The organism is Janthinobacterium fluminis (assembly GCF_028595325.1).
Classification (GTDB): domain Bacteria; phylum Pseudomonadota; class Gammaproteobacteria; order Burkholderiales; family Burkholderiaceae_D; genus Janthinobacterium; species Janthinobacterium fluminis.
Genome location: NZ_JAQQXR010000007.1, coordinates 1 through 57,671, shown reverse-complemented (window position 1 = coordinate 57,671; position 57,671 = coordinate 1). Strand labels below are relative to the sequence as shown.

Below are 57,671 nucleotides of genomic sequence, written 5' to 3'. Positions count from 1 at the left end.
CGACACCGTCGGCAGGTTCATCTGCGTCGCCGGCGCCGCCACCACGCGCAGCGCGCCGCTGGCGGCGTCGACGTGGAGCAGCTTCGCCACCCACCAGTTGTTGTCGCCGTTGCCTTTGGCGCCGGTGGCGACGAAGCCGCGGCCGTCCGGCGTCCAGTTGTATTCATAGATGTAGGTGTCGTCCGGCGACACCAGCCGCAGCGCGCCGCCGTCGGCGGCCGCGACGGCGATGCGCTGCACGTCTTCCTCGGCACCGATCTCGCCGACCAGGCGGGCGCCCGCCTCGACGGCGCCGCTCAGCTTGCGCGCGCCCAGCGTGGCCAGCAGCGCCACTTGCGTGCCGTCGGGCGACCAGCGCGCGGCGCTGGCCACGCCCTTCAGACTCAACAGGGCCACGGCCCGGCCCTGCGCGGCGCTGTACAGGGTCGCCGTGCCGGCCTTGGCGTCGACGCCGACGAAGGCGACGCGGCGCCCGTCCGGCGCCCAGTTCGGCGCCGTGTACATGCAGCTTGCGCAGGGATCGTACTCATGGACGATGGCGCCGCTGGCGGCGTCGCGCACGATGACGCTGGCGTGCGGCCGCTGCGCCAGCCCGCCCGGGTCGGCCGACTCCAGCGCGGCAATGTGCTCGCCCGGCCCCGACAGGGCCAGCGCGCGGTACTCGCGCAGCGGCGCCGACGCCTGCGCGGCGCCGGCCAGCGCGGTGAATAGGGCAATCGCTTTCAACTGATGTATTTTCATTCCTGCCCTCAATGGTGACGCGCGTGAACATTTTTTATCGTGGATGGTGCGGATTGCAAAAGGCTCGCATGCGATGGCGGCGTTTTGCAAGCGTGGAAGTCTACGCGAAAAAGCGCCCGGCCACGCAGAAAGAAGGTGGCCGGGATGGCGTGTTTTTGGTCTGTGGAAGCCTGCCGCCGCGGCCGGCCGCAAAGCGCTGCGGCGGCCTGGCCAGGCAGGGAAAGGCGCGGCGGCGCCGCGCCGGGAGGGTCAGACGGCTTTCTTGTTCAGCCGCGAGTTGTGGATGCCGTAGAAGAAATACGTCAGGATGGCCACGACCATCCAGATGAAGAAGACGCGGAAAGTCGTCGTTGACAGATCGCGCATGATGTACAGGCAGGCGAAGATGCTCAGGCCCGGCACCACATAAGGACCGAAGGGCACGCGGAAGCCCTTGATGCCATTGCCGTTTTCCTTGCGGCGCAACACGGGCACGGCCAGCGAGACGACGATGAAGGCCGTCAGCGTGCCCATGCTGACCATGTCCCACAGGAAGGTCGCGTCGACGCAACCGGCCACCAGCGCGACGACGAGGCAGACGATGACGGTGTTGCTGACCGGCGCCAGCGTGCGCGGGTGGATGCGCTGGAAGGACTGCGGGATCAGGCCGTCGCGGCTGATGGCGAACAGGATGCGGGTCTGGCCGTAGATCGTCACCAGCGTCACGCTGAACACGGAAATGACGGCGCCGGCCGACAGGATCAAGGCCGGCCAGGCCTGGCCCGTCACGTTTTGCAGAATCACCGCCAGGCCCGCTTCCTGGCCCTCGAACTTGGCCGCCGGTTGCGCGCCCAGCGCCGCCACGGCCACCAGCAGATAGAAAACGGTGACGATGGCCAGCGCCGCCAGAATGCCCATCGGCACGTTGCGTTTCGGATTCTTCACTTCGTCGCCGGCCGTGGCCACCGTGTCCAGGCCGATGAAGGAGAAGAACACGGTGCCGGCCGCCGCCGTCACGCCGGACATGCCGGCGAAGCCCTTGCTGTTGTCGGTGTTGAAGAAGGGGTAGAAATTGGCCGAGTCAAAGCCGGAAAAGGCGATGACGAGGAAGAAAATCAGGATCGCCAGCTTGATCATCACCATGATGGCGTTGGTCGTGGCCGACTCGCGCGTGCCGCGCAGCAGCAGGAAGCCGCACATGATCACCAGCAGGATGGGCGGCAGGTTGATGTGGCCGGGGCGGAACTCGACGCCGTGCGCGCCCGAGACGATCATCGGCGAGCGCAGTATCTCCGGTATCTGCCAGCCGATGGCGTTGCCGAGGAAATTGTTCAGATAGGACGACCAGCCGATCGCCGTGGCGCTGGCCGCCAGGCCGTACTCAAGCAAGAGACAGGCGGCCATGATGAAGGCGAGGAATTCGCCGACCGTGGCGTAGGCGAAGGAATACGAGGAGCCGGACGCCGGGATGCGGAAGGACAGCTCGGCGTAGCACAGCGCCGTCAGGCCGGCCGTGATGGCCGCCATCAGGAAGGACAGGATCACCGACGGGCCGGCCTTCGGCACCGCCTCGACCATCGTGAAGAAAATCCCGGTGCCGATGGTGGCGCCGACGCCGATCATGGTCAGCGAGAACAGGCCAATCGAGCGGCCCAGGCCGCTGCTGCTCAGCGCATGCCCGTGATCCGCCGCAGTCTCGATCGGCTTGGTGCGGGTCAATTTTTGGCCCAGAGTTTGAATCACGGGAAGTCCTTTAATCATGTTGAACAGCTGCGGCGGCGCTTCGGAAAACGGCGCCCGCCGCGTGCCTGGCCGGGCCGGGCGGAAGTGGCGCCATTTTCAAAACAGCGATTATAGGGCCTTAGGCCGCTTACCCACACAGATCTTTTGTGCAAGAAAAACAACGTTATTGGCTGCGGCGGCCGCGGTGCGGCGCGCGCTGGCAAGCGGGGGGAAGCGGCGATGCGTGCGGCGCCCGGCAAAACGGGCGGCGCGGTGGGGCGATGGCAGCCGGGCCGGCGCGCTGGCGCCGGCCCGGTCCATGCTTACTTCTTACGTTGCAGCAACTGTTCGGCGGCCGGCGAGCCCGCCTCGTAACCCAGCGGCGTCTCGTCGCGGCCGATGTCGCGCGGCGCCAGGCGCAGCGCGTAGTACAGCACCGTCAGCAGCACCAGCCAGGCCGGGCCGACGACCAGGGCGACGCGGGTGTCGGGGAAATAGGCCATCAGGCCGATCACCAGCGCCAGGAAAGCCAGCGCGATCCACGAGCCATACGGCCAGAACGGCATGCGGAAGGCCAGCGCCGCGCGCTCGGCGGCCGGGAGCGACTGGCGGAACTTGATTTGCGTGACGAGGATCACGCCCCAGGTCCAGACGGCGCCGAAGGTCGAGATCGACGTCACCCACATGAACACTTTTTCCGGCACCAGGTAGTTCAGCAGCACGCCGAACAGCAAGGCCACCATCGACACGAGGATGGCGCGGCGCGGCACGCCGCTGGCCGTGGTCTTGGCGAACATCGGCAGCGCCTGGCCCTGCTGCGCCAGGTTGTACAGCATGCGCCCGGTGCTGAAGATGCCGCCGTTGCAGGACGACAGGGCGGCCGTCAGCACGACGAAGTTGATGATGCCGGCCGCCGTCTTGATGCCGAGGCGCTCGAAGGTCATCACGAAGGGGCTGCCCTGGGTGCCGATTTCATTCCACGGGTAGATGGACAGGATCACGAACAGGGCGCCGACGTAGAAAATCAGGATGCGCCAGAACACCGAGTTGATGGCGTCCGGAATCGATTTTTTCGGATTGGCCGCCTCGCCGGCCGTCAGGCCGATCATCTCGACGCCGAGATAGGCGAACATCACCATCTGCAGCGACATCAGCACGCCCTGGGCGCCGTTCGGGAAGAAGCCGCCGTGGCTCCACAGATTGGCGATGCCGACGGCGACGCCGTCGTTGCCCAGGCCGAAGACGATCATGCCGGTGCCGCCGATAATCATCAGCACGATGGTGACGACCTTGATGAGCGCGAACCAGAACTCGAATTCGCCGTAAGCCTTGACGGCCAGCAGGTTGACCGAGCCCATCGTGGCCAGCGCGGCCAGCGCCCAGAGCCAGCGCGGCATGTCGGGGAACCAGACGCCCATGTAGATGGCGACGGCGGTGATTTCGGCGACGCAGGTGACCAGCCACAGGAACCAGTAATTCCAGCCCGTCAGGTAGCCGGCCAGCGGGCCGATGTAGTCTTGCGCGTAGCGGCTGAAGGAGCCCGCCACCGGATTGTGCACCGCCATTTCGCCGAGCGCGCGCATGATCATGAAGATCACGGCGCCGCCGATGATATAGGACAGCATGATGCCGGGGCCGGCCATTTTGATCGCGTTGCCCGAACCCAAAAACAGGCCGACGCCGATGGCCGCGCCCAGCGCCATCAGGCGGATTTGCCGTTCGCCGAGGCCGCGGTGCAAGCCTTGTTCACTCGCTTTCATTGCTATGTCTCCATCTTTTTATTGTGTGTATCGGTGCCCGGGGCGCCGCTGCGCGGCGCCACCGTGCCGGCGCGGCAACATTATGCCAGTTCGGCGATCAATTCGATTTCAACGCAGGCGCCCAAGGGGATTTGCGCCACGCCGAAGGCCGAGCGGGCATGCTTGCCCTGTTCGCCGAAGACTTCGGCGAGCAGTTCCGAGGCGCCGTTCGTCACCAGGTGCTGCTCGGTGAAGTCGGGGGTCGAGTTAACCAGGCTCATCACCTTGACGATGCGTTTGACGCGGTTCAAATCGCCGCCGCAGGCCGTCTGCAGCGTGGCCATCAGGTCGATGGCGATGGCCCGGGCGGCCAACTTGCCCTCTTCCGTGCCGATGTCCTTGCCCAACTGGCCGACCCAGATCTTGCCATCCTTCTTGGCCAGATGGCCGGACAGGAACACCGTGTTACCGGTTTGCGCATACATCACGTAGGCGGCGGCCGGCGCGGCCACGACGGGCAGTTCGATGTTCAGGGCCTTCAGCTTTTCATAAAACGACATGTTATTTCTCCAAGTAAACAGTGATCTGTGGCATAGGCAAGCGGCAACGGCCGCCCATAAGAAGACCCATCATATTGCCTATATAGCAGCATTAGTTCACGTATAAACTTGCATATTCAGTGGAAAATCTGGAATGGGTGGGGCAATTCAGCAGATGCGTGCGTAAACATGTACTATACATGCCTGTTTATGGCGACCTGCCCTGAACACCATGTCCAACCCAACCGAGGAACCCCACCATGATCTCCGCCACTTCCCGTCCCTACATCGAAGCCAGCGTGCCGGTCCTGCGCGAACACGGCGTCGCCATCACGACGACCTTTTACCGCAACATGTTTGCCGCCCATCCCGAACTGTACAACCTGTTCAACATGGGCAACCAGGCCAACGGCGCGCAGCAGCAGTCGCTGGCGGCGGCCGTGTTCGCCTACGCGGCCAACATCGACAATCCGGGCGCCTTGCTGCCGGTGATAGAACGCATCGTCCACAAGCACGTCTCGCTCGGCATCAAGCCGGAACACTACCCCATCGTCGGCCACTACCTGCTCGGCGCCATTGCCGAGACGCTGGGCGACGCCGCCAGCCCGCCCCTGCTGGCGGCCTGGGAGGAAGCCTACGGCTCGCTGGCGCGGCTGTTCATCAGCGCGGAAGAGAAAATGTATGCCGGCTCCGGCACCAGCCCCGGCGAGCTGCGCCCCATGCGCGTGACGGCGATCCGGCAGGAAAGCGTGGACGTGCGCTCCTTCACGCTGGAACCAAGCGACGGCCGGCCCGCGCCTCCGTTCAAGGCTGGACAATACGTCAGCGTCGCCGTCACCTTCGCCGACGGCCGCCGCCAGTTGCGCCAGTACAGCCTGTCGGACGCGCCCGGTGCGCCGCTGCGCATTTCCGTCAAGCGCGAGCGCGCCGGCGAAAACGGCCCGGACGGCGCAGTGTCGAACTGGCTGCACGAACATGTCGAGGTCGGCGGCGTGCTGCAACTGAGCCATCCCTTCGGCGACTTCACGCCCGACACCGAGTCGTCGGCGCCGCTGGTGCTGCTGTCGGCCGGCGTCGGCATCACCCCGATGATCGCCGCGCTGAAGCGCATCGCCGCCGTGAATCCCGGCCGTTACGTCATCTTCGCCCACGCCGCGCGCGATCCGGCCCACCACGCCCACCAGGCCGACGTCGCCGCCGTCCGCGCCGCGATGCCGAACCTGCAAGTGCTCACCTTCTATGAATCCGATCCGGCCTCGGGGCGCATGGAGGCGGCGCGCCTGCCTTCGTGGCCGCGCGGCGAAACCGAGGTCTACCTGTGCGGGCCGGTCGGCTTCATGCGCGCGCAATGGCAGGGTCTGCTGGCGGCCGGCGTGCCGCCGCAGCGCCTGCACCGCGAAGTATTCGGACCCGACGCCCTCGACGTCTAAATTTGTCGGGCCGGGCTGGCGGCCATGCAAGCCGCCAGTGGCTTACGCCGGGGACTTACGCCGGGGACTTACGCCAGGGACTTATGCCGGGAGCTTACACCTGCTTACTTTTGATACAGCGCAATGGCTATCTCGACAAGGCCGAGAGCGTTAATCTAAACACATGCAATCGCCCACCCATTCAAGGAGATCACCATGACCACCACCACCATCCGGACCGCCAGCCGCATCCACCCTTTGATGGCCGGCGCCGCGATTTCCGTCACCATAGTCAGCCTGGTGGGCGCGGCGGCGATCGCCGGCTTGCTGCCCAGCTCGCACGGCGAAGTCAAGCCGGCCGACACCAGCCTGACGGCGAATCCGGCAACGGCGCCCGCCGCAGCCGCCGCCATGCTGGCCCAGAGCGCACCGCAGGATGCCGCTCCGGCACCGGCGCCGGCCGCGCGCAAGCCACGGGTGCAGCATAGCAAGCAGGTAGCGCAAGCGCCCCATTCGCACGACGAGCGCTCTTACCAGCCTTCCGGCGAGCGCAACTACCAGCAGGCGCCACAGCCGGCCCCCGCGCAACCGAACTACGTCGGCATCGGCACCGGCGCCGTCATCGGCGGCCTGATCGGCAATCAGGTCGGCGGCGGACGCGGCAAGACGCTGGCGACGATTGCCGGCGTGATCGGCGGCGGCATGCTCGGCAACGAAGCGCAAAAACAACTGCAGCAGCAACCGCAGCGCTGACGATACGCCGCGCCGCCGTGCTGTACTGCGGCCGGCGCCTCAGTCGTAGGGGCCGAGGTAATCGAGCTTGCCGACCCGCACCTCGTTGTTGCGCAAGATGCCGTGCGCAGTGACGATGTGGAAGAAGAAATTCGGCAAGGCAAACGTCAACAAGTATTCATCCCCCTTGAACGAGGGTTGAAAAGAGCCGAAGTTCAAGGCGATGGCGCGGTCCTCGCTGGCCTCCATTTGCGCCGCGCTGACGCTGTTCAGATAGGCCAGCGTCTTGGCTATACGCTCCTGCAACTGCTCAAACGACACCTCGCTGTCCTCGAACTTGGGCGCGGCCACGCCGCTGAGGCGCTCCACCGACAAGGTGGACGTATCGCTGGCGCGCTGCACCTGGGCCGTCAACGGCAGCATGTCCGGCGCCAGCCGCGCGCCCAGCAACACCTCGGGCAAGATCCCACCCTCCTCGGCGTGCGCCAAAGCCTTCTCCAGCAGTGTCGACAACACCTCCAGGCCGCGCACGAATACGGGAACGGACGCCTGATACATCGATAAAGACATGGGGAAACTCCTGTTGTGTGGGCTGAGGCGCGCACCGGGAATCGGCGCGCCAGTCGAGTGTAGCGCAAGCGCGGCCGGCACGCTGCCCACCCCGGCAATCGGCGCTGCCCCATCACGCCAAAGCGCAACTGCGTTCAAGACGCGGGCGGCGCCCGTCCGCACAATATGGCTTCCCTCCCCATTCAGGAAACACCATGAATCCGTCTCCCGCCGAACTGCAAGCGCTGCACGCCATATGGCTGCCGGTTGCGTTGTATGCCCTGGTTTGCTCCGCCTCGCCAGGGCCGGTCAACTTTGTCGCGGTGTCGTCCGGCATGCGTTTCGGCCTGCGCCGCACGCTGCCGCAAATCACCGGCGCGACGCTGGGTTTTTCCCTGTTGCTGCTGGCCATAGGCATGGGCCTGGGCGAACTGCTGCGCGCCGCGCCATGGCTGCTCGTCGCGCTCAAAGCCGGCGGCAGCCTGTTCCTCTGCCACCTCGCCTACAAGCTGTTCCGGGCGGCCGGCGATGGCGGCGACATCACACTGAAAAAACCGCCAACCTTCTGGGACGGTGCGCTGGCGCAATGGCTGAACCCCAAAGCCTGGCTCGCCTCCAGCGCCGGTGTTGCCACCTACACCGTACCCGGCGCAGCGTATCGGAACAGCGTCTTCGGCATGACCTTGCTGTTTCTGCTGATGTGCTTTATCTCGTTTTCAGCGTGGGCCATGCTGGGTGCCAGCGCAAAAAATCTGCTTGGTAGCGCGACACTGATCCGCCGTCTCAATATGGGGATGGCGCTGCTGCTGCTGTTGTCCGTGTTCAGCCTATTCCTCTGACAACCTCATCGGCAATACCGGGTATTAGCGCACATGAGGGACAAGCTGGCGCCGGCGGCGCTCAGTGTCAATCTTAGACCTCTATCAACTATTCGCACGGTATTGTTTTTGTCAAATTCTTTAGCACCTATAAATAATACGACGCGATTGATGCGCAAACAATCTGAAGGAAGACATTTGATGGACATTCAACCTATCAAGACGGCAGCGGACCACCGTGCGGCGCTGCAAGAAATTGAAACCCTGATGGCGGCTGACATCGACACCCCTGAAGGCGACCGGCTGGATATTCTGGCGACCTTGGTGGAGGCTTACGAATCCCGCCATTTCCCAATGGAACTGGCAGATCCGGTCGACGCGATCAAATTCATCATGGAACAAAAAGGCTTAACGCCGAAGGATTTGACGCCAATGATCGGGCGCTTGAATCGGGTATATGAAGTGCTCAACGGAAAACGCGCCCTCACTTTGTCCATGATCTGGCGGCTCCACGCAGGCTTGGGGATTCCGGCGGAAATGCTGATCAAACCGGCCGGCAAAACGGTCCTCGCCGCTTAACGACGCATCACGCGCTGCAGCTTGCCCGGCGATACGCCGAAGACGCTCTTGAACACGCGGGAAAAGTGCGCCTGGTCGGCAAAATGCAGGGCATGCGCCACCTCGGCCAGCGACTTGCCCTGCTGAAGCAGATAGCGCGCCTTGAGCGCCCTCAGCTGGCGCAGATACAGGCGCGGCGACAGCCCTATCTGCCGCTGGAAGGTGCGGATGCCGTGCCAGCGGCTGTACACGGTGGCGCATTCCGCCGCGCCGAGGTCGATGGCAAGGTCCCAGCCCCGGTGCAACACCTCTTGCAGCGGATGCGCGCTCCGGGCCTGGCCCGCCGTCTCCGCGCCGCGGAAAAACGCGTCGAGCCGATGCAAGCTTGCGCGCACGGCCGACACGTCCCCGTCCGCTGCTGTGACCGCGCGCAACAGCGCAATCACCGGCTCCGGCAAGGACTTGGTGCGCAGATGGCTGCCCTCGACGCAGCATTTCAGGTGCGGCGCCAGCGCCGCCAACGCCGCGTCGGCCACATACATCACTTGATACATGACGTCGTCGCTGGCGGCGCCGCAGCGGTGCACCTCATAGGGCGGGATGATGAAGATGTCCGCCGGCGTGACCCGGTATTGCCGCTCGCCGCTGTTGAAGCGGCACACGCCGCGCACAATCAAGCCGATCGACCAGCGGTCGTGGAAATGGCCATCCAGGCCGCACACGCCCATGCTCGCCCGTACCAGCTCGATATCGGCGCCGTGCACCGCGTTCCACTGCTCAATCTGCTTATCGCTTTGCATGCAAGCCCAACGGGATTATTTGTCCAGATTCACTTTACTCTTGCGGCCGAAAAACTTGGCGATCATCGCGACGAGGCCGATCACGCCCATCAGCAGGAATTTTTTGAAGACGAGCAGGAAGGCGAACAACTTGCCGAACAGGCCCAGCTTGGTCGCCACGCCGCCCGCGATCAGCGCCGCGATGCCGTACTCGGCCGCCTTGTCCGTCTTGCTGTCGAAATCGGCATAGCGCTGGCCGGGCGTGAAGTCGGTGAATGCCGTCACATGCTGCATTTCCTTCTTGATTTCGGCGATCTGGCCCATGCCCGCGATGGCGTTCAGCACCAGCACGCCCTTGCGGCCCAGCACACGGATATTGTAGTTCAGCGAATGGCTGGCGGCGCCGTCGATTGCCAGTTCCTTGGCCCAGTACAGCTTGTGGGCGTTCTTGTCGTAGCTGGGACGCTCCGCCCAGCCGACCAGTTGCACGGCCGGATAGCCCTGCGTCTTGCGCTCGGCGTTGTTGTCGAGCACCGACTGCTGCATCTCCTTGAGCAATTCGTCGTACTTGATGCTGTCGGCGTCACCGTCCTTGACGTGGCCATCCTCGTCATAGGTGATGATCACGCCCCAGCCGGCGCGCTCCAGCAGGCTGACCTTGGCCGGCACGATCATGCCCAGCGACTTGGCGCCGGGCGGATTGCCCCAGGCGTCGACCAGCACGCGCTCCGTGTCGGCCGGCGACAGGTAGCGGAACGTGGCGGGCAGGTCCAGGGTGGCGATATTGTCTTGCAGTGTGATTTTGCCCTGCTGGAAATTCAACGAGGCGAGGAACTGCTCGGCGCTCTGCTTCGGTGCGGCGGGCGCGTCGCCCGCGTGGGCGGCGGCCATCAGGCCGGACAGGGAAAGACACAGCACGGCTGCAAGAAGTTTTTTCAGCATGGGAAAGCCATCGTAAACGGGTTGAAAAATAGCCACAAGGCATCATTTTAGGTCAAATGTTTACGAATTAGCTAATTTTATGCCGCCATTGCGGCTGGCATTGCCCCGAAAAATACACTGCGTGCTGAGGCAAGCGGAAATTCGATATGCCGTAACTCGATATCGTCCGTCAGCCAGACACCGTTTTCCGACAGATAAAACACCTGCCCTTGCGCACAGTCAACACGACCGGCGCGCCATGTCTGGCGCCGCCCCGGACTGCCGTATCCAGGTCGCTGGACAGGCGAACATGCTTACGCGCACCCGGACGCGATCCGCTCTCCTTGATCGAGGCGATAAATCGCTCGGCCGTCCCGTGATACAAGGTGGCGGGCGGCTCCGCCGGCGACAGCCCGAGATCGACTGCCCCTTCTGGATGACTCGACAAAAATACTCAGGATACCCGCACCACCATCAGCCCGGCGCGCAAACCGACCCGCACGTCGGGGTTCGGAAACACCACCAGTTCCTCGGCGTGCCGCACCGTGTAGACGGTGTCGCCGTCGCTGGCGATGACGGCGTAGGCCGGCAAGGACGTGAAGTTCTGCGTGCTGCGGTCGAAGGCCATGCGGAAGTCATCGCTCAGCTTGATGATTTCCTGCGCCACCTTGAACACGTGCGACGCCGTCTTGGCGGGCGCCGGCGCCGCGCCGCGCAACAAGCCGTCCAGCGCCAGCGCGACGTCGGCAAACAGGCTCAGGTCGTTTTGCCCCAAGGTGCCGACCCGGCCCAGTTCGACCGTGCTGGCGGCGGCGCCGCAGTGCTCGGCCGAATAATAGCTATAGGTGCCGGCCGACTGCGGGTTCATGATGATGGCGCCGATGGCGGCCTGGCCCAGCCAGCCGATCAGCCCGGCCTTGGCGGCGTCGGCGATCAGCTCGGGCACGATGGCGAACGTCGGGTAGACGGACGGCCGTATCGCCGTGTGCAGGTCCAGATGCCAGCGCACCGGCCCGGCGTCCGCGAAGAATGCTTCGGTGGCGGCGATCATCGCGTCGGCCCGCTGCGCCTCGACGGCGTCGGCCAGCGCGCCGCGCTCGGCGCGGAACATGCGGTTCAGGTCGGCGTCGATGAAGCGCTTGCCGGCGCGGATGGCGCCGACATTGCCGACGCAAACCATCAGGTCGACGGCCAGCGCCTGCGCCTGGCGCGACAGCGCGTCGAGCAGCTGGGCCAGCATTTCGATCGGCGCCGTTTCGTCGCCGTGCACGCCGACCGACACCAGCACGCTGGCGCGCCGCCGCGCGCCGGCCGCCTTGATTTGCAAGATACCCGGCGCCGGCAGCGCCACAGCGAAGCCGGCCTCGGAAAACAGTTTGGCGACCGCGCTGAAGTCGGCGTCGGCCAGGGCCCGCACCGCCTCCGCAACCGCGGGCGCGGTGGCGGAGTTGGCAGCCAGTGTTTCGGCTTTGCTCATCCTGTTATGCCGCCACTGCCGTGGTCGCTTCCGACAAGGCCCACACGTCCAGCATCGCCTGCTCCAGATCGGTGGCCAGCGCATAGCCCGACAGGCCCAGCGTGTTGGTCACCACCTCGACCGCCTCGCCGGCGTTGCCGCCGCCGGCCGCCCGCTCCAGCACCTGGGTCAGCAGGCGTTGCTGCGTGCGGCGCAGCGCGTGCTGCGCGTAGTTGCGCAACTGCTCTTGCGATTTGCTGTGCGGGACCAGCTTCAGGCCGCGCTCCAGCGTGTCGATGCCGGCCTGGCCGCGCAGCGCCATGCCCACTTGCAGGAAGGCCGCCAGGTCCATGCCGGCCGGACGCGTCACCGACAACGCCGAGAACACGAAGGTCGCCACCGCCTCGATGGCGTCGACCGCTTTCCAGGCGTGCGCGAAGGCCGGACGCAGCCCCGGCGTCTGGTCGGCGTCCGCCTGGCCGTCGGCCGGCATCAGCCCAGCGACGGTTGCCGGCAGGCTGAACAGACGGGTCAGTTCGGCGACGCCGCCGGCGCTGCGCAACTGCTCGGCAGGCACCGACAGCACGCCTTCGATCATCGCTTTTTGCAGCACGCGGGTGCGCGCGTCGACCTTGATCGAGACGGCGCGCGGCACGTTCAGCGCGTCCGCATCGAGCGCCTCAAACACCGGCGCCAGGTGCAGCGCCGACCATGCCTGGCCCCACGCCAGGATGACGCCGGACTCGTCCACCGAATGCTCGGTGGCCAGGTCGCGCAGCATCAGGGGACCGCAGCGGTTGACCGCCTCATTGGCCAGCACGGTGGCCAGGATGGCGTTCGCCAGCGGGTGATCGAGCGCGCCGCGGGTGGCCACCAGCAGGGCCGGGAAGTACGGTTTCAGGATAGGCTCGGCCCAGCTGGCGTCCGTCAGCGGCAGCGCCGACAGGATGCGCTTGAAGCGGTTCTTGACGTTGGCGATGACGACCGCCAGTTCCGGCGTCGTCAGGCCGCGGCCGTCGGCTTTGCGGCGCGCCAGTTCGGCCACCGTCGGCAACTGCTCCAGCTCGCGCGACAGCGCGCCCTCTTCTTCCAGGCTGGCGATCAGGGCGGCGTAGCCGTCCTGCACCGCGCCGTCCGTCTGCGCCTGCAGCTCGCGCACCAGCAGGTGGGTTTGCAGCGTGTTGTCGCGCAGGACCAGGCGCTCGATGTCGCCGGTCATGTCGAAGAGCACGCGATTGCGCTCCGCCTCGCTCAACTTGCCGGCGTTGACTTCGACGTCGAGCCAGATCTTCGCGTTCACTTCATGGTCGGAGCAATCCACGCCGGCCGAGTTGTCGATCGCATCGGTGAAGATGCGCCCGCCCGCCAGCGCGAACTCGATGCGGCCCGACTGGGTCGCGCCCAGGTTGCCGCCCTCGGCCACGACCTTGGCGCGCAGCTGGTTGCCGTCGACGCGGATGTTGTCGTTGGCGCGGTCCTTCACTTGCGCGTGGCTTTCGGTCGACGCCTTGATGTAGGTGCCGATGCCGCCGTTGTAGAACAGGTCGACCGGCGCCAGCAGGATGCGGTGCATTAATTCTTCAGGCGCCAGCGCGGTTTCCTCGATGTCGAGGGCGGCGCGGATCTGCGGCGACAGCTCGATCGAGCGGGCGCTGCGCGGGAACACGCCGCCGCCGGCCGAGATCAAGTCCTTGTTGTAGTCGTCCCACGAGGAGCGCGGCAGCGCGAACATGCGCTCGCGCTCGGCGAAGGAGACGGCGACGTCCGGAGCCGGGTCGAGGAAGATGTGGCGGTGGTCGAAGGCGGCCAGCACCTTCAACTGGCGCGACAGCAGCACGCCGTTGCCGAACACGTCGCCCGACATGTCGCCCACGCCGACCATCGTGATCGGGGTGGTGTTCAGGTCGTGGTCCATTTCGTAGAAGTGGCGCTTGACCGCCTCGAACGCGCCCTTCGCGGTGATGCCCATTTTCTTGTGGTCGTAGCCGTTCGAGCCGCCCGAGGCGAAGGCGTCGCCCAGCCAGAAGCCGCGCTTGACGGCGATGCCGTTGGCAATGTCGGAGAAGGTCGCGGTGCCCTTGTCGGCGGCCACCACCAGATACGGGTCGGCGGCGTCGTAGCAGACCGTGTCGGTCGGCGCGACGATATTGCCCAGCACGCGGTTGTCGGTCACTTCCAGCAGGCTGGCAATGAACAGCCGGTAGACCGCCTCGCCTTCAGCCGCGATGGTTTCGCGCACCGCGTCCTTCGGCATCATCTTGCAGACAAAACCGCCCTTGGCGCCGGCCGGCACGATGACGGCGTTCTTCACCATCTGCGCCTTGACCAGGCCCAGCACTTCGGTGCGGTAGTCTTCCATGCGGTCGGACCAGCGCAGGCCGCCGCGGGCGACCGGGCCGCCGCGCAGGTGCACGCCCTCGAAGCGGCGCGAGAAGACGAAAATCTCGCGGTACGGACGCGGTTCCGGCACCAGCGCCAGCTTGCTGGTGTCGAATTTGAAGATGATCTTGTCGCCCTGCTGGGCGTTCTGGTAGTAGTTGGTGCGCAGCGTGGCCAGCATCAGGTCGGCCAGCGCGCCGAGGATTTCCTCGGTGTCGGCGTGGTTCACCGATGCCAGGCGGCTCTTCAGCAGCGCCACCGCTTCCTGCGCGTCGGCGTGCTGCGCCTCGCTCAGGCTTGGGTCGAAGCGCTGCAGGAAGGCGTCCACCAGCTGCTTGACCTGGGCCGGCTGCTTGCGCAGGCAATCGGCGATGTAGCGCACCGAGAAGCGGCTGCCGGTCTGGCGCCAGTAGCTCATGTAGGCGCGCACCAGCTGCACTTCGCGGGTGCTCAAGCCGCCCTCGATGACCAGGCCGTTCAGGCGGCCGTCCTCGGCGTCGTTGTTGAACAGCTGCGTGAACAATTCCTGCGCCACGGCGACGACGGAAGGCAGCGCCAGTTTCGCGGCGCTGGCGGCGTCCACCGTCAGGCTGGTGACGAAGTGGCGCTTGCCGTCGGCGGCGTTGATCGAGTAAGCCTGTTCGCGGTCGATCGCCACGCCGGCGTTGTGCAGGGCCGGCAGGATGGTCGACAGCGACGGCACCCGGTCCACCGAGTACAGGCGGATGGTGGTGACATCGCCGACTTCGACGCGCACGGCGACGCGGGCCGGGTCGGTGTTGCGCAGGATCGCGCCGAGGTCGCGGAAGGCGACGGCGGGCGCGGTGGCGGCGACATATTCAAGCGGCAGGTTGGCGCCGAGCTTGCGCAGGCTGGCGCGCATCGGCAGGTCGAACACGGCGTCGGCCAGCGTGGCGAAGCCGGTGTGCCAGCCGTCCAGCACCGACAGCAGCGGTTGCTGGATGTCGCTTTCCAGGTCGAGCGGGTAGCGCGCCGCGTGGGCGATCAGGTACAGGCGCGCCAGCGGGCCGTCGGCCACCAGCGTCTGCGAGCTGACGTGGCTGGCGCCGGAGCTGGCCTGCAGGGCTTTCGCCAGCGCGGCGGCGACGCTGGCGCTGTAGCGCTCGCGCGGCAGGTAGACCAGCACGTTCAGGTGGCGCGCATACACGTCGCGGCGGGCGAACACCTTGGTGCGCGGCTGCTTGTACAGCGACACCACGGAGCCGCACACTTGCGCCAGCCATTCCAGGTCCGCCTCCAGCGCTTCGGTGCGCGGCAGCGAGTCGAGGATTTCGCGGAACTTCTCGGCGCGGAAGCCCTGCTGGCGCACGCCGGCCAGGCTCAACACCTCGGCGACGCGGCCGCGCGCGAACGGCAGGCTGGCCAGCGGGCTGGCCGTGGCGGCGCGGGTGAACAGGCCGACGAAGCAATGCTCGCCGAGGATCGCGCCTTGCGCGTCGGTGTGGCGCACGCCGATGAAGTCGAGCTGCTGGTCGCGGTGCAGCGTGCCGGCGACGTCGGCCTTGACGATGGACAGCGTCGAGGCGCGCTTCGACAGCGTGTCGAAGTCGCCCGGGATATTGGCCAGGCAGGTGCCGTAGATCGGATGCGCGGTGTCCTGCAGCACGCCGATGCGGCTGGGGATGTCGCGTTCGAGTTCGCGCACGCCCGGCTTGACACTGTAGTAGGCGTAGCCGAACAGCTCAAAGCCGTCGTGCTTGATCCATTCCAGGAAGGCGGCCACCTCCTGGCCTTCGGCGCCGTGCGTGGCGGCGTCCTGGGCGATGGCCGTGACGCGCTCGGCCATCGCGGCGGCGTCGCGGCGCACCACGGCGGCGTCGCGCGCGACCATCTCCAGCGCGCCGACCAGGGCGGCGAGTTCGCCGGCCTCCAGGTCTTCGGCCAGCAGGCACAATACATAGGATTCGTGGGCGTCGCCGGCCTGGCCGACGGCGCTGGCGCTGCCGTCGGCGGCGCGGCGCACGGCCAGCACGGAATTCATCACACCGCGCACGGCCACGTGCTGCTTGCGCATCGCCATGACAATCGAGTCGACCAGATACGGCATGTCGTCGTTCAGGATCAGCAGGGCGGTCGCCATGCCACCGCGGCCGTCGGCGTAGCGCAGCGTCGCGATCTGACAGGCGTTGCCGGCACGTTTGGCCGCTTGCGAGAAACCATTCCACAGCACCGGCGCCAGGCTGTCGGGCGCGATGTCGGACAGGTCTTCCTCGTCGAGGGAGCCGAGCCAGGCGCTGATCAGGGCCGCGACCTGGCTGCTGTCGGCGGCGGGCTTGCTGGCGTTGACCAGGTCAAGGGTTTGGGTACGCAAATCTTGTGGCATTTGTTTCATCTAGCTCTCCATTGCGGTATGTGAATTCCATCGCTGCCGTTTTTGCTTGTGGCGATCAGGCAGCAAGGTGTCAAGAGACAGCGGGTAGCCGCCCAAATTTTATCTTCCGTTGCCGGAAGCAGTCTTCATCCAACGATCTGAATCCGCGGCGCCGGGCCGCGAATCGCCAAAATTCTGTGTGCAAAGCGGCGCCGTCGCCGGCGCTTATAAATCGTATAAACCCGGTAAGTTGAGGATCTTCGTCAGTTCTTCAAGGGCAACATGGACTTCCAGCGCCAGCGCCGGGTCGGCCAGGTCGCTCGGCGCCAGGCGGTCGCGGTAGTGTTTCTCGACCCAGGCCACCAGCGTGTGGTACAGCGCCTCGTTCATCACGACGCCCTGGTGCATCGCGTTCGCCTCGTCGTCGCTGAGGGCCACGCGCAAGCGCAGGCAGGCCGGCCCGCCGCCGTTGCGCATGCTCTGGCGCAGGTCGAAATGAATCAGTTCGTCGACCGGGCCGCCGCTGGCGACCAGGCCGTCAAGGTAGCGCGCCACGGCCTGGTTTTCCTGGCACTCCTGCGGAATCACCAGGGCCATCTTACCGTCGGCCTTGGACAGCAACTGGCTGTTGAACAGGTAGCTGGCGACGGCGTCGGCCACCGCCACCTGGCCGGTGTCGACGCGCAGCGCCGTCAACTCGGCGCCGACGCCGGCCATCGCGCGGCGCAGCTGGTCCAGGCTGGCCAGCTCGTCGGCAAACGCCTGCTCATGATAGAACAGCACGTTGCCGTTGCCGACCGCGATCACGTCGTTGTGGAACACGCCCTGGTCGATGACGTCCGGGTTCTGCTGGATGTAGACGGTGCGCGCCGGATTCAGGCCGTGCAAACGGGCCACCGCCTGCGACGCCTCCAGCGTCTGGCGCGCCGGATAGCGCGTCGGCGCCGGCGCCGACGGGTCGAATTCGGCGCGGCCGTAGACGAACATCTCCACCGCCGCCGCGCCGTGGCCGGCGCCCAGGCGGGTGTGGTTGGCGGCGCCCTCGTCGCCGAAGGCCGGCGTCGCCGGCAGCGCGTCGTGCACGACGAAGTGGCGCTCGTTGCCGAACAGCGCGCGCAGCGTGCGCGCCGACTGCGCGTGCTCGAAGGAGCGGTGCAGCTTGTTGTTCAGGTTCGCCGGAGTGAAATGGACGCGCCCGTCGACGCTGTCGGCCGACGGGCTGACGGTGGCGGCGTTGGCCGTCCACATCGCCGAGGCCGAGTAGGCGCAGGCCAGGACCACCGGCGCTTCCTTGTAGGCGCGCGCCAGCACGTCGGCGTCGCTGCCGCCGAAGCCGAGGCTGCGCAGCAGGCGGAAGTTGGGCCGGTCCTGCGGCGGCAGCAGCGCCTGGGCGAAGCCGCGCGCGGCCAGCGCGCGCATCTTCGCCAGCCCCTGCAGGGCGGCCTGCTTCGGGTTCGAGGCGCTCTTGACGTTGCTGAACGAGGCGACGTTGCCGAACGACAGGCCGGCGTAATTGTGCGACGGGCCGACCAGGCCGTCGAAGTTGAATTCGCGTGCGCTTTGCATGTGCTTTCCTTAGAAGGTCAGGCCCGGCGACAGCTTGGCCGGCATTTCCAGCACGCCGTTCTCGATCGAGGCGACCGGGTAGGCGCAGTAGTCCGCCGCATAGTATGCGCTAGGACGGTGGTTGCCGGATTTTCCGATGCCGCCGAACGGCGCCGTGCTGGCCGCGCCAGTGGTCGGGCGATTCCAGTTGACGATGCCGGCGCGGGCGCGCAGCAGGAAGGTTTTCCACAGCGCCTCGTCGTCCGACAACAGGCCGGCGGCCAGGCCGAACTCGGTGGCGTTGGCGACTTTCAGCGCGGTGTCGAAATCGGCCACGCGGACCACCTGCAGCAAGGGGCCGAACCACTCCTCGTCCGGGATGCCCTTGGCGTCGGTGACGTCGACGATACCGGCCGAGACGAAGCCGGTTGCGGCGGCCAGATGGCGCATCTGCAGCAGCGTCTTGCCGCCCTTGGCGACCATGTCGGCCTGCGCCTGCACCAGGCGGGCGGCGACGGCGGCCGACACCACCGGACCCATGAAGGGCTGCGGCTGGGCGTCGGAGGCGCCGATGGCGATGTTGGACGCCACTTCCACCAGCCGCGCGACAAAAGCGGCGCCGGCCGGCGTGTCCTGCACCACCAGGCGGCGCGCGCAGGTGCAGCGCTGGCCGGCCGAGACGAACGCCGAGAAGATCGCGTGGTGCACGGCGGCGTCGACGTCTTTCACGTCCCACACGACGAGGGCGTTGTTGCCGCCCATTTCCAGCGCCAGCATCTTGCCCGGCTGGCCGCCGAACTGGCGGTGCAGGCTGATGCCGGTCTGGCAGCTGCCGGTGAACAGCACGCCGTCCAGCAGCTCGCTCTGGCCCAGCGCCACGCCGCTGTCGCGGCCGCCGTTGACGAGGTTGATGACGCCGGCCGGCACGCCGGCGCGCTGCCACAGTTGCACCGTCTTGATGGCGCTGCGCGGCGCGTATTCGCTCGGTTTGAAGACCACCGTGTTACCGGCGATCAGGGCCGGCACGATGTGGCCGTTCGGCAGGTGGCCGGGGAAGTTGTACGGGCCGAAAACGCCGAAGACGCCGTGCGGACGGTGCCGCAGCACGGCGTCGCCGTCGGCGATTTTGCTCTGCGTTAGGCCGGTGCGCGCGCCGTAGGACTGCACCGAAATATCCACCTTGTTGGCCATCGTCGCCACTTCCGTGTGCGACTCCCACAGGGGCTTGCCGACCTCCTCCGAGATCAGCAGCGCCAGCTCTTCCGCGTCTTCCTTCAGCAGGTCGCGGAAGCGCGTGCAAACGGCGATGCGCTCCTCCAGCGGACGCGCGGCCCAAGCCTCGAAACTGGCGCGCGCGGCGGCGCAGGCCTGCGCCACGTCGGCCGCGCTGGCCTGCTGGCTGGACCAGGTCTGGCGGCCGTTGGACGGGTCGATCGTGACCAGCTCGGGGCCGCTGCCGGCGAGCCATTCGCCGTTGATGAAGTTGGATGGATTAGACATGGGGGTTCTTCCTCAAGTTGAGTGACAGCGTGCGCACAGGCTCGCCGGCGCGGCAGCGCAGCAGTTGTTGTTCCGCCTCCGGCAGGGCGATCCTGCCGTTGACCGGATTGGCCGCCGAGACGATCATGCGGAAATTTTTCAAATCGGTGTTCGACACCAGATAGGGCTCGGCTTCGACGGCCGCGCCGCAGGCGGCGTCGGCGCCGGCCTCGGCGTCGATCACGCTCAGCGCGCTCTCGCGCATCGCGCGCAGCTCGGAGACGCGCGCCTGCAGCACGGGACCGGCGTCGAAGATGTCGACATACCCCTCGAAATACAGGCCCTCCTGCTCCAGCAGGCGGCGCGCCGGCGCGGTGCTCAGGTGGACCTTGCCGATCACTTCCTGCGCCTCCTCCGGCAGGTAGGCCACGTACAGCGGCTGGCGCGGCATCAGCTCGGCGATGAAGGACTTCTTGCCCAGGCTGGTCAAGTCGTCGACGTGGTCGAAATTCATCTTGAAGAAATGCCGCCCCAGGCCCTCGTAGAACGGCGAGCTGCCGTCCGGCGCCTGGTAGCCGCGCATCTCGGCGATCAGCTTTTCGGTGAACAGGTGCGGGAACTGGGCGATGAACAGGAAACGGCTCTTCGACAGCAGCTTGCCGTTGGTGCCGCTGCGGTAATCGGGGTGCAGGAACAGCGAGCACAGCTCGGTGCTACCGGTCAGGTCGTTCGACAGGTACAGCGTCTCCATGCGCGTGAAGACGTCGAGCTCGCGGCTCGAATGCACCAGCGTGCCGATGCGGTAGTTATAGAACGGCTCCTCCAGCCCGACCGCGCCCTTGATCGCGCACACGCCGGCCAGGCGGCCCGTGTCGGTGTCCTCCATGACGAACATATAGTCGCGCTTCTCGGGCGGAATGCTCTCGGCGAACGAGGCGCAGGCGATCGCCAGGCGGTCGCCCATCATCTTCATGTCGGGTTTCAGCGTGGTCATGCCGGTGCCGACCTGGCTGGCCAGGCCGTACAGGGCGTCCAGGTCGGACTCGTTGATTGCGCGTACAACTAGCATAGGGTTCTCACTTTAGATTCTGACGCAGACCACGTTGTCGCCCGGCGCCACCTGCAGCGCGTCGAGCAGCTCCTTCGGCAGGCCGATGGCGTCGGCCGCCTCAAGCGGGTCGCAGGCGAAGGTGACGGCGCGGAAGTTCTGCTCGACGCCGGAGGCCACCGCGTAGTTCACCTTCAGGCCGGAACGGCTGGGCGCGATGCCGTCGGCCACGCGCCGCGTCACCGAGCCGGTGAAGGAGCGCAGCGAATTCTTGTGCGCCTGCAGGATCGGGCCGCCGTCGAAGATGTCGATGTAATCGTCGGCCTCGAAGCCCTCTTCCGTCAGCAGGTTGAAGGCCAGCTCGCCGCTCGGGTGGATTTGCCCCATCGCCGCCTGGGCGTCGCCCGGCAGCAGCGGCACATACACCGGATAGTGCGGCATCAGCTCGACGATCAGCGTGCGGTTGCGGGCGCCGCCGATGACGCGCTCGGCGTCGAGGAAGTCCATCTGGAAGAATTTGCGGCCCAGCGCGTCCCAGAACGGCGACTGGCCGTCGGCGTCGGTGATGCCGGCCAGCGGCACGAAAAAGCGGTCGCCGAAACGGTGCGGCGCCAGCACGGCGAACAGCAGGCGGGCGCGCGACAACAGCGCCGCCTCCAGGCCGGCCTGCTCCATATTGCGCACGTAAAAACCGGACAGCTGCGAATACGCCGTCAGCTCCGAACACAGCGTCAGCGCATGCACGCTGTGGCTGATGTTCAGGTCGCGCGAGACTTGCTGGATGACGTCGTTGCGGAAGGAAAAATAGGTGCCGTTCGAGCCGGCCGAGGCGAAGATCGCGGCGGTGCCGGCAATGCTGCGGTCGGCCACGGCTTCGAGCACGAACAGGTACGACTCCTCGCTGGGAATGTCGACATGGGCGGCGAAGGAGGCAATGGAACGCTCCACCGAGGCGGCGATCTTTTCACGCGTTTTCGGCAGGGTATGGACACCCGGCATGGTCACTGCAGCCAGCGATTCCAGAGCCGCAATATCCGCAAGTTCTACCGGACGGACAACATACATGTGAGCTCCCTAAAGTGCTTGGGCCCGCCGCGGTTGCGGCGGGCCCGGATGACAACGGTGCGATTAAGCGGCTTTGATGCCGTCCAGCGCAAGGCGCAGCAGGCGGCCGGCTTCGGCGATCTGCGCGTCGGAGACGATCAGCGCCGGCGCCAGGCGCACCACGTCCATGCCGGCGATCAGCACCATCAGGCCCTGGGCTTCGGCGGCCTTCTGGATATCCTTGGCGCGGCCCTTGAAGGCGTCGCTGACGACCAGTCCCAGCAGCAGGCCGGAGCCGCGCACGATGGAGAACATGTGCGGATAGTCGGTGATCAGGCCCTGCAGCATGGCGACCAGCTTGGCGCTGGCGTCCTTGACGCGCGCCAGGAAGGCCGGCGTGTTGATCGTCTCCAGCACGGTCAAGGCCACCGTCGCCGCCAGCGGGTTGCCGCCGTAGGTGGTGCCGTGGGTGCCGACGCCCAGCGTGGCGGCCAGTTCATGGGTGGTCAGCATGGCGCCGATCGGGTAGCCGTTGCCGAGCGCCTTGGCGGCCGTCAGGATGTCCGGCGTGACGCCGTAGCCCATGTAGGCGAACAGTTCGCCGGTGCGGCCCATGCCGCTCTGCACCTCGTCGAAAATCAGCAGCGCGCCGGTCTTGTCGCACAGCGCGCGCAGCTCTTTCAGGTAGGCCGCATCGCCCGGCACCACGCCGCCCTCGCCCTGCACCGGCTCGACGATGACCGCGCAGACGTCGTCGCCGATGGCGGCGCGCGCCGCTTCGATGTCGTTATAGGCTATATGGTTGATTTCCTGCGGCAGCGGCTCGAAGCCTTCGGTGTACTTGGCCTGGCCGCCGACCGACACGGTGAACAGCGTGCGGCCGTGGAAGGAGCTGAAGCAGGAGATGATGCGCGACTTGTTCGGGCCGAACTTGGTGTGCGCGTATTTGCGCGCCAGCTTCAATGCCGCCTCGTTGGCTTCGGCGCCGGAATTGCAGAAGAAGGCGCGGTCGGCGAAGGTCGCCTCGGTCAGCGCCAGCGCCAGGCGCAGCACCGGCTCGTTCGAGTAGCCGTTCCCCAGATGCCACAGGGTGTTGATTTGCTTGGTCAGCGCCTCGACCACCGCCGGCGCGCAGTGCCCCAGGCTGGTGACGGCGATGCCGGAAGTGAAATCGAGGTAATGCTTGCCAGCCTGGTCCCACAGGTCCAGGCCGGAGGCGCGCACCGGCACCATCGCCGCCGGCGCGTAGGTCGGAACCAGGACTTCGTCGAAGGTTTGTCTGGTGACAGGACGTTCGGTGACGGACGAATCAAGCTTGGCGTTCATAGCATTCCTCAAGTTAGGTACGTTGGCAGCTACGACAGCTGCGCGTGTACTGCATTATAAAAACCGGGATGCTAAAACTCTTTTGAATCTGCGACAAGGATTTTCATTTTTGCCCGCCGCCAAGCCGGCCGGCCCGCCTTATCCGCCCGGCATCAGCTTGCGCTGGCGCTCCTCGCGCGGGGTGTGGCCGAACAGGGCGCCGAACGCGGTCGAAAAATGCGAGCCGGACGAAAAGCCGCACATCAGCCCCACCTGGACGATGGAATTGTGGGTGCCCTGCAACAATTGGCGGGCGCGCTGCAGGCGCAGCTCCAGGTAATAGCGCGACGGCAGGCTGCCCAGGTACTGCTTGAACAGGCGCTCCAGCTGGCGCCGCGACAAGCCGACCAGATTGGCGATGTCGTCGGTCGACAGCGGCTCCTCGATATTCGCCTCCATCAGCGTGACGGCCTCGGACAGCTTCGGCTGCAGCACGCCGAAACGGGCTTGCAGGGCGACGCGCTGGCGCTCCTCCTTGCCGCGCACGTGGTCGATGCACAGCGCCTCCTTGACGTGGGCCTGGGCGTCGGCGCCGAACAGCGTCTCGATCAGCGTCAGCGCGAAGTCGATGCTGGCGGCGCCGCCGCAGCAGGTCAGGTGCGGGCCGTCGATCTCGAACAGGTGCGGCGTCAGGATGGCCCGCTCGGCCTTGGCCTCGGCGTCGGCGTACAGCGCCCACGGCAGGGCGATGCGCACGCCGTCCATGACGCCGGCGTCGGCCAGCCACAGCACGCCGGCGCCGACGCCGCCCCAGAACGGCGCCGAGCGGCAGCGCTCGATCACCGCGCGGCACAGCTCGGCGGGCAGGGCGGCCTGGGTTTCATCGGCCACCAGCAGCGCCACGTGCCAGTGGCCGGGCGCCTCGGCGGCCAGTTGCGCCGGCGTGCGCACGAGCAGTTGCAGCGTTTGCGGCCCCAGCGCGGCGGCGCACAGACGCAGCGGCTGCACCAGCCCGGCCCAGGTGATGGCGTCGGCCTCGCCTGCGTTGACCAGCAACACGCGCAGGGGCTTGTCCAGGCCGATGCGGGACAGGTTAGCGAAGGACATCGGCGGGGCGAACGGGCATCGGCATGGTTGTCAGGTGGCGTAGCGGGAAGGGTAAGGGAAAGACGGCGCTACTCGGGCACCAGGGCGGCGGCCGGCCGCTCGGAATTCCATTGGCTTACTATCATACCGGAGATCAGCAGAGCGGCGCCCACCCAGGCCTGGCCGGTCATCACCTCGCCCAGCCAGAAGTAGGCGAAAAACGCCGCCGCGCCGGGCTCGAAGGCGTAGATCACGGCCGCCTCGTTGGCCGTGCTGTGGCGCTGCCCCCAGGTTTGCAGGGCGATGATGCCGGCCGTGCAAAGCACGCCCAGGTAGAGGAAATTGGCGGCGTAGGCGCGCACGCCGCCACCGATGTAGCGCCAGTAGTCGAGCGCGTCGGCGCCCAGCTCGATCTGCGTGCGCGGCACTTCGCGCACCAGCAGCCACAGGGCCGCGCACAACGCCACGGTGACGATCTGCATCGCCGTCAGCGCCATCAAGGCATCCACCGTGCGGGTGGCGCCCTCCATCATCTTCACATACAGGCCGAAGGTAAAGGCGGCCAGCAGCGCCAGCGTGTCGCCGCGGCTCCAGCTGGCGTCGCCGTCCGAGCACAGCACGAACAAGCCGGCCAGCGCCAGCGCCAGGGCGATGACGATGCGGCGCTCCGGCTTTTTGCCGGCGGCATAGCCGAGCAGGGGCACCACCAGCACGTTCAGCCCGGTGATAAAAGCGTTGCGGTTGGAGGTCGTCAGCGCCAAGCCCTCCACCTGGAAAACATAGCAGATAAACAGCACCGCGCCGACCAGGGCGCCGGCCTTGCAATCCCTGAGGCTGGCGCGCCACAAAAACGGCAGCATCAGCACGCTGGCCAGCATGAAACGGATGCAGACGATCCAGATCGGCGAGAAGTACGCGGTCAGGCTTTTCATGGCCGGAAAAGTCGTGCCCCACACCAGCGTGACGAGCAGCAGGGCCAGGATACCGCGGAACTGATGGGTCATAGGGGAAGTCTCAAGTAGATGTGTATCTATCAACGGTAAACGCTATGTTACCCGCGCCGGCAACAAATTGCGAACCGCCGCGCAGGCTATAATCACGCCCATGGGTGAACGATATTTAAAAAGTATCCGGCTGCTGGCCGAATGCATGCAAGGCTTCGAGCGACTGTCGGGCGAGCACGTGCGCCAGTTCGGCTTGACGCACGCCCAGTTCGACATCATTGCCACGCTGGGCAACACGCCCGGCATGGCTTACAAGGAACTGGGCGAAAAGACCCTGATCACGAAGGGCACGCTGACCGGCGTCATCGACCGGCTCGAACAAAAGGGCCTGGTCGCGCGCGCGCGCAACAGCGACGACAAGCGCTCCTACTTCGTGAGCCTGACCGGCAACGGCGAACGCGTCTTCGCCGACGTGTTTCCCAAGGTCACGGCGGAAGGCGGCAAAGTCTTCGCGCATTTCAGCGACGCCGATTATGCCAGCCTGGAACAGACCCTGTCCGGGCTCAAGCAACTCATCGCCGCAGGCCGCAGCATCCCCGGCGCAAGCCGGGCACCCCGCACCTCCACAGACAAGAAAGAAAAGGAAAGATATTGAAAACGACACTGCTCGAAGGCAAAAAGCCGGCACATTTTGACAAGCACATCATCGGCAACCTGCTGCTCAACGCCAGCACGCCCGAGCTGGTGCGCCAGGAAAAGCTGATCATCGGCATCCGCAACGAAGCCGGCGAAATCTACCGCCTGATCGGCGCCACCAAGCACAACAGTTTCATGAACGCGATCGAGGAATTGTTCGACCTGGGCCTGGTCGACGAACTGCAGGACACCGACTCGACCCAGGACGGCTGCGACGCCATCTTCAGCGAAGTCTGAGCGGCGCCGCGCTCGCCACAGTGAGCGCAGAGGGGGAGCGACGGCCGCGGCAAGCGGCCGGCGCTCCCCCTTATGCCATGCGGCGCCGGCAGCGAAAAAAATGTCCGCAATGAATTATCAAAAAAGTTCCAAGAGGAAATATTGCGAGTATAATTTTTTCGATGAACCGACTCGACGCCTTTAAAAGCATCGCCGCTCAAGCGAGCCGCGGTGAGCTGACGTTCCCCACCAGCGTGGACGCCTCCCTCAAGCTGCAGCAAGCGCTGAGCGACCCCGACTGCCACATCGACGACGCGGCCAAGCTGGTGCAAGCCAACCCGCTGCTGGCGGCGCGCACCGTGGCGATCGCCAACTCGGTCGCCTACAACCGCTCCGGCAACGAAATCGCCAGCGTGCGCGCGGCCGTGCAGCGCATGGGCGTGCGCACGCTGCAATCGCTGGTGGCGGCGCTGATCGTGCGCCAGCTGGGCAGCAGCATCAGCGATCCGCTGATCAAGGCCAAGGTGGCGCAGTTGTGGGAGCACACGGCCCATGTGGCCGCGCTGGCCCAGGTGATCGCCCGCCGCGTCACCAAGGTCGATCCGGACACGGCGCTATTTTCCGGCATCGTCCACGAAGTGGGCGGCTTCTACATGCTGTCGCGCGCGGCCGAGTTCCCCGGCATCCTCGACGGCGAGCCGGAAGACTGGGTCGAACACGGCGAACAAGCCATCGGCCGCGGCGTGCTGACGAAACTGGTGATACCGGAAGCGGTGCTGGCCTCGGTCGAAGCCCTGTGGGAAGGCTTCCGCGCGCTGCCGCCGGAAAACCTCGGCGACACCCTGCTGCTGGCCAACGACCTGGCGCCGGTGGCCTCGCCGCTGCACGAAAGCCCGGGCGCGACCAGCGTACAGGCGGCCCGTACCATCGACTGCGAAATCGGCGAAGGCACGCTCAACAGTATCATGGCCGAATCGGCCGCCGAAGTGAAATCGCTGCTGGCCGTGCTGATGCTGTAAAGCTTAGCCCCAAAAAAAGCCCGCTGGAGAGCGGGCCAAGTCCAAAACCAGGGATGTCCTGAAAGAGACAGCCCCACTATACCCCCAGCCCCCCGCGCCCTCTGTACGCTTGCCCACATAGCGGGCGGGTTTTCTCGAGGCGAAAAAAAGGGCGGCCCGCGCCGCCCCTCTCTTGTTGCCGTCGCGCCTTACACCACGGCGCCGTCGGTTTCGTCTTTTTCCTTGATCGGCTTGATCAAGTCTTCGCGCTTGACGCCCAGCCACATCGCCACGGCCGCGGCCACGAACACCGACGAGTAAATGCCGAAGCAGATGCCGATGGTCAGCGCGATGGCGAAATAGTGCAGCGTCGGGCCGCCCAGCAGCAGCATCGACAGCACCATCATCTGGGTGCAGCCGTGGGTGATGATGGTGCGCGAGATCGTGCTGGTGATGGCGTTGTCGATCACCTCATGCACCGAAGCCTTGCGCTGTTTGCGGAAGTTTTCGCGGATACGGTCGAAGATGACGACCGACTCGTTGACCGAGTAGCCCAACACCGCCAGCACGGCCGCCAGCACCGTCAGCGAGAATTCCCACTGGAAGAAGGCGAAGAAGCCGAGAATGATGACGACGTCGTGCAAGTTGGCGATGATCGCCGCCACCGCGAATTTCCACTCGAAGCGGATGGCCAGGTAGATCATCACGCCGATGATCACCACCACCAGCGCGTTCAAGCCGTTCTGTGTCAGCTCGTCGCCCACCTGGGGGCCGACGAACTCCACCTTTTGCAGCACGACGGATTCGACGCCGGCGGAGTCGAGGCAGCCGGTCTTGACGATGTGCTCACCCTTGGCGGTGACGCTTTCCATCGGCTTGCTGACACCCTGCTCGGCCTTGCACAAGGCGTCGAACACCAGTTGCGAGCTGTTCGCGCCGCTCACAGTCTTGATCACCGGCAGGCGTATCATCACGTCGCGCGCCGTGTCGAAGCTGGTCACGCCCGGCTCGATGTAACCCATGCCTTCGAGCGTGTGGCGGATGCCTTCCAGGTTGGCCGCTTTCGGGTACTTCACCTCCATCACGGTGCCGCCCTTGAACTCGACCGACAGGTGCAAGCCCTTCTGCACCAGGAAGAACACGGCGGCAACGAAGGTCAGCGCCGAGATGACGTTGAAAATCAACGCATGGCGCATGAAGGGAATGTCTTTTTTGATCCGGAAAAATTCCATGAAATCCTCTGAGTTCTTGTTGCGTGCCCGGCGCCGCGCGCCGGACACTGGCTGATTACTTCGACAGGCCCGGAATCCAGACCGTGCCGATGGCCACCGATGCGAGTTTCTTCTTGCGGCCATACCAGAGGTTGACCACACCGCGCGAGACAAACACGGCCGAGAACATCGACGTCAAGATGCCCAGGCAATGCACGACGGCAAAGCCGCGCACGGCGCCCGAACCGAACAGCAACAGCGCCAGGCCGACGATCAGCGTCGTCACGTTGGAATCGAGGATGGTGGCCCAGGCGCGGTCGAAACCGGCCGAGATGGCCGCCTGCGGCGTGGCGCCGGCGCGCAGTTCCTCGCGGATGCGCTCGTTAATCAGCACGTTGGCGTCAATTGCCATACCCAGCGCCAGCGCGATAGCGGCGATACCGGGCAGTGTCAGCGTCGCCTGCAGCATCGACAGCAAAGCGATCAGCAGCAGCAGGTTGCAGGCCAGCGCCAGCACGCTGAAGAAGCCGAACATCATGTAATACAGGATCATGAAGATGGCGATCGCGGCGAAACCGTACAGCGTCGAATGGAAGCCCTTCTTGATGTTTTCCGCGCCCAGTTGCGGTCCGATCGTGCGTTCCTCGATGAAGCTCATCGGCGCGTACAGCGCGCCCGAGCGCAGCAGCAGCGCCAGCTCATTGGAGTTTTCCGCACCGCCCATGCCGGTGATCTGGAAGCGCGAACCCAGTTCGCTCTGGATGGTCGCCACGGACAACACTTCCGGCTTGCCCTTCTCGAACAGGACAATCGCCATTTTCTTGCCGATGCGGTCGCGCGTCGCTTCGCGCATCTTGCGGCCGCCGTCGCCGTTCAAGTCGATCGACACGGCCGCCTGCTGGTTCTGGTCGAAGCTGGCGGTGGCGCTGGAAATATAGTCGCCGGTCAACACCACATCCTTCGACAGCACGACGGGCACGCCCTTGCCGACGGTGAACAATTCGGAGTTGAAGGGGATGGCGGAGCTCAGCTCGGAACCGGGCGTGATGCTTTCATCGACCATGCGCACTTCCAGCGTGGCGGTGCGGCCGATGATGGCTTTGGCGCGGGCGACGTCTTGCACGCCTGGCAATTGCACGACGATGCGGTCGGGGCCCTGCTGCTGGATGATGGGCTCGGCCACGCCCAGCTCGTTGACGCGCTTCGACAGCGTGGCGATGTTTTGCTTGACGCCGTCGTCTATGGTTTGTTTCAGTGCCGTCGGCTTCAGGCCGACGATCAACTTCAGGTCGGCGCCGTCGGCGGTGTCGCTGAAGGCCAGGTCGGCCAACTGGCCCGACAGCACGTCCTTCGCCTTGCTGCGGGTTTCCGCGTCGCGGAACTTGATCTCGATATTGTCGCCGACGCGTTCGATACCGGCGTGGCGCACGTTCTTGTCGCGCAGCGCGCTACGCGCGGCCGCCTGGATGCCCTGCACGCGCTTGCTCAGCGCCGCCTTGGTGTCGACCTGCATCAGGAAATGCACGCCGCCGCGCAAATCCAAACCGCGGTACATCGGCAAGGCGTGCAATTTCTGCATCCACTGCGGCGTGTTCGCCTGCAAATTCACGGTGACCAGATAGGTCGGGTCGGCCGGGTCCGGGTTCAAGTCCTTTTCCAGCAGCAATTTGGCCTTGAACTGGGTATCGGGGTCGGCGAAGCGGATGCGCACGGAGGCGTGGCTGCCGGCGCCGTCGAAGGCGACGCCCTCGGCCGCGATTTTTTCATGCTTCAACACCGCCTCGACCTGGGCCGTCAGATCGCTCGTCACCTTGACGGTCGATTTGCCGCTCGTCACTTGCAGAGCGGGCGACTCGCTGAAGTAATTGGGCGCCGTGTACAGGGCGCCCAACAGCAAGGCGACGGCGATAAGGAGGTATTTCCAGAGAGGATAACGATTCATATGTGGTTCAGCGTTCAGTGTTGAGCGTCGGAGGCGTCAAGGCGAGCGGCGGAGCCGCTCGAACCGGGATTACAGCGCCTTCAGGGTGCCTTTAGGCAACAGCATCGTGACAGAGCTCTTTTGCACCATGATTTCAGTGCCGCTCGCCACTTCGAGGGTGACATAACCGTCGGACACCTTGGCAACCTTGCCCAGCAAACCGCCGGCGGTGACCACTTCGTCGCCCTTGGCCAGCGCGTCCATCATCGCCTTTTGTTCTTTCGCCCGTTTTTGTTGCGGACGGATCATCAGGAAGTACATGACCACGAACATCAGCACGAACGGCAGGATGCTGCTCATGTTGCTGCTCAGGCCGAGACCGTCGAGTGGGGATTGCGCATATGCGTTGGAAATGAACACAGGAACTCCGATTCTAGTCAGTTTGAAAAAATAGCGCTGTATTCTAGCACTGGCCGCAGCGTCAAACGCCCCGGACTATGTGGCGGGGATAAATCTTTTTACAAGACCCCGCGCGAATTTAAGCGCCGCGCGCCCGCTCCGCGTGGAATTGCAGCGTGAACGCGTGGAAACGGTCCTCATCCAGGGCCTCGCGCATCTGGCGCATCAAGTCCAGATAGTAATGCAGGTTGTGGATGGTGTTCAGGCGCGCGCCGAGAATTTCCTTGGAACGGTGCAAATGGTGCAGATAGGCGCGCGAGAAATTGCGGCAGGCGTAACACCCGCAAGTCTCGTCCAGCGGCGCCTGGTCTTCCTTGTAGCGGGCGTTCTTGATCTTGATGTCGCCGAAGCGGGTGAACAGCCAGCCGTTGCGGGCGTTGCGGGTGGGCATGACGCAGTCGAACATGTCGACGCCGTTCGACACGCCCGCCACCAGGTCTTCCGGCGTGCCCACGCCCATCAGGTAATGCGGCTTGTTGGCCGGCAGGCGCGGGCCGACGTGGGCCAGCATGCGCATCATGTCTTCCTTCGGCTCGCCGACGGACAGGCCGCCGATGGCGATGCCGGGGAAGTCGACCTCCTCCAGGCCGGCCAGCGACTCGTCGCGCAGGTGCTCGAACATGCCGCCCTGGACGATGCCGAACAGCGCGTTCGGGTTCTCGCCGCGCTGGAACTCGTTCTTCGAGCGCTGCGCCCAGCGCAGCGACATGCGCATCGACGTCGCCGCCTCGGCTATGGTGGCCGGACGGCCCTCGATCTCATACGGCGTGCACTCGTCGAACTGCATGACGATGTCGGAATTGAGGCTGCGCTGGATCTGCATCGACACTTCCGGCGACAGGAACAGCTTGTCGCCGTTGATCGGCGACGAGAAATGCACGCCCTCTTCCGTGATCTTGCGCATCGCGCCCAGCGAAAACACCTGGAAGCCGCCGGAATCGGTCAGGATGGGCTTGTTCCAGCCCATGAAGTCGTGCAAGCCGCCGAATTTCTCCATGACGGTGTTGCCCGGGCGCAGCCACAGGTGGAAGGTGTTGCCCAGGATGATCTGGGCGTCGATTTCCTTCAGCTCCAGCGGCGACATCGCCTTGACGGAGCCGTAGGTGCCGACCGGCATGAAGATCGGCGTCTGCACGACGCCGTGGTTCAGCGTCAGCGTGCCGCGGCGGGCGTGGGTCAGGCCGCTCGTGTCGGTCTTGAGTAATTTGAAATCCAGCATTCTTGATCTTTCGTCGACTAAATAGTGAGTTTGGTTGCGCGCATCAAGCGCGCGGCGCGCGCGCCTGCGTCGTCAGCAGCATCGCGTCGCCATAGCTGAAGAAGCGGTAGTTCTGCGCAATGGCATGGGCGTAGGCGGCGCGGATCGGCGCGTAGCCGGCGAAGGCCGACACCAGCATCAGCAGGGTCGACTTGGGCAAATGGAAATTCGTGATCAGCCGGGTCACCGTCTTGAACTGGTAGCCGGGCGTGATGAACAGGGCCGTGTCGGCGCTGCCGGCGAGCAGCGCGCCCGATTGCGAGGCCGACTCCAGCGCGCGCAGGCTGGTGGTGCCGACGGCGACGACGTCGCGCCCGGCGGCCTGGGCGGCGCGCACGGCGTCCACGGTTTCCTGCGGCAGCGTATACCACTCGGTATGCATCTTGTGTTCGGCCAGCACCTCGGTGCGCACCGGCTGGAAGGTGCCGGCGCCGACGTGCAGCGTCACATAGGCGAAGTTCACGCCTTTGGCCTTCAGCTGGTCCAGCAGGTCCTGGTCGAAATGCAGGCCGGCGGTGGGCGCGGCGACAGCGCCCGGCACCTTGTTGAACACGGTTTGGTAGCGCGTCTCGTCAAAGGCGTCGGCCGCGTGCTCGATGTAGGGCGGCAGCGGCAGGCGGCCATGCGCCTCGATCAGCTCGAACACGTCGGCGTCGAAATGCAGCGTGAAGAATTCGCCGGCGCGCACGCCGACGGTGACGTCGAAGGCGTCGGCCAGGCGTATCTTGCAGCCCGGCGGCGGCGACTTCGACGCGCGCACCTGGGCCAGCACGGTGCGGTGGTCGAGCACGCGCTCGACCAGGGCCTCGATCTTGCCGCCGCTCTCCTTGACGCCGAAAAAGCGCGCCTTCAGCACCCGCGTGTCGTTCATCACCAGCAAGTCGCCGGCCTGCAACTGGCCGACGATGTCGGCGAAGCTGCGGTCGATCAGCGCCTCGCCGTCCAGGTGCAGCAGGCGCGAGGCGCTGCGCTGCGGCAGCGGCAATTGGGCGATATTTTCTGGCGGTAAATCAAAATCGAAATCGGAGAGCGAATACATGCGTTTGCTTCAAGAATTATAAGGAATGCGCGAACGGCGGGCAGGCACTATACTGTGCGCCTATACAGGTCCGACAAGATCGGCACCGTCCCGGCGCGTTGCCGCGCGTCGGCCAACCCTCTATTTTACGCTAGCGGCCCCACAACCTTCCGATATGCCAGCTCCGAAGCCAAAAACTGCCAAAAAAACCGTCAGCAACGAGAGCAAACTGGCCAAGCTCGGCCTGCGCACCGACATGGACCTGGTGCTGCACCTGCCCATGCGCTACGAGGACGAAACCAAGGTCGTGTCGATCCGCGAAGCCTGCCTGCACGGCGGCATGGCCTCTCAGGTCGAGGGCGTCGTCACCAAATGCGAGGTCGGCTTCAAGCCGCGCCGGCAATTGCTCGTCACCCTGGCCGACGAAACCGGCAACCTGCTGCTGCGCTTCATGAATTTCTACGGCAGCCAGGTCAAGCAGTTGGCGGAAGGCACGCGCGTGCGCGCCCGCGGCGAGCTGAAACACGCCTTCTTCGGCGCCGAGATGGTGCACCCGGGCTACAAGGTGGTCAACGAGGGGGCGCCGCTGCCGACCGTGCTGACCCCCGTCTACCCCTCCGGCGAGGGCCTGTCGCAGCCGATTTTGCGGCGCGCCATCAGCGATGCGATGAAGCGCATCGACTGGCAGGATACGCTGCCGCCGGCGCTGATCGAGGACATGCGCCTGTCCGACTTCGAGCCGGCGGTGCGCCTGCTGCACTACCCGCCCCAGGAAGTCGACGAAAGCGCGCTGAGCGACCGCTCGCACCCGGCCTGGGTGCGCATGAAATTCGACGAGCTGCTGGCGCAGCAACTGTCGCTAAAACGCGCCCAGCGGGCGCGCCGCTCGAAGGGCGCCGCCGCGCTGCCCGTGACCGGCGCGCTGTCCGACGCCTTCCTGGCCACGCTGCCCTTCAAGCTGACCGGCGCGCAGGCACGCGTGCTCGGCGAAATCCGCGCCGACCTGCGCCACCCGTATCCGATGCAGCGCCTGCTGCAGGGCGACGTCGGCAGCGGCAAGACCGTCGTCGCGGCGCTGGCGGCGACGCAGGCGATCGACAGCGGCTTCCAGGCCGCCCTGATGGCGCCGACGGAAATCCTCGCCGACCAGCACTTCCGCAAGATCGCCGCCTGGATGGAGCCGCTCGGCGTGACCGTCGCCTGGCTCACCGGCAGCCTGAAGAAGAAGGACAAGCTGGCGGCGCAGGCGCTGATCGAATCGGGCCAAGCGCAACTGGTGATCGGCACCCACGCGCTGATCCAGGACGCCGTGCAATTTTGCAAGCTGGGCCTGGTGATCGTCGACGAGCAGCACCGCTTCGGCGTCGGCCAGCGCCTGACCCTGCGCAACAAGGGCGACGCCGAAGCCGTGCCGCACCAGTTGATGATGTCGGCCACGCCGATCCCGCGCACGCTGGCGATGACCTATTACGCCGACCTGGAAGTGTCGGTGATCGACGAGCTGCCGCCGGGACGCAGCCCGATCGTCACGCGCTCGATCGACCAGAACCGCCGCGACGAAGTCATCGAGCGCGTCTACGCGGCCGCGCTGGAAGGCCGGCAGATCTACTGGGTCTGCCCGCTGATCGAGGAGTCGGAGGCGCTGCAGTTGCAGACGGCGACGGAAACGCACGCGATGCTGGCCGAGGCGCTGCCGGACCTGCAGGTGGGGCTGGTGCACGGGCGCATGAAGGCGGCGGAAAAACAGGAAGTGATGGATGGCTTTTCCAGCGGCCGGATCCATGTGCTGGTGGCCACCACCGTCATCGAGGTCGGCGTCGACGTGCCGAACGCCTCGCTGATGGTGATCGAGCACGCGGAGCGCTTCGGCCTGTCGCAGCTGCACCAGTTGCGCGGCCGCGTAGGCCGCGGCTCGGCGGCCAGCGCCTGCCTGCTGCTGTATCAGGGGCCGCTGGGCGGCGTGGCGCGGCAACGCCTGATGACGATGCGCGAAACCACCGACGGCTTCGAGATCGCCCGCAAGGATCTGGAGATACGCGGGCCCGGCGAATTCCTCGGCGCGCGCCAGTCGGGCCAGGCGATGCTGCGCTTCGCCGACCTGGAAACCGACCAGTGGCTGGTCGACCAGGCCCGCGACGTCGCGCACGATCTGCTGCACGCCACCTCGGCCGACAGCGCGGCCACGGTCGAAGCGCATCTGGCGCGCTGGCTCGGCGGCCGCGAGGAATTCCTCAAGGTGTAGCCGCGGGGCTCGATGCGCGGCCGCTTCCGCCGTTTGCGCAGCAACGTGGCAACTGCGCAGCCTGCGGCAGCTCAGCCCCGCCTAGAACTCTTCCCACTCATCGCTTGCACCGGCTGGCGCCGCCACTTTTTTCACGGCCGGCGCGGCGATGCGAAGCGGCCCCGGACGCTTGAGCACGGGCCGCGCCGGCGCCGCGGCTGGCGCGGGCGCTGAGGCCGGCGCCCTGGCTTGCGGCGCGGCCGCCTGCATGCCCGCCAGCTTGAACACGCTGACGGCCTGCGCCAGACTGGCGGCCTGGTCGTTCAGCGAGCCGGCGGCGGCCGCCGCCTCTTCCACCAGCGCCGCATTCTGCTGCGTCACGCCATCCATCTCGGTGATGGCCTGGTGGATCTGCTCGATGCCGACCTCCTGCTCCCGGCTGGCCGAGCTGATTTCGCCCATGATGTCGGTGACGCGCTGGACGCTGGCAACGATGTCGTCCATCGTGCTGCCGGCCTGGTTCACCAACTTGCTGCCGGCCTCGACTTTTTCGACCGAGTCGCCGATCAATTCCTTGATTTCCTTGGCGGCGCCGGCGCTGCGCTGCGCCAGGTTGCGCACCTCGGAGGCGACCACGGCGAAGCCGCGGCCCTGCTCGCCCGCGCGCGCCGCTTCCACGGCCGCGTTCAGCGCCAGGATATTGGTCTGGAAGGCGATGCCGTCGATGACGCCGATGATGTCGACGATCTTCTTGGCCGAATCATTGATCGCGCCCATCGTCTGCACCACTTGCGACACCACCTGGCCGCCCTTGACGGCCACTTCCGACGCCGAGCCCGCCAACTGGTTGGCCTGGCGCGCATTGTCGCCGTTCTGCTTGACGGTCGAGGTCAGCTCTTCCACCGCCGACGCGGTTTCCTCCAGCGCGCTGGCTTGCTGCTCGGTGCGCGCCGACAGGTCCAGGTTGCCGCTGGCGATCTCGCTGGAGCCGGTGGCGATCGAATCGGTGCCGGCGCGCACCTGGCCGACGATGCGCAGCAGGCTGTCGTTCATTTCTTTCAACGCCTGCAGCAACTGTCCCGTCTCATCGCTGCTGCGCACGTCGATGCGGCTGGTCAAATCGCCGGCCGCCACCGTTTGCGCGATGCGCACGGCTTCACCCAGCGGACGCGTAATCGAGCGCGACACCAGCCATGCGCACACGCAACCGAGCGCGGCGGCCATCACCCCCAGCGCAATCAGGAAGGCGCGCGCCGCCTCGTATCGGCTGCGGCTTTGCGCGCCCGAGTCTTCCACCAATTTTTGCTGCAACAAATTGAAGTCGCGCAGCGTGTCGGCAAACACGTGCAGGGCGGCAAACGTTTCGCCGTGCGCCTGTTTGCTGGCCGCCGCATGGTCGCCGGCGGCATACAGCGCCAGCGCTTTCTTGTAGGCGGCAACATAGCGCTCGCCTTCGCCCCTGGCCTTGCCCAGCAGGGCCTTGCCGGCGGGCACGTACAGCAGCGGCTCCAGCTTGGCCAGCGCCGCGGTAAAGGCCAGCTCGTTCGCGTCCAGGCGTTCGCGCGCGCCCTTCTCGTCGGCGTCGCCCGTCGTGTCGACTATTTGAAAGACCCGGGCGATGCTGCCGCGCACATTGTCGAGCGCCTCGGCGCCCAGCTTTGCCTTGACCCAGTCGAGCTCGACGATTTTCGCCGTGCCGGCGTTCAATTGCGCCAGGCTGACGGTGCCCAATATCACGATGCCGATCAAAAAAGACAGCACCAGGCCGAAGGCGAGGTTGAGTCGCGTGCCGATGTTCATATTAGTAAAACGCATGTTGTTCCTTGATGAAGTGTTTTCACAGCGCTTGGACCGCCACGCAGCCAAGCTTGCGGACGAGCGCCGTCCACGCCGCATGCCGGGGAGGCAAGGGCAAAGCGTATGAAAAGGGGAAATGGCGGCGGATTCGGGGCCGGCATGGTGGCAGTCGCAAGCGGCAGCCCGCCGATCGCGGAATCCGGCTACTGTGCGAAGCTGGGGGAACCCAGGCGCAACAGCTATGTATCGCGAAGCTTTCCAAAAAATACCGTGACATCATACTTCAAATATTTACCCATGGAAATATTTGAAGGCAAAAAACTTGCCGTGCGTCAATTTTACCCTGCCGCGGACGGGCCGCTAAAAGCACATGAAAAAACGGTTCGCCAAGTCCAGCATGAAGCTGGGCCGCAGGTAGGCGGCGAAGATCAGCGCCAGCACGGCCGCCCCCGCCACGCGGATCAGGGCCGTCTTCATGCCGGCGCCAAGCCCTTGCGCACGAGGCCGCGCTCGTCGACGGGCAGGTTGATCAGCGCCGCGGCGACGCCGAGCGCGATCGTGACCGCCCACACGGTGTCGTAATTGCCCTGGCGCGCATACAGGTAGCCGCCCAGCCAGACGCCGAGGAAGCTGCCCACCTGGTGGGCGAAAAACACCATCCCGGCCAGCATCGACAGGTGCTTGACGCCGAAGATGCCGGCGATGATGCCGTTCGTCAGCGGCACCGTCGACAGCCAGATCAGGCCCATCGCCGCCGCGAACACATACACCGACCACGAGGACAGCGGCGCCAGCAGGAACAGGCCGATGATGACGGCGCGGCCGATGTAGATCGACGACAGCAGGTAGCGCTTGGGCAGGCGCCCGCCCAGCTTGCCGGCGTAGTAGGAACCGAAGATGTTGAACAGGCCGATCAGGGCCAGCGCCGTCACGCCGACGTTCGGGTTCATCAAGCCCTGGTCCTTCAGGTAGGCCGGCAGGTGCACGGCGATGAACACGACCTGGAAGCCGCAGACGAAATAGCCGGCCATCAGGAACAGGAAGGAGCGGTTGCCGAACGCTTCGACGGCCGCCTCGCGGATGCTTTGCTGCGGGCCGGCGCCGTGCGCCACGGCCGGCTCGCGCAGGTACAGCGCCATCGGGATCATCGCCAGCACCAGCACGGCCGCCAGCAGGTAGAAAGCGTTCTGCCAACCCACGGCCTCGATCAGGCGCTGCTCGACCGGCATCATCATGAACTGCCCGAAGGAGCCGGCCGCCGACGACATGCCGAAGGCCCAGGAGCGCTGCTCCGGCGGCGCGGTGCGGCCGATGATGCCGCTGATGGCGCCGAACGCCGTGCAGGCCAGCCCCAGGCCGACGAACACGCCGGTGCCGACGATGAACACGGTCGGCTGCGTGACCACGGCCATCCACACCAGCCCGAGCATATAGCTGAGGGCGCCGACGATGACCACGCGCATCGTGCCGAAACGGTCGGCCGCCATGCCGGCGAAGGGGCCGAACACGCCCCACATCAGGTTTTGCATCGCCAGCGCCAGCGAAAAGGTTTCGCGGGTCCAGCCGTTGGCCTGCGAGATCGGCTGCATCCAGAAGCCCAGGCCGTGGCGCACGCCCATCGCCAGGGTCAGGATCACGCCGCTGGCGAGCAGGACGGTTTTCAGGGACGGGGTGCGGGCGGTGATCGACATGTCTTCCTCAAGTGGCTGATTTTTATCTGTTTTTTTTGCATGCCGCGCCATGCTTGTGAGCGGCGGCTTAGACCTTGTCGGCGCCGTAGCTCACGCCGATCTGCGCGCGGATGGTGTCGAGGATGCCCATCAGCGCCAGCGTCTCGGCGTGCGGCATCAGCGGACTTTCGATCAGTCCCGCGTTCAGGCAGCGCATCACCTCGACCGCCTCGTAGGCGTAGCCGCTGCCGATGTGCGGGAACTCCACCGTGCGCGCGTTGCCGTCGGCCGTCGCAATGGTCAGCGTCTGCGCCTGGAAAAAGCGGTTGTGGATGCGGATATAGCCAAGCGGCCCGGAGATCGTCATTTCGATCGGCGTGTGGGCGCGGATGCTGCACACGCAGGACGACACGCCGCCGCCCTGGTGGCGCAGCGAGAACGCGGTTTGCTCGTCGACCCCGGTCGGGCCCAGCTCGGCGATCGCCTGCACCGACTCGACCGGCCCCAGGAAGAAGGCCGACAGCGACAGCGGATAGATGCCGATGTCAAGCAGCGCGCCGCCGCCCAGCTCGGGATTGAGCAGGCGGTGCTCGGGCGGCACCTGCGGCACGAAACCGAAGTCCGACTGGATCTGCGTGACCTTGCCGATTTCGCCGCTGTCGATGATGCGCCGCGCCTCGCCGATGGCGGGCAGGAAGCGCGACCACATCGCCTCCATCAGGAACAGCCGCTTCTGGCGCGCCAGCGCGACCACCTCGGCCGCCTCGCGCCGGTTCATCGTGAAGGCTTTTTCGCACAGCACATGCTTGCCGCCGTTCAGGCACATCAGGGCGTTCGCGGCGTGCAGCGCATGCGGCGTGGCGATGTAGATGACGTCGACGTCGGCGTCGTCGGCCAGCGCCTGGTAGGAGCCGTGGCAGCGCTTGATGCCGAATTCGCGGCCGAACTTCTCGGCGCCGGCGCCGCTGCGCGAGGCCACGGCAACCAGTTTCGCCCCCGCCGCCTCCTGCAGGGCGAATGCCATCGCCCGCGCGATCTGGCCCGTGCCTAAAATCCCCCAGCGTATGACTTTATCCATTTCGTCCGCTTTCCGCCGCAGCCGCGGCCTGTTTAGGCGCCGCGCCCCGCTTCGGGCGGAACACGGTCGCGTCCTCGTAAAATGCCTGGTCCTGCCCCGGCCACCAGCCCGGCACGCCGAGCACCGGCAGCGGCGTGAAATCGGCCGTGCTCAGGCCGCGCGCGGCCAGCTCGGCCGCCACCGCGGCGTCGATCCAGGCGCGCCGCGCCGCGTGCCCCAGCGCGAAGAAATCGTCGCCGGCCAGCAGCACCCGCGTGTGCGCGGTGATCGCCTTGTACGGCGCCACCAGCTTTTCCATCAGCGCGTGGCCGAACAGCCACAGCTCGGCGTCGGCGGCGAAGCTGGCGCGCATGTCCAGCAGCGCGGCGCGCCAGTCGTGCCCGCGCAGCGCCGCCACCAGGGCCGCCCCCGCGCTGGAGTCGCGCACCACCAGCAGGGCCGCGTTCTCGTCGAAAATCGTGGCGCCGTCGCGCGCCGGGCCGCGCGACTTGCCGACCCCGGACAAGGCGATCTGCGCCGCCTGCAGCGCGTTCAGCTGGCGCTTGATGCGCGGGAAGCTGAGCCACACCAGGCCATTGAAGAAATCGTGCAGATTGTCGCGCGTGGGCACGCCGCCGGTGGCGCCGATGAACTCCTCGTACGCCGTGCCCTCCGGCAGCGCGCTCTGCGGCACGAACGACAGCGGCATGCCGCTGTCGTTGCGCAGCCCCAGCGCCGCCGCCCGGCCGTTGAACGCGGCGATGACGCCGTCGCGCTCCAGGTCGAGCCGGCCGACGGCGTCCAGCACCGTCGCATACCAGGGACGCGTCCAGTCTATCGCGGCCAGCATCGCCAGCTTAAACCAGTTTCCAGTTGATGCGCTCGCCGGCGTTCAACGGGATCACCTTGTCGCCGGCCAGCGCCAGCGACTCCGGCAGCGTCCACGCCTCGCGCCGCAGCGTGATCGTGTCGCTGTTGCGCGGCAGGCCGTAGAAGGCCGGGCCGTGGAAGCTGGCGAACCCCTCCAGCTTGTCGAGCGCGCCGGCGCGCTCGAACGCCTCGGCGTACAGCTCCATCGCGTGCAGCGCCGTGTAGCAGCCGGCGCAGCCGCAGGCCGCCTCCTTCGCCCCCTGCGCGTGCGGCGCCGAGTCGGTGCCGAGGAAGAAGCGCTCGTCGCCGCTGGTGGCGGCCGTCATCAGCGCCAGGCGGTGCTCCTCGCGCTTCAGGATCGGCAGGCAGTACAGGTGCGGGCGGATGCCGCCCTTGAAGATCTCGTTGCGGTTGTACAGCAGGTGGTGGGCCGTGATCGTCGCGGCGATCGGGCCGTCGGCCTCGGCCACGTACTGCGCCGCGTGCTTGGTGGTGATGTGCTCGAAGACGATGTTCAGCGCCGGGAAATCGCTGCGCAGCGGACGCATCACGCGCTCGATGAAGACGGCCTCGCGGTCGAAGATGTCGACTTCCGGGTCCGTCACCTCGCCGTGCACGAGGAAGGGCATGCCCACTTCCTGCATCGCTTCCAGCGTCTTGTAGCAATTCTTCAGGTCGCTCACGCCGGCGTCCGAATTGGTGGTGGCGCCGGCCGGGTAAAGCTTGACCGCGTGCACGAAGCCGCTGTCCTGGGCGCGGCGGATTTCGTCGGGTGTGGTGTTGTTGGTCAGGTACAGCGTCATCAGGGGTTCGAAGCTCATCCCCTGCGGCAGCGCGGCCAGGATGCGTTCGCGGTAGGCCGCCGCGTCGGCCGTGGTGGTCACCGGCGGTTTCAGGTTCGGCATCACGATGGCGCGGCCGAACTGGCGCGCGCTATGCGGCAGCACGCTGGCCAGCGTCGCGCCGTCGCGCAAATGCAGGTGCCAGTCGTCGGGACGGGTGATGGTCAGGCTGTGGGGAGTTTCGATGGTGGACATGGCGGCTTTCTTGGAACGGATGCACCATTTTACCAGCGCCCGGCGGCCGCTGTCCCCCGCCGCGAGGCGTCGCCACGCCGGCCGGGACGGCGGCCGGGCCGGCGCCGCCGTCCCGCGCCATTAATGGATGATCTTGGCCAGGAAGTCGCGCGCGCGGTCCGAGCGCGTCGTGCCGAAGAACTCGTCCTTGCTGCAATCCTCGATGATCTTGCCCTGGTCCATGAAGACGATGCGGTTGGCGACGCGCTTGGCGAAGCCCATCTCGTGCGTGACGACCATCATCGTCATGCCTTCCTGGGCCAGGCCGACCATCACGTCGAGCACTTCGTTGATCATTTCCGGGTCCAGCGCCGAGGTCGGCTCGTCGAACAGCATGGCGATCGGGTCCATCGACAAGGCACGGGCGATCGCCACGCGCTGCTGCTGGCCGCCCGACAACTGGCCGGGGAACTTGTCCTGCTGGGCGATCAGGCCGACCCGGTCCAGATACTTCAAGCCCTTGGCGTTGGCCTCGTCGGCGCTGCGGCCCAGCACCTTGATCTGGCCGATGGTCAGGTTTTCGCGGATCGACAGGTGCGGGAACAGCTCGAAGTTCTGGAACACCATGCCGATGCGCGCGCGCAGCTTCGACAGGTCGGTCTTCGGGTCGTTGACGGCGATGCCGTCGACCGTGATCAAGCCCTTCTGGATCGGCTCCAGGCCGTTGACGGTCTTGATCAGCGTCGACTTGCCGGAGCCGGAGGGGCCGCAGATGACCATCACGTCGCCCTTGGCCACGTTGGTGCTGCAATCGGTCAACACCTGGAACTGGCCGTACCACTTGCTTACATTCTTCAATTCAATCATTGTTCTTCTCCGTTATGGGTATGGGCCGCGGTTAGCGAATAATGGCGACGCGCTGGTGCAGGCGCTTGACCAGCGCGGACAGCGAATAGCACAGCACGAAATACACGACGGCGACAAAGGTGTACATCTCGACCAGGCGGCCGTCGCGCTGCGCCACCTTGGAGGCGGCGCCGACGAAATCGGGGATGGACAGCACATACACCAGCGACACATCCTGGAACAGCACGATGGTCTGCGTCAGCAGCACGGGAATCATGTTGCGGAACGCCTGCGGCAGCACGATATTGCCCATGCATTGCCAGTAATTCATGCCCAGCGCCTGGCCGGCCCAGACCTGGCCGCGGGGAATCGACTGTATGCCGCTGCGCATGATCTCGCAGTAATACGCCGCCTCGAACATGATGAAGGTGATCAGGGCCGAGGAAAAGCCGCCCACTTTGACCGGCTCGGCGGCGCCGATGACCCACGCGGCGATATACGGCACGAGGAAGTAGAACCAGAAAATCACCAGCACCAGCGGGATAGACCGGATCAGGTTGACGTAACTGCCGGCCAGCAGCGACAGCGCGCGGTTGCTCGACATCCGCATCATCGCCAGCAGGGTGCCCAGCAGGATGCCGCCGACCATCGCCAGCGCCGTCAGTTGCAGCGTAAACAGCATGCCGGTCTGGAACAGGTAGACCCAGGAGCGCGAGATGACATCAAAATCGAAATTGCCCAACATATCAATGTCCTCCCGATTTGCTGCCGGCCACAATGAAGCCGGGAATCGCCACTTTTCTCTCGATCATGTGCATCAGCACGACGACGCACAGATTGACGACGATATAGATGATGGTGGCGGCCGAAAACGCCTCGAACACCTGGAAGGAGAATTCCTGGATCGCCCGCGCCGACGCCGTCAGCTCGACCAGGCCGATGGTCAGCGCCACCGAGCTGTTCTTGATGATGTTCAGGAATTCGCTGGTCAGCGGCGGCAGGATCACGCGCGCGGCCATCGGCAGCAGGATGAAACGGTAGGTTTGCGGCAGGGTCAGGCCCAGGGCCGTGCCGGCCATCTTCTGCCCGCGCGGCAGGGCCTGGATGCCGGTCGTCACCTGGATCGCCACGCGCGAGGAGGTGAACGTGCCCAGGCACAGCACGGCCGTGATGAAGGGCGCGTTCGGCAGCGACTTGAGCCAGTCGCCGCCCGCCTGCGGCAACAGTTCCGGCATCACGAAGAACCACAGGAACATCTGCACCAGCAAGGGAATGTTGCGGAACAGCTCGACATAGGCATTGGCCACGCCCACCACCCACTTGTTGGGCAGGGTGCGTATCGTGCCGACGACGAAGCCGATCGCCAGCGCCAGTATCCAGGCGGAGCCGGCCGTGGCCAGCGTCCACACCAGGCCGGACCACAGGGTGTCCAGATACGTTCCCACACCGTCGGGAGAAATCTCCCAGAAAATGTGCCAATTCCAATGGTAGTTCATGTGTCTATCCTTCCGATGCATGACAGCGCGCCGCCGCGAACGCGGGGCCAACTGTATGGTATCTGTTTTTTATGGGGGTCTTCATTTTGCGCGCCGGGGCGGCCGCCAATGAAACGGGGGGCTGGCGCCCCCCGCTTGCTCACACTGCTGTATGCACTGCCGGGCTTACTTCTTCTTGCTGGCCGCTTTTTGCGCTTCCGGCACCGCGGCGTAGGCCGCCGGGTCGCCGGAATCGGTAGGCTTGGCGATCACCGCCTGCAACTGCGGCGGCATCGGGAAGTTCATGTTCACGCCCTTTGGCGGGATAGGCGCCATGAACCACTTCGCGTAGACCTTCTGGTAGTCGTCGGTCTTGTAGAAAGCGATCAGCGCGTCGTCGACGGCCTTCTTGAAGCTGGCGTCGCCCTTGCGCAACATGATGCCGTAGGGCTCCACCGACAGCGCTTCCTTGGTGATCTCGTAGTCGGCCGGGTTTTTCGAATTCGCCACCTGCGAGGCCAGCAGGATGTCGTCGTTCGCCTCGGCGGCGGCGCGGCCCGTTTCCAGCATCAGGAACGCTTCAGGATGGTCCTTGGCGACGGCGATGTGCATGCCCAGGTTCTTCTCGGCGTTCAGGATCGTCATCTGCTTCAAGGTCGACGTGCCGGCGGTGGCGACCAGGGTCTTGCCCTTCATGTCGGCCAGCGTCTTGATGTTCGACGACTTCTTGCTCAGCAGGCGGTTGCCGATGACGAACATCGTCGGCGCGAACGCCACTTGCTGCTGGCGCTCCAGGTTGTTGGTGGTCGAGCCGCATTCCAGGTCGATGGTGCCGTTGGCCATCAGCGGGATGCGGTTGGCCGAGGTGACCGGATTCATCACCACTTTCAATTCGGTCAGGCCGAGCTGCTTCTGCACCGACTTGACGACCTTCATGCACAGGTCCACCGAGTAACCCTGGTACTGCTGCTTGTCGTCGAGGTAGGAGAAGGGGATCGAACCGTCGCGCACACCCAGCGTGATCGAACCGGCCTTCTTGATTTTTGCGAGGGTGCCGGTCAATTCCTGAGCCTGCGCCGGCGCCATGCTGCTTACCACGCCGACGCTGAGCAGCGCGGCCATCATTTTGACAAATTTCATAAAGTCTCCTGAGCGGATGAACCGGCATTCTTGCCCGGCGTTATGTTCTGTGGTGCGGCTGCCACCAATTCCAAAAGGATTCTATTGTATTTTTAAGACATCCATGACTGATTTTGCATTTTGCCGGCAAATGACGCGGATTGTCACACCGGAGAGCGGCCCCAGTGTGGCTTTTTTCGCACGCCTCCCTATGCGGCCTCGGCGTCGCCGAGCTCCTCGTCCTGGCGCGCCTGCTGGCGCTGCCACATCTGCGCGTACAGGCCGTCCGCCGCCAGCAGCGCCAGATGGCTGCCGCGCTCGACGATGCGGCCGTGTTCGAGCACGAGAATCTGCTCGGCGTCGGCCACCGTCGAGAGCCGGTGCGCGATCACCAGCGTGGTGCGGTTCTTGGCGATCTCCCGCAACTGCGCCTGGATCGCCTGCTCCGCCTTCGAGTCGAGCGCCGAGGTGGCCTCGTCGAAAATCAGGATGGCCGGGTTCTTCAGCAGCGTGCGGGCAATCGCCACGCGCTGCTTTTCGCCGCCCGACAATTTCAGGCCGCGCTCGCCGACCATCGACGCGTAGCCATCCGGCAAGCTCTCGATGAAGTCGTGGATCGAGGCCGCCTTCGCCGCCGCGACGATGTCGTCCTTGCTGGCGCCCGGCTTGCCGTAGCCGATGTTGTACTCGATGGTGTCGTTGAACAGCACCGTATCCTGCGGCACGATGCCGATGGCGCCGCGCAGCGACGCCTGCGTGACGGCGCGCACATCCGCGCCGTCGATGCTGATGGCGCCGCCATTGACCTCGTAGAAGCGGAACAGCAGCCGCGCCAGCGTCGACTTGCCCGAGCCGCTGTGGCCGACCACGGCCGTGGTGGTGCCGGCGGCGATCGTGAAGTCGACGTCGAACAGGATCTGCCGCTTCGCCTCGTAGCTGAATTCGACGTGGGCAAAGCGCACCTCGGCGCCGCGCGGGGCCAGCACCCTGGCCTGCGGCGCGTCGGCGATCTCGCGGTGCTGCCCCAGCAGCGCAAACAGGCGCTCCATATCGGCCAGGCTCTGCTTGATTTCGCGGTAGATGACGCCGAGGAAATTGAGCGGGATATAGAGCTGGATCATGAAGGCGTTCACCAGCACCAGGTCGCCCAGGGTCATCTTGCCGTCGATCACGCCCTGGGTGGCCCGCCACAAGATCAGCGTGACGGCCGCGGCAATGATCAGCGACTGCCCCGTATTGAGCAGCGACAGCGAGGTTTGCGACTTCACGGCCGCCGTCTCGTAGCGTTTCAAACCCTCGTCGTAGCGCTGCGCCTCGTAATCCTCGTTGCCGAAATACTTGACCGTTTCATAATTGATCAAGGAATCGATGGCCTTCGTGTTGGCCTTGGAATCCAGGTCGTTCATGGTGCGGCGGAAATGCGTGCGCCAGTCCGTGACGGTGACCGTGAAGGCGATGTAGAGCAGCAGCGCGACGGCCGTGATGACGCTGAACCAGATGTCGTAATGCGTCACCAGATAGCCCAGCACCAGCGCGATCTCGACCAGGGTCGGCAGGATGTTGAACAGCGTGTAGGAAATCAGCGCGCCGACGCCGCGCGTGCCGCGCTCGATGTCGCGCGTCATGCCGCCGGTCTGGCGGTTCAGGTGGAAGCGCAGCGACAGCGCGTGCAGGTGGCGGAACACCTTCAGGGCGATGGTGCGCACGGCCCGCTGCGTGACGCGGGCGAACAGGAATTCGCGCAACTCCGTGAACACGGTCGTCGACAGGCGCAGCGCGCCGTAGGCGACCAGGATGCCCAGCGGCAGCACCAGCAGCGCCTGCGGCTGGCCCGGCGCGACGCTCATCGCGTCGACGAGTTGTTTCAGCACCAGCGGCACGCCGACGTTGGCCAGCTTGGCGCCGAGCAGGCACAGCAGCGCCAGCAGCACGCGCCACTTGTACACCCAGAGGTAGGGCAAGAGGGTTTGCAAGGTGGCGAAATCGCCGCGCGAGGCGGCGGCGGCGGGGGTGTCTGCGGGGACGGCAGGATAACGGCGCATGGCGAAGCTCGGCTTTTTATGGTTCAATCTGGGCAATTGTAGCCCTTCATGAGATTTTAAAGATGACCACGCCCCACACCCCGTACGACAACTGTCTCGCATCCGGCTTGCCGGCGGGGAAAATGCCTGAGCTGCGCATGATGCCCGCGCCGTCCGACGCCAATGTGTATGGCGACGTGTTCGGCGGCTGGATCATGGCCCAGGTCGACATCGCCGGCTCGCTGCCGGCCACCCGGCGCGCCAACGGCCGCGTCGCGACCATTTCCGTCAATTCCTTCGTCTTCAAAAACCCCGTTTTCGTCGGCGATTTACTCTCCTTCTACGCCGATATCGTCAAAGTCGGCAATACCTCGATCACCGTCAACGTGGAAGTCTACGCCGAGCGCAACCGCCTGCAAGCCTGCACCGTCAAGGTCACCGAGGCGACCCTGACCTATGTGGCCACGGATTCCGACCGCAAGCCGCGCAAGGTGCCGCCGATTGAAACGCTGATTTCCTGAGCCCGCGCGGCGCCCGGCCGCGCGTAGCGGGCTTAGGCGGCCTTTTTCTCGTCGCGCAATTGGCGGCGCAGGATTTTGCCGACGTTGGTCTTCGGCAGTTCGTCGCGGAATTCGATGTATTTCGGCTTTTTGTAGGCCGTCAACTCGTGCTTGCAGAAGTCCAGCAGGGCCTCGGCCGTCAGGTTCGGGTCCTTGCGCACGACGAACAGCTTGACGGCTTCGCCGGCGTTGGCGTCGGGCACGCCGATGCAGGCGCATTCCAGCACGCCGGGATGGGCGGCGACGACGCCCTCGACCTCGTTCGGATAGACGTTGAAGCCGGAGACGATGATCATGTCCTTCTTGCGGTCGACGATGCGGATATAGCCGCGCTCATCCATCTTGCCCACGTCGCCGGTCTTGAAGAAGCCGTCGGCCGTCATCGACTTCGCCGTCTCGTCGTCGCGCTGCCAGTAGCCGGCCATCACCTGCGGGCCGCGTATGGCGATTTCGCCGGCCTCGCCGAAGGGCACGGGCCGGCCTTCGTCGTCGAGGATGCCGATTTCCGTCGACGGCATCGGCAAGCCGATGGTGCCGGTGAATTCCGCGATGTCGCAGCGGTTCGCCGACACCACAGGCGACGTTTCCGACATGCCATAGCCCTCGATGATGGGGCAGCCCGTCAGTTTTAGCCAGCGGTCGGCGACGGCTTGCTGCACCGCCATGCCGCCGCCGTTGCACACCTTGTAGCTGGAGAAGTCCAGCTTGGCAAAGTCGGGGTTGTTGAGCAGCGCGTTGTACAGGGTGTTGACGGCCGGGAAGACGGCGATCTTGTATTTCGCCATTTCCTTGACGAAGCCGGGAATGTCGCGCGGGTTCGGGATCAGCACATTCATGCCGCCCAGGCGCATGCCCATCAGCGCGCTGACCGTCAGCGAATAGATGTGGTACAGCGGCAAGGCGCAAATGAAGTCGAGCTGCTGGACCTCGGCGCCGCTGGGCATGACGGGCGCCAGCCAGGCTTCGTTTTGCAGCACATTGGCGATGACGTTACTGTGCAGCAGCACGGCGCCCTTGGACACGCCCGTGGTGCCGCCCGTGTATTGCAGGAAGGCGATGTCGTCGTGGCCCAGCTTGACCGGCTGCAGCGTCAGGCGCGCGCCCTCGGCCAGCATGGCCTTGAAGGAAATGGCGCCCGGCAGCGCGTAGGCCGGCACCATTTTCTTGACGTGGCGCACGACGAAATTGACCAGCGTGCCCTTCAGGCCGCCCAGCATATCGCCCATCGTCGCCACGATCACATGCTTGACGGCGGTCTTGGCGCACACCTGCTCAACGGTGGTGGCGAAGTTCTCCAGCACGATGATGGCTTCGGCGCCGGAGTCGCTCAACTGGTGCTGCAACTCGCGCGGCGTGTACAGGGGATTGACGTTGACGACGGTGTAGCCGGCGCGCAGCACGGCGGCCATCGCCACCGGATACTGCAGCACGTTCGGCAGCATGATGGCGACGCGCGCGCCCTGGCGCAGCCCCTTGCCCTGCAACCAGGCGCCCATCTGCTGCGACAGCTTATCGAGCTGGCCATAGGTGAGGAACTTGTCCATGCACACATAGGCGTTGCGCCCGGCGTATTTACGGAAAGCCTCCTCCAGCAAGTGCGCCAGCGAGCTGTACTGCGTGCAGTCGATTTCCGCCGGAACGCCTTCGGGGTATGACTTCAGCCAAATCTTGTCCATCTATTCCTCATCTTGTGTGTGGGGGAGCGCGCGGATCGCGCGGCGCCGCCCGCTTTCATCCCATGCATGCGCGGATTACGCAAGCTTCTTTTCGTCGCGCAGCGCGCGGCGCAAAATCTTTCCTACATTCGTCTTCGGCAGCTCGTCGCGGAACTCGATGTACTTCGGCCGCTTGTAGCCGGTGAACTGCTCCTTGCAATACGCCATCAAGTCCTCGACCGTCAGCGCCGGATCGCGGCGCACGACGTAGACCTTGACGGCCTCGCCGGAGTGGGCGTCGGGCACGCCGACGCAGGCGCACTCCAGCACGCCCGGATGCATGGCGATAACACCCTCCAGCTCGTTCGGATAGACATTGAAGCCGGACACCAGGATCATGTCCTTCTTGCGGTCGACCACCTTGACATAGCCGTTCTCGTCCATCACGCCGATGTCGCCCGATTTGAAGAAACCGTCCGGCGTCATCACCTTGGCCGTCTCGTCCGGGCGGTTCCAATAGCCGCCCATCACCTGCGGGCCGCGTATCGCGATTTCGCCGGACTGGCCCAGCGGCACCGGCGCGCCGTCGTCGTCGAGGATGACGATCTCGGTGGAGGGCACCGGCAAGCCGATGGTGCCGGTGAACGTCGCGCTGTCGCTGCGGTTGCAGGTGGCCACCGGCGACGTCTCCGACAGGCCGTAGCCTTCGACGATGGGCACGCCGGTCACTTTCTGCCACTTGTCGTTGACGGCTTGCTGCACCGCCATGCCGCCGCCGTTGACCAGCTTCAAGCCGGAGAAATCGAGCTTGGCGAAGTCCGGATGGTTCAGCAAGGCGTTGTACAGCGTGTTCACGGCCGGCAAGACATTGAAGGGGTATTTAGCCAATTCCTTGATGAAGCCGCCGATGTCGCGCGGGTTCGGGATCAGGATGCACAGCGCGCCCATGCGCGTGCCCCACAGCGCGCAGGTGGTCAGCGCGAAGATGTGGTACAGCGGCAGCGCGCAGACGATGGTCAGCGACGCCACCTGCGGCGGCTTGCGCAGCCCCGGCTGGGCCCACGCCTCCGTCTGCAGCACATTGGCGATGACGTTGCGGTGCGACAGCGCCGCCCCCTTCGACACGCCCGTCGTGCCGCCCGTGTATTGCAGGAAGGCGATGTCGCTCTGGCCCAGTTCGACCGGCGTCAGCTTCATCGCGCCGCCCTGCGCCAGCGCCTGCTTGAAGCGCACCGCGTTCGGCAGCGAGAACGCCGGCACCAGCTTCTTGACGTGGCGCACGACGAAATTGACCAGCGGGCCTTTCAAGCCGCCCAGCATCTCGCCCATGCTGGCGACGACGATGTGCTTGACGCCCGTCTTGCCCAGCACCTGCTCCAGCGTCGTGGCGAAATTTTCCAGGATGATGATGGCCTCGCTGCCGGAGTCGTTGAGCTGGTGCTCCAGCTCGCGCGGCGTGTACAGCGGATTGACGTTGACGACGACATAGCCGGCGCGCAGCACGGCGGCCAGGGCGATCGGGTATTGCAGCACATTGGGCATCATGAGGGCCACGCGCGCGCCTTTTTTCAGGCCGCGGCTCTGCAGCCACGCCCCCAGCTTCTGCGAATACGCGTCGATGTCGGCGAAGGTGAGGAACTTGTCCATGCACACATAAGCCTTGCGCTCGGCATAGTTGCGGAAAGCCTCGTCCTGCATATGCACCAGGGAACGATACTGGCTGAGGTCGATTTCGGAAGGTACGCCGGGCGGGTATGACTTCAGCCAAATTTTGTCCATCTGTGCCTCGAGTCTGGAATTGATCGTTATGGGCCGGCGTACAGGACCGGAAAAGCTTTTCGTAGAGCAAGCGCTCTACCCTTACTGGATGTGATGCTATCGGTCGCGACGGCCCAAAGCAAGCGCTTTTGCGCCTATTTGAGGAAGACTTCTAGCCGAATTTTATGCTGCGCTGCAGCAGAGAAAGACCCGGCGGCGCCGGCCGCCGCCACCCCAGACTGAACATTGTTCGCCGTCAGGGGCGGCCCAGTTGTGCCAGCGCGCGGTGGCGCTGCGCCTTGTCCTCTTGCGCCAGTGTGTGCACTGCAGCATAAAAAGCACGGAAGGTCTTTTTTTCTTCGAGAAGTTTTTGGAAGCCCGGCAGGAAATCATTGTAGGTGGCCACCGAGGCCAGGTGGGCATTGCTCAAGGGTTCGGCAAACCAGCGGTCGTAACCGGCGTAGCCGCCCCAGTTCGCCTTCAAGGTCTGGTACTCCTCCTTCAAGGCGGCGAAGATGCGCGCCTTCTCGTCGCGCTTGGCCGCCGCCGGCAAGGGGCCGGCGTACAGCGCCTTCAGCGCGTCGCGGTGCCGCATCAGCAAGCGCAGGAAATCCTGGCGCCGCAGCACATACTGCGCATAGCTCTGGCGCAAGGTGTCGTTGCCGTAGCGCGCCAGCCAATGCCGCACGCCGGCCTCCTCGACGGCGCTGGCGAACGATTCGTTGAACTGCGAATCGCCGGCCACATACACGACCTGGTGCGCCAATTCGTGGAAAATCATGCGCGCCAGCTCGGCGTCGCTGTAGTTGATGAAGGTCGACAGCAGCGGATCGTCGAACCAGCCCAGCGTCGAATAGGCCGGCACGCCGCCGACCTGCACGTCGTAGTGCTCGGCGCGCAATTCGGCGGCGTATGCCTGCGCCGCCTCCTTGCTGTAATAGCCGCGGTAGTTGACGCAGCCGGCGATGGGAAAACACCATTGCAGCGCTTGCAGCGACAGCTCGGGCGCCGCCACGACATTCCATAGCACATAGGGCCGCTTCAGCGCCGCGTAGTTCTTGTAACTGCCGTTGTCCGGCAAGCCCAGCTCGCTGACGGCGAAGGCGCGGATCTGCCGGGCTTTCGCCAGGCGCCCCTTCAGCTTGGCGTCGGTGGCCGGGTCATCCAGCCAGTCGTCGATCGGCCTGGCGTCCGACCACAGCGCGTATTGCCCTTGGGCCGCCTGGGCGTAGTAGCTGAGCTGGGCACAGCCGCCCAGCGCGCAGGCCAGCGCCCCCGCCGCCATCAGGCGCAGCGGCAAACGGGTTGTGGAAGCGTCGCTACTCATTACCTTGCTTTCAGACTGCGGCTTTCTCCACTTGAACCAGGGTGTCGTAAAACGTCGGCCCCCTGCCCATATCGGTCAGGCGCTGGCTCGTCACCTCATTGGCGTTCTTGCCGTCGCCCGCGAGTTTTTTCCACCACACCGACAGGCCGACGACGAGGCCGACGCGGGCCTTGTCGGTCACGCGCGCCTTGGCGACAAAGGAGCCGCGCGCGTTGAAGATGCGCACCATGTCGCCGTGGACGATGCCGCGCGCGGCGCCGTCGTCCGGGTGGATGTCCAGGTGCGGCTCACCCTCGGCCGCGCGCAGGCTCTTGACGTTGACGAAGGTCGAATTGAGGAAATTGCGCGCCGGCGGAGAGATCATCGCCAGCGGGTATTTTGCCGCCAGTTCCGGGTTGCTGGCGCGCGATTCGTGCGGCGCGATATAGGTCGGCAACGGATCGTAGCCGTCCGCCTTCATCGTCGCCGAATAGAATTCGCATTTGCCCGACGGCGTGGGGAAGCCGCCGGCGGCGAAGGGCGCGTCCGGCATGGCCAGCTTTTGCCAGCCCTTCTGCTTCAGGGCCTCCCAGTCGAAATGCACGGCGCGCGCGTGGCCGGCGTCGAAGGCGCGCGCCGCCAGCGCGTCGTCGCTTTCCTTGAAACACGGGTCGTCGAAGCCCATGCGCTCGGCCAGCAGGCGGAACACCTCGGTGTTGGCCTTCGCCTCGCCCATCGGCGCGACGGCCGCGTTGTTGGCCATCATGTACAGGTGGCCGTAGGCGAGGTGGGCGTCGACGTGTTCGAGCTGGGTGGTGGCCGGCAGCACGATGTCGGCATAGTCGACGGTGTCGGTCTGGAAATGCTCCAGCACGACGGTGAACAGGTCTTCGCGCGCGAATGCTTGCGCCACTTTCGCCGAATCCGGCGCGATCGCCAGCGGATTGGCGTTGTAGACGATGACGGCGGCCACTTTCGGGCCGAATTCCGCCGACGCCTCGCGCAGCAGATCGTCGCCGATGGTGCTCATATTGATGGTGCGCGGCGTTTCCTTGAGCAGGTCGGGCCGCTGCAGCGCCTCGCGGTTGACGGGGAAGGAGCCCGACGAGGACAGCTGGATGCCGCCGGCCGCGTGGCGCCAGGCGCCGATCAGCGCCGGCAGGCAGGCGATGGTGCGCACCGACATGCCGCCGCCATGCACGCGCTGCACGCCGTAGTTGGCGCGGATCGCCACCGCCCCGCCGTCTTTCGCCGTCTGCCCGTACAGGCGCGCCAGCTCGACCACCTCGGCCACCGTCAATCCGCAGACTTCGGCGGCGCGCTCGGGCGGCCACTCGGCGGCGCGCTGCCGCAACGCCTCGAAGCCCAGCGTGTAGCGGGCGATGTAGTCGTCGTCGAGCAGGTCCTCGGCGATCAGCACATGCATCATGCCCAGCGCCAGCGCGGCGTCCGTGCCCGGCAGCAGCGCGATGTGCTGGTGGCATTTCTCCGCCGTCAGCGAACGGTAGGGGTCGATCGCGATCAGCTTGGCGCCGCGCCGCTTGGCTTCCTGGGCGCGGGTCCAGAAATGCAGATTGGAGGCGATCGGATTGCCGCCCCAGATCAGGATCAGCTTGGCGTTCTGGAATTGTTCGAGGTCGGTGCCGATGGTGGCGCCCACCGTGTAGCGGTAGCCGGTGCCGCCGGCCGAGGCGCAGATGGTGCGGTCCAGCAGCGAGGCGCCCAGTTGGTGGAAGAAGCGCGCCGACATCGACTCGCCCTGCACCAGCCCCATCGTGCCGCAATAGCTGTACGGCAGGATGGCCTGGGGCGCGCGCGCGGCGATGTCGCCCAGGCGCGCGGCGATCGTCGCCAGCGCCTCGTCCCAGCTGATGCGCACGAACTTGCCCTCGCCCTTTTTGCCGACCCGGCGCAGCGGATACAGCAGGCGCTCGGCGTGGTAGGTGCGCTCGGTGTAGCGCGACACCTTGGTGCACAGCACGCCGGCCGTGGTCGGATGGTCGGGGTCGCCCTTGACCTCGGTGGCCACGCCATCGCTGACCGTCACCAGCAGGGCGCAGGTATCGGGGCAGTCATGCGGACAGGTTGCGCGTACTTGTGTCGTGGTCATCGTTTCATCCAAAAAATGCGGCGGGGAAAGCAATACTGTAAACCATTCCCGGCCCGCGCATGCGGCAGCGGGCCGGGCGCTGGATTTCCGGGCTCGACAAGGGCTACAATGCATGATTAACGGTGCATGTTTTGGATCAGGCATGCCCGCCGGCATAAGCGCTGCACAACAGGCGCGTGCGCATACCAGGAGAGTCCGATGAAACTAGTTGAGCCCATCATGGCGTTTCAAGCCGAGCTGCAGCAGATCCGCCGCGATCTGCACGCCCATCCCGAGCTGTGCTACGAGGAACAGCGCACATCCGACGTCGTCGCCGCCAAACTGAGCGAGTGGGGCATCCCCGTCGTGCGCGGCCTGGGCCGCACCGGCGTCGTCGGCATCATCCGCAACGGCACGTCGGAGCGGGCGATCGGCTTGCGCGCCGACATGGACGCGCTGCCCATGCAGGAAAACAATACCTTCGCCCACGCCTCCCGCCATCCCGGCAAGATGCACGCCTGCGGCCACGACGGCCACACGGCCATGCTGCTGGGCGCGGCCCGCCACCTGGCGCAGCAGCGCCATTTCGACGGCACCGTCTACCTGGTGTTCCAGCCGGCCGAGGAAGGCGGCGCCGGCGCCCGCCAGATGATACAAGACGGCCTGTTCACGCAATTCCCCATGGACGCGATCTACGGCATGCACAACTGGCCCGGCGCCGCGAGCGGCACGCTGAGCGCCGTGGCCGGCCCGATGATGGCGTCGAGCAACGAATTCCACGTCGTCGTGCGCGGCAAGGGCGCCCACGCGGCGCAACCGCACAAGGGCATCGACCCGGTCATGGTGGCCGTGCAGATCGCGCAAAGCTGGCAAACCATCATCACCCGCGAGAAAAGCCCGCTCGACACGGCCGTGCTGTCGATCACGCAGATCCATGCCGGCAGCGCCACCAACGTCATCCCCGACACGGCAACGCTGGTCGGCACCGTGCGCACCTTCACGACGCCGGTGCTGGACTTGATCGAAAACCGCATGCGCGCGGTGGCCGAGCACACGGCGGCCGGCTTCGGCGCGGAAGTCGATTTCGTCTTCAAGCGCAACTACCCGCCGCTGGTCAACCACGCCAGGGAAACCGCCTTCGCCCTCGACGTCATGCGCGACGTCGTCGGCGCCGAGCGGGTCGACGCCAACGTCGAGCCGACGATGGGCGCCGAGGACTTCGCCTTCTTCCTGCAGGAAAAGCCGGGCTGCTATGTCTTCATCGGCAACGGCGACGGCGAGCACCGCGATGGCGGCCACGGCCTCGGCCCCTGCGTCTTGCACAACGGCAGCTACGACTTCAACGACAACCTGCTGCCGATAGGCGCCAGCTTCTGGGTGCGGCTGGCCGAAGCCAGCCTGCCACTGGCCTAGCTCAAGCGGTCCGCGGCGCTGCCCAGGCGGCAGCCCGGATTCAATTGCTCCAAAGCCAGCAAGGCCGCCGAATGGTCGGCCGTCGCGTGGCTGCCGGCCAGGCTTGCATAGCGCTCGGCGACCAGCTCCGTCAGCGGCAAGGTCACCCCGGCGGCGGCCGCCGCGGCCAGGATATTCTGCATATCCTTGAGCTGGCTCTTGACCTGCCCGCCGGCGACGAAATTACGTTCCAACATGCGCTGCCCGTGCACATCGAGAATCCGGCTTTCGGCGAAACCGCCGCGTATCGCGCCGCGCACGGCGGCCGGGTCCGCGCCCGCCGCCTGCGCCAGCAGCAGGGCCTCGGCGACGACGTTCAAGGTGGCGCCGACGATCAGCTGATTGCACAATTTGGCGACCTGGCCGCTGCCGGCCGGCCCGACCAGCGTCGGCCGTCCCAGCGCCCCGAATACGGCCTCCACCCGCGCGTAGTCGGCCGCGCTGCCGCCGGCCATGATCGCCAGCGTGCCGGCGGCGGCGCCGCCGACGCCGCCCGACACGGGGGCGTCGATGAAATGGCGGCCGCTGTCGCTCAGGCGGCGGTGGAAGGCTTGCGCCTCCGACTGCCTGGTGGAACTCATATCGACCCACAAGGCATCCGCCGGCAACGCCGCCAGCGCGGCATCGATGACCTGGCCGACCACCGGGCCGGCCTCCAGCATCGAGATCACGACGTCGGCGCCGCGCACCGCCTCGGCGACGGACGCCGCCACCACCGCGCCGGCCGGGAGCAAGGTTTCGGCCTTACTCTGCGTGCGATTCCAAACTGTGACAAAATAGCCAGCTTGCAACAAACGGCGCACCATCGGCTCGCCCATCAAGCCTATTCCCAGGAACGCGATTTTTGTGGAAAATGTCAATGGATGCCCCTAGCTTGATAAAAGCAAAAAATTGTAAAAAAGCTTATTCATTTAGTTATTACCAATACAATCAGTCGCATTACTTTTTGCCACGGCGGCAAGCTCTCCAGTTCATTCTAGACGAAAGATTATATGTTCTTCGCGAAACAATTACTTACCCCCCTGGCCGCAGCTGCGGCCCTGCTGGCGATGCCATCGGCCTTCGCGGCGGATGGCAAGCTGATCGACTCGGTCTACGGCGAATTCGCCAGCGGCACCCAGACGCAAATGCTGCGCGCCGGCGTCACCTCGGACTGGAGCCAGCGCTGGTTCCAGTCGAATGGCACGCACCTGAGCGGTTACTGGGACGCCAGCGCCGGCGCATGGCGCGGCAACCGCTATCAAAACGTCCGGGGCGCCAAGCAACACCTCTACGACATCGGCTTCACCCCGGTCTTCCGTTTCCAGCGCGATGACAAAAAAGGCTTCTACGCGGAAGGCGGCATAGGCGTGCACTTCCTGTCCAAGCTCTACGACAATGCCGACTATCGCCTGTCGACGCACTTCCAGTTCGGCGACCACGTCGGTGTCGGCTACGTCTTCGACAACAACTGGGAACTCGGCCTGAAGATCCAGCACTTCTCGAACGGCGGCTACAAGAAGCCGAACACCGGCGTGAACTTCCTGAACGTCAAAGCCAGCTACCATTTCTGAACCAGCGCGGCTTGCGCCGGCGCCCAAAACCCTTCGCCGCGGCGAAGGGTTTTTTTTCGCCTGCCGCTTGACCCTCACGCAACGCAACGGTTGGCGAACCCGGGGTCTGACCCGGGACTCAGGGGTCTGACCCCGGCCTTCTGGGGTCTGACCCCGGCCTTGGCCCCCTGCCTTGCCCCCCGGCTTTGGACGTGCAGCATGCCAAAGCCCCAAACGAAAAAAACCCCGTCAGGCACAAGGCGCCAACGGGGTTTTTTAATATAACTAGCCTGACGATAACCTACTTTCACACTGGTTGCAGCACTATCATCGGCGCAAAGTTGTT

48 protein-coding genes (1 of these 48 running past the window's edge) are annotated in these 57,671 nt (G+C 65.6%); 11 read left to right on the top strand and 37 right to left on the bottom strand.

The window, feature by feature from the left end:
* The 4 genes from OIK44_RS17860 to OIK44_RS17845 form a co-directional block, all read right to left on the bottom strand.
* Positions 1–741, bottom strand: partial view of a S9 family peptidase gene (locus OIK44_RS17860; protein ID WP_273672625.1) — the 5' portion only. The gene continues 1,206 nt to the left of window position 1, outside the view; only the first 741 of its 1,947 coding nucleotides appear in the window; its start codon is at positions 739–741; the stop codon falls past the left edge of the window.
* Positions 742–990: 249 nt separating this feature from the next.
* Positions 991–2,463, bottom strand: coding sequence for an amino acid permease (locus tag OIK44_RS17855; protein ID WP_273672623.1), 1,473 nt, complete (start codon positions 2,461–2,463; stop codon positions 991–993).
* Between the two features lie 302 nt (positions 2,464–2,765).
* On the bottom strand, positions 2,766–4,202 hold the full coding sequence (locus OIK44_RS17850; RefSeq protein ID WP_273672621.1) for an amino acid permease: 1,437 nt from the start codon (positions 4,200–4,202) through the stop codon (positions 2,766–2,768).
* 80 nt (positions 4,203–4,282) lie between these two features.
* Positions 4,283–4,741 (bottom strand): RidA family protein, encoded by a 459-nt coding sequence (locus tag OIK44_RS17845; RefSeq protein WP_273672619.1) that lies wholly within the window; start codon positions 4,739–4,741, stop codon positions 4,283–4,285.
* Positions 4,742–4,980: 239 nt separating this feature from the next.
* Between OIK44_RS17845 and OIK44_RS17840 the strand changes: the two genes are divergently transcribed.
* Both OIK44_RS17840 and OIK44_RS17835 read left to right on the top strand, forming a co-directional pair.
* On the top strand, positions 4,981–6,150 hold the full coding sequence (locus tag OIK44_RS17840; protein WP_273672617.1) for a globin domain-containing protein: 1,170 nt from the start codon (positions 4,981–4,983) through the stop codon (positions 6,148–6,150).
* A gap of 195 nt (positions 6,151–6,345) precedes the next feature.
* A complete protein-coding gene (locus OIK44_RS17835; RefSeq protein ID WP_273672616.1) occupies positions 6,346–6,882 on the top strand; it encodes a glycine zipper 2TM domain-containing protein in 537 nt (178 codons plus the stop codon).
* Positions 6,883–6,921: 39 nt separating this feature from the next.
* Here OIK44_RS17835 and OIK44_RS17830 read toward each other — a convergent pair whose 3' ends face one another.
* A complete protein-coding gene (locus OIK44_RS17830) occupies positions 6,922–7,431 on the bottom strand; it encodes a DUF1993 domain-containing protein (RefSeq protein WP_273672615.1) in 510 nt (169 codons plus the stop codon).
* Positions 7,432–7,625: 194 nt separating this feature from the next.
* Here OIK44_RS17830 and OIK44_RS17825 point away from each other — a divergent pair, with 194 nt between their 5' ends.
* Together OIK44_RS17825 and OIK44_RS17820 are read left to right on the top strand one after the other, a co-directional pair.
* Positions 7,626–8,249 carry a LysE family translocator gene (locus OIK44_RS17825; protein WP_273672614.1) on the top strand — a complete coding sequence of 208 codons (624 nt, stop codon included), beginning with the start codon at positions 7,626–7,628 and terminating at the stop codon, positions 8,247–8,249.
* Between the two features lie 180 nt (positions 8,250–8,429).
* Complete coding sequence (locus OIK44_RS17820) at positions 8,430–8,807, top strand: helix-turn-helix domain-containing protein (RefSeq protein WP_273672612.1); 378 nt, start codon at positions 8,430–8,432, stop codon at positions 8,805–8,807.
* Here the strand turns inward: OIK44_RS17820 and OIK44_RS17815 are convergent.
* The 12 genes from OIK44_RS17815 to OIK44_RS17765 form a co-directional block, all read right to left on the bottom strand.
* A complete protein-coding gene (locus OIK44_RS17815) occupies positions 8,804–9,586 on the bottom strand; it encodes an AraC family transcriptional regulator (protein ID WP_273672611.1) in 783 nt (260 codons plus the stop codon). The genes OIK44_RS17820 and OIK44_RS17815 overlap by 4 nt on opposite strands.
* Positions 9,587–9,601: 15 nt before the next feature.
* On the bottom strand, positions 9,602–10,507 hold the full coding sequence (locus tag OIK44_RS17810; RefSeq protein WP_273672610.1) for a DUF2167 domain-containing protein: 906 nt from the start codon (positions 10,505–10,507) through the stop codon (positions 9,602–9,604).
* A 169-nt stretch (positions 10,508–10,676) separates the two neighbouring features.
* Positions 10,677–10,934 (bottom strand): RNA 2'-phosphotransferase, encoded by a 258-nt coding sequence (locus OIK44_RS25710; protein WP_420213863.1) that lies wholly within the window; start codon positions 10,932–10,934, stop codon positions 10,677–10,679.
* Positions 10,935–10,940: 6 nt separating this feature from the next.
* On the bottom strand, positions 10,941–11,963 hold the full coding sequence (locus OIK44_RS17805) for a succinylglutamate desuccinylase (RefSeq protein ID WP_273672607.1): 1,023 nt from the start codon (positions 11,961–11,963) through the stop codon (positions 10,941–10,943).
* 4 nt (positions 11,964–11,967) lie between these two features.
* Positions 11,968–16,674, bottom strand: a complete 4,707-nt coding sequence (locus OIK44_RS17800; protein WP_273672606.1) for an NAD-glutamate dehydrogenase domain-containing protein — start codon at positions 16,672–16,674, stop codon at positions 11,968–11,970.
* Positions 16,675–16,878: 204 nt separating this feature from the next.
* Entirely contained in the window at positions 16,879–18,219 is a 1,341-nt protein-coding gene (astB, locus tag OIK44_RS17795; protein WP_273672605.1) for an N-succinylarginine dihydrolase, read from the bottom strand.
* 9 nt (positions 18,220–18,228) lie between these two features.
* A complete protein-coding gene (gene astD, locus OIK44_RS17790; RefSeq protein ID WP_273672603.1) occupies positions 18,229–19,698 on the bottom strand; it encodes a succinylglutamate-semialdehyde dehydrogenase in 1,470 nt (489 codons plus the stop codon).
* Positions 19,691–20,746, bottom strand: a complete 1,056-nt coding sequence (astA, locus tag OIK44_RS17785) for an arginine N-succinyltransferase (RefSeq protein ID WP_273672601.1) — start codon at positions 20,744–20,746, stop codon at positions 19,691–19,693. The genes astD and astA overlap by 8 nt, the downstream gene beginning before the upstream one ends.
* A gap of 12 nt (positions 20,747–20,758) precedes the next feature.
* A complete protein-coding gene (locus tag OIK44_RS17780) occupies positions 20,759–21,790 on the bottom strand; it encodes an arginine N-succinyltransferase (RefSeq protein WP_273672599.1) in 1,032 nt (343 codons plus the stop codon).
* A 63-nt stretch (positions 21,791–21,853) separates the two neighbouring features.
* Positions 21,854–23,095 (bottom strand): acetylornithine/succinylornithine family transaminase, encoded by a 1,242-nt coding sequence (gene astC, locus OIK44_RS17775; RefSeq protein ID WP_273672598.1) that lies wholly within the window; start codon positions 23,093–23,095, stop codon positions 21,854–21,856.
* 138 nt (positions 23,096–23,233) lie between these two features.
* A complete protein-coding gene (locus tag OIK44_RS17770; protein WP_273672597.1) occupies positions 23,234–24,181 on the bottom strand; it encodes a GlxA family transcriptional regulator in 948 nt (315 codons plus the stop codon).
* A 68-nt stretch (positions 24,182–24,249) separates the two neighbouring features.
* Positions 24,250–25,164, bottom strand: coding sequence for a DMT family transporter (locus OIK44_RS17765; protein ID WP_273672596.1), 915 nt, complete (start codon positions 25,162–25,164; stop codon positions 24,250–24,252).
* A gap of 100 nt (positions 25,165–25,264) precedes the next feature.
* Here OIK44_RS17765 and OIK44_RS17760 point away from each other — a divergent pair, with 100 nt between their 5' ends.
* From OIK44_RS17760 to OIK44_RS17750, 3 genes are all read left to right on the top strand, one after another.
* Positions 25,265–25,759: a MarR family winged helix-turn-helix transcriptional regulator gene (locus OIK44_RS17760; protein ID WP_273672595.1), complete on the top strand. Its 495-nt coding sequence runs from the start codon at positions 25,265–25,267 to the stop codon at positions 25,757–25,759.
* Complete coding sequence (locus OIK44_RS17755; RefSeq protein WP_273672594.1) at positions 25,756–26,037, top strand: hypothetical protein; 282 nt, start codon at positions 25,756–25,758, stop codon at positions 26,035–26,037. The genes OIK44_RS17760 and OIK44_RS17755 overlap by 4 nt, the downstream gene beginning before the upstream one ends.
* A gap of 161 nt (positions 26,038–26,198) precedes the next feature.
* Entirely contained in the window at positions 26,199–27,035 is an 837-nt protein-coding gene (locus OIK44_RS17750; RefSeq protein WP_273672592.1) for an HDOD domain-containing protein, read from the top strand.
* 188 nt (positions 27,036–27,223) lie between these two features.
* Here OIK44_RS17750 and secF read toward each other — a convergent pair whose 3' ends face one another.
* The 5 genes from secF to queA form a co-directional block, all read right to left on the bottom strand.
* Positions 27,224–28,246: a protein translocase subunit SecF gene (gene secF, locus OIK44_RS17745; protein ID WP_273672590.1), complete on the bottom strand. Its 1,023-nt coding sequence runs from the start codon at positions 28,244–28,246 to the stop codon at positions 27,224–27,226.
* Between the two features lie 55 nt (positions 28,247–28,301).
* Positions 28,302–30,167 carry a protein translocase subunit SecD gene (gene secD, locus OIK44_RS17740; RefSeq protein WP_273672588.1) on the bottom strand — a complete coding sequence of 622 codons (1,866 nt, stop codon included), beginning with the start codon at positions 30,165–30,167 and terminating at the stop codon, positions 28,302–28,304.
* 69 nt (positions 30,168–30,236) lie between these two features.
* Positions 30,237–30,566, bottom strand: a complete 330-nt coding sequence (gene yajC, locus OIK44_RS17735) for a preprotein translocase subunit YajC (protein WP_273672587.1) — start codon at positions 30,564–30,566, stop codon at positions 30,237–30,239.
* Positions 30,567–30,684: 118 nt separating this feature from the next.
* The gene (gene tgt, locus OIK44_RS17730) at positions 30,685–31,824 is read right to left on the bottom strand and encodes a tRNA guanosine(34) transglycosylase Tgt (RefSeq protein ID WP_273672585.1); all 1,140 of its coding nucleotides are present in this window, start codon (positions 31,822–31,824) and stop codon (positions 30,685–30,687) included.
* A 43-nt stretch (positions 31,825–31,867) separates the two neighbouring features.
* Complete coding sequence (gene queA / locus OIK44_RS17725) at positions 31,868–32,902, bottom strand: tRNA preQ1(34) S-adenosylmethionine ribosyltransferase-isomerase QueA (RefSeq protein WP_273672584.1); 1,035 nt, start codon at positions 32,900–32,902, stop codon at positions 31,868–31,870.
* Between the two features lie 154 nt (positions 32,903–33,056).
* Here queA and recG point away from each other — a divergent pair, with 154 nt between their 5' ends.
* The gene (gene recG / locus OIK44_RS17720; RefSeq protein WP_273672582.1) at positions 33,057–35,123 is read left to right on the top strand and encodes an ATP-dependent DNA helicase RecG; all 2,067 of its coding nucleotides are present in this window, start codon (positions 33,057–33,059) and stop codon (positions 35,121–35,123) included.
* Positions 35,124–35,204: 81 nt separating this feature from the next.
* Here the strand turns inward: recG and OIK44_RS17715 are convergent, their stop codons facing one another.
* The 10 genes from OIK44_RS17715 to OIK44_RS17670 all read right to left on the bottom strand — a co-directional run bounded on the left by OIK44_RS17715 (position 35,205) and on the right by OIK44_RS17670 (position 46,994).
* A complete protein-coding gene (locus tag OIK44_RS17715; protein ID WP_273672581.1) occupies positions 35,205–36,917 on the bottom strand; it encodes a methyl-accepting chemotaxis protein in 1,713 nt (570 codons plus the stop codon).
* 455 nt (positions 36,918–37,372) lie between these two features.
* A complete protein-coding gene (locus OIK44_RS17710; protein ID WP_273672580.1) occupies positions 37,373–38,590 on the bottom strand; it encodes an MFS transporter in 1,218 nt (405 codons plus the stop codon).
* A 67-nt stretch (positions 38,591–38,657) separates the two neighbouring features.
* Positions 38,658–39,647, bottom strand: coding sequence for a Gfo/Idh/MocA family protein (locus OIK44_RS17705; RefSeq protein WP_273672578.1), 990 nt, complete (start codon positions 39,645–39,647; stop codon positions 38,658–38,660).
* Positions 39,640–40,476 (bottom strand): DUF3025 domain-containing protein, encoded by an 837-nt coding sequence (locus OIK44_RS17700; protein ID WP_273672576.1) that lies wholly within the window; start codon positions 40,474–40,476, stop codon positions 39,640–39,642. Before OIK44_RS17700 ends, OIK44_RS17705 begins: the two co-directional genes overlap by 8 nt.
* A gap of 7 nt (positions 40,477–40,483) precedes the next feature.
* The gene (gene pyrC / locus OIK44_RS17695) at positions 40,484–41,533 is read right to left on the bottom strand and encodes a dihydroorotase (protein ID WP_273672574.1); all 1,050 of its coding nucleotides are present in this window, start codon (positions 41,531–41,533) and stop codon (positions 40,484–40,486) included.
* A 120-nt stretch (positions 41,534–41,653) separates the two neighbouring features.
* Positions 41,654–42,379 (bottom strand): amino acid ABC transporter ATP-binding protein, encoded by a 726-nt coding sequence (locus OIK44_RS17690; RefSeq protein ID WP_273672573.1) that lies wholly within the window; start codon positions 42,377–42,379, stop codon positions 41,654–41,656.
* Between the two features lie 31 nt (positions 42,380–42,410).
* Positions 42,411–43,103: an amino acid ABC transporter permease gene (locus tag OIK44_RS17685; protein WP_273672571.1), complete on the bottom strand. Its 693-nt coding sequence runs from the start codon at positions 43,101–43,103 to the stop codon at positions 42,411–42,413.
* A 1-nt stretch (position 43,104) separates the two neighbouring features.
* Entirely contained in the window at positions 43,105–43,854 is a 750-nt protein-coding gene (locus OIK44_RS17680; protein WP_273672570.1) for an amino acid ABC transporter permease, read from the bottom strand.
* Between the two features lie 165 nt (positions 43,855–44,019).
* Complete coding sequence (locus tag OIK44_RS17675; protein ID WP_273672569.1) at positions 44,020–44,973, bottom strand: amino acid ABC transporter substrate-binding protein; 954 nt, start codon at positions 44,971–44,973, stop codon at positions 44,020–44,022.
* A 188-nt stretch (positions 44,974–45,161) separates the two neighbouring features.
* On the bottom strand, positions 45,162–46,994 hold the full coding sequence (locus tag OIK44_RS17670; RefSeq protein WP_273672567.1) for an ABCB family ABC transporter ATP-binding protein/permease: 1,833 nt from the start codon (positions 46,992–46,994) through the stop codon (positions 45,162–45,164).
* Between the two features lie 62 nt (positions 46,995–47,056).
* On the opposite strand from OIK44_RS17670, the gene OIK44_RS17665 reads away from it, so the two are divergent.
* Positions 47,057–47,494, top strand: coding sequence for an acyl-CoA thioesterase (locus OIK44_RS17665; RefSeq protein WP_420213862.1), 438 nt, complete (start codon positions 47,057–47,059; stop codon positions 47,492–47,494).
* Positions 47,495–47,526: 32 nt separating this feature from the next.
* Here the strand turns inward: OIK44_RS17665 and OIK44_RS17660 are convergent, their stop codons facing one another.
* From OIK44_RS17660 to OIK44_RS17645, 4 genes are all read right to left on the bottom strand, one after another.
* A complete protein-coding gene (locus OIK44_RS17660) occupies positions 47,527–49,209 on the bottom strand; it encodes a long-chain-fatty-acid--CoA ligase (RefSeq protein WP_273672565.1) in 1,683 nt (560 codons plus the stop codon).
* 75 nt (positions 49,210–49,284) lie between these two features.
* Positions 49,285–50,967, bottom strand: a complete 1,683-nt coding sequence (locus OIK44_RS17655) for a long-chain-fatty-acid--CoA ligase (RefSeq protein ID WP_273672563.1) — start codon at positions 50,965–50,967, stop codon at positions 49,285–49,287.
* 235 nt (positions 50,968–51,202) lie between these two features.
* A complete protein-coding gene (locus tag OIK44_RS17650) occupies positions 51,203–52,231 on the bottom strand; it encodes an aminopeptidase (RefSeq protein WP_273672981.1) in 1,029 nt (342 codons plus the stop codon).
* A 52-nt stretch (positions 52,232–52,283) separates the two neighbouring features.
* A complete protein-coding gene (locus tag OIK44_RS17645) occupies positions 52,284–54,362 on the bottom strand; it encodes a molybdopterin-containing oxidoreductase family protein (protein WP_273672561.1) in 2,079 nt (692 codons plus the stop codon).
* Between the two features lie 198 nt (positions 54,363–54,560).
* Here OIK44_RS17645 and OIK44_RS17640 point away from each other — a divergent pair, with 198 nt between their 5' ends.
* Positions 54,561–55,754: a M20 aminoacylase family protein gene (locus OIK44_RS17640; protein WP_273672559.1), complete on the top strand. Its 1,194-nt coding sequence runs from the start codon at positions 54,561–54,563 to the stop codon at positions 55,752–55,754.
* On the opposite strand, the gene OIK44_RS17635 is transcribed toward OIK44_RS17640, so the two are convergent.
* On the bottom strand, positions 55,751–56,635 hold the full coding sequence (locus OIK44_RS17635; protein ID WP_273672979.1) for an NAD(P)-dependent oxidoreductase: 885 nt from the start codon (positions 56,633–56,635) through the stop codon (positions 55,751–55,753). The two genes, OIK44_RS17640 and OIK44_RS17635, sit on opposite strands and share 4 nt — an antisense overlap.
* Positions 56,636–56,785: 150 nt before the next feature.
* Between OIK44_RS17635 and OIK44_RS17630 the strand changes: the two genes are divergently transcribed.
* Positions 56,786–57,346 (top strand): acyloxyacyl hydrolase, encoded by a 561-nt coding sequence (locus OIK44_RS17630; RefSeq protein ID WP_273672558.1) that lies wholly within the window; start codon positions 56,786–56,788, stop codon positions 57,344–57,346.
* The last annotated feature ends 325 nt before the right edge of the window (positions 57,347–57,671 follow it).

Bases quoted from the DNA above. Each gene is read 5' to 3' on its own strand.
- OIK44_RS17655 (WP_273672563.1), bottom strand. From the start codon at position 50,967: ATGGACAAAATTTGGCTGAAGTCATACCCGCCCGGCGTACCTTCCGAA.
- recG (WP_273672582.1), top strand. From the start codon at position 33,057: ATGCCAGCTCCGAAGCCAAAAACTGCCAAAAAAACCGTCAGCAACGAG.
- astB (WP_273672605.1), bottom strand. From the start codon at position 18,219: ATGCAAAGCGCACGCGAATTCAACTTCGACGGCCTGGTCGGCCCGTCG.
- OIK44_RS17690 (WP_273672573.1), bottom strand. From the start codon at position 42,379: ATGATTGAATTGAAGAATGTAAGCAAGTGGTACGGCCAGTTCCAGGTG.
- OIK44_RS17845 (WP_273672619.1), bottom strand. From the start codon at position 4,741: ATGTCGTTTTATGAAAAGCTGAAGGCCCTGAACATCGAACTGCCCGTC.
- OIK44_RS17830 (WP_273672615.1), bottom strand. From the start codon at position 7,431: ATGTCTTTATCGATGTATCAGGCGTCCGTTCCCGTATTCGTGCGCGGC.
- secD (WP_273672588.1), bottom strand. From the start codon at position 30,167: ATGAATCGTTATCCTCTCTGGAAATACCTCCTTATCGCCGTCGCCTTG.
- astA (WP_273672601.1), bottom strand. From the start codon at position 20,746: ATGCTAGTTGTACGCGCAATCAACGAGTCCGACCTGGACGCCCTGTAC.
- tgt (WP_273672585.1), bottom strand. From the start codon at position 31,824: ATGCTGGATTTCAAATTACTCAAGACCGACACGAGCGGCCTGACCCAC.
- queA (WP_273672584.1), bottom strand. From the start codon at position 32,902: ATGTATTCGCTCTCCGATTTCGATTTTGATTTACCGCCAGAAAATATC.
- OIK44_RS17820 (WP_273672612.1), top strand. From the start codon at position 8,430: ATGGACATTCAACCTATCAAGACGGCAGCGGACCACCGTGCGGCGCTG.
- OIK44_RS17800 (WP_273672606.1), bottom strand. From the start codon at position 16,674: ATGAAACAAATGCCACAAGATTTGCGTACCCAAACCCTTGACCTGGTC.
- OIK44_RS17645 (WP_273672561.1), bottom strand. From the start codon at position 54,362: ATGACCACGACACAAGTACGCGCAACCTGTCCGCATGACTGCCCCGAT.
- OIK44_RS17780 (WP_273672599.1), bottom strand. From the start codon at position 21,790: ATGTATGTTGTCCGTCCGGTAGAACTTGCGGATATTGCGGCTCTGGAA.
- OIK44_RS17630 (WP_273672558.1), top strand. From the start codon at position 56,786: ATGTTCTTCGCGAAACAATTACTTACCCCCCTGGCCGCAGCTGCGGCC.
- pyrC (WP_273672574.1), bottom strand. From the start codon at position 41,533: ATGTCCACCATCGAAACTCCCCACAGCCTGACCATCACCCGTCCCGAC.
- OIK44_RS17760 (WP_273672595.1), top strand. From the start codon at position 25,265: ATGGGTGAACGATATTTAAAAAGTATCCGGCTGCTGGCCGAATGCATG.
- OIK44_RS17715 (WP_273672581.1), bottom strand. From the start codon at position 36,917: ATGCGTTTTACTAATATGAACATCGGCACGCGACTCAACCTCGCCTTC.
- OIK44_RS17815 (WP_273672611.1), bottom strand. From the start codon at position 9,586: ATGCAAAGCGATAAGCAGATTGAGCAGTGGAACGCGGTGCACGGCGCC.
- OIK44_RS17650 (WP_273672981.1), bottom strand. From the start codon at position 52,231: ATGGCGGCGGGGGCGCTGGCCTGCGCGCTGGGCGGCTGTGCCCAGCTC.
- OIK44_RS17700 (WP_273672576.1), bottom strand. From the start codon at position 40,476: ATGCTGGCCGCGATAGACTGGACGCGTCCCTGGTATGCGACGGTGCTG.
- OIK44_RS17675 (WP_273672569.1), bottom strand. From the start codon at position 44,973: ATGAAATTTGTCAAAATGATGGCCGCGCTGCTCAGCGTCGGCGTGGTA.
- OIK44_RS17765 (WP_273672596.1), bottom strand. From the start codon at position 25,164: ATGACCCATCAGTTCCGCGGTATCCTGGCCCTGCTGCTCGTCACGCTG.
- OIK44_RS17825 (WP_273672614.1), top strand. From the start codon at position 7,626: ATGAATCCGTCTCCCGCCGAACTGCAAGCGCTGCACGCCATATGGCTG.
- OIK44_RS17680 (WP_273672570.1), bottom strand. From the start codon at position 43,854: ATGAACTACCATTGGAATTGGCACATTTTCTGGGAGATTTCTCCCGAC.
- OIK44_RS17640 (WP_273672559.1), top strand. From the start codon at position 54,561: ATGAAACTAGTTGAGCCCATCATGGCGTTTCAAGCCGAGCTGCAGCAG.
- OIK44_RS17665 (WP_420213862.1), top strand. From the start codon at position 47,057: ATGACCACGCCCCACACCCCGTACGACAACTGTCTCGCATCCGGCTTG.
- OIK44_RS17750 (WP_273672592.1), top strand. From the start codon at position 26,199: ATGAACCGACTCGACGCCTTTAAAAGCATCGCCGCTCAAGCGAGCCGC.
- OIK44_RS17685 (WP_273672571.1), bottom strand. From the start codon at position 43,103: ATGTTGGGCAATTTCGATTTTGATGTCATCTCGCGCTCCTGGGTCTAC.
- OIK44_RS17850 (WP_273672621.1), bottom strand. From the start codon at position 4,202: ATGAAAGCGAGTGAACAAGGCTTGCACCGCGGCCTCGGCGAACGGCAA.
- OIK44_RS17710 (WP_273672580.1), bottom strand. From the start codon at position 38,590: ATGTCGATCACCGCCCGCACCCCGTCCCTGAAAACCGTCCTGCTCGCC.
- OIK44_RS17770 (WP_273672597.1), bottom strand. From the start codon at position 24,181: ATGTCCTTCGCTAACCTGTCCCGCATCGGCCTGGACAAGCCCCTGCGC.
- OIK44_RS17840 (WP_273672617.1), top strand. From the start codon at position 4,981: ATGATCTCCGCCACTTCCCGTCCCTACATCGAAGCCAGCGTGCCGGTC.
- astC (WP_273672598.1), bottom strand. From the start codon at position 23,095: ATGAACGCCAAGCTTGATTCGTCCGTCACCGAACGTCCTGTCACCAGA.
- OIK44_RS17810 (WP_273672610.1), bottom strand. From the start codon at position 10,507: ATGCTGAAAAAACTTCTTGCAGCCGTGCTGTGTCTTTCCCTGTCCGGC.
- OIK44_RS17660 (WP_273672565.1), bottom strand. From the start codon at position 49,209: ATGGACAAGATTTGGCTGAAGTCATACCCCGAAGGCGTTCCGGCGGAA.
- astD (WP_273672603.1), bottom strand. From the start codon at position 19,698: ATGTCTAATCCATCCAACTTCATCAACGGCGAATGGCTCGCCGGCAGC.
- OIK44_RS17705 (WP_273672578.1), bottom strand. From the start codon at position 39,647: ATGGATAAAGTCATACGCTGGGGGATTTTAGGCACGGGCCAGATCGCG.
- OIK44_RS17670 (WP_273672567.1), bottom strand. From the start codon at position 46,994: ATGCGCCGTTATCCTGCCGTCCCCGCAGACACCCCCGCCGCCGCCGCC.
- secF (WP_273672590.1), bottom strand. From the start codon at position 28,246: ATGGAATTTTTCCGGATCAAAAAAGACATTCCCTTCATGCGCCATGCG.
- OIK44_RS17835 (WP_273672616.1), top strand. From the start codon at position 6,346: ATGACCACCACCACCATCCGGACCGCCAGCCGCATCCACCCTTTGATG.
- OIK44_RS17805 (WP_273672607.1), bottom strand. From the start codon at position 11,963: ATGAGCAAAGCCGAAACACTGGCTGCCAACTCCGCCACCGCGCCCGCG.